This window comes from Halobacillus sp. H74 (assembly GCF_052246715.1).
Classification (GTDB): domain Bacteria; phylum Bacillota; class Bacilli; order Bacillales; family Halobacillaceae; genus Halobacillus; species Halobacillus litoralis_A.
In genome coordinates, this window is record NZ_JBQQCI010000007.1 from 1 (window position 1) to 57,671 (window position 57,671).

Here is a 57,671-nt window from a genome sequence, read left to right on the forward strand (position 1 = left end):
TAAAATGTATTTTCTCCATGGTCAGGAAAAATACAAAGTACGATTACTCGTATGCGGTCTCTATGGACCAGTAATTATAGTTTACCATGAACGACCTACCTCAGTAAAAAAGTAAAACAACTGAGGTGTATTTCCTATGGAAAAAATAAGAAGCAACTCCTTATCAGCCTATACTTGACTAATCGTAGGAAACGAGGTTGGGACAAAATCAACAATAGAGTAGAAAGGATCAAATGGGGCTTAAACAACAGACGTAGACTCCTCCTACGGGAACAGCACGAGGGGAAGACCCCTGAAAGTTGTCTTTGCTTTCTGAGGGGGCTGAGGCCGTGTCCTCTGAAAGTGAAGTATGTTGAGGCTACTGAAGAACTGCAACTTTCTGAGTTATGCATCAAAGAAAGGCCGGGCAGGACGATTTTATCGTTCAACTCGGCTTCTTTATTTCGATGAGACATTTATAAATCAAAGAAAATCACTCTTTTTAGATAGGCCTCGGTGCTTCCACGAGGAGCTTTCGGTGCTGACGCCTGCGGGAACAGCGCGAGCCGAAGATCCACTTGGTCAAGGGATCTTCTTGCCCAAGTCAGCTGAGGCTTGAAAAGTGTTTTTCAGTGGCCACATGTATGTTGCCGGAGCGGCATAGGCATGCATTGCTTCATAAAGATAACCCGAACGAAATTCGTTCGGGTTATCCAGCGGAAAAATTCTTTTGTCCCAGCCAAGTTTTCGTTCAGGCCTTTTTCGCTTCCAATTCTTTAAGATAGTCAATCGCATCCTGGAAAGAGTCTACAGGAACAACTTTCATATCCGTCCCGATATCTTCAGCAGTTTCTTTGGCAACTTCATAATTAGAACCTTCCCGTCCTTCTTCATTAGGAGCGAAAAATATTTGAGCGCCATGATTCGAAGCAGCGACGACTTTCTTATCAATGCCGCCGATCCGACCTACTTGCCCTTCATAATTCACTTCACCGGTCCCTGCGATCTCGTAGCCTTTGGTGATATCTTCCTCAGTCAATTGATCATAAATTTCTAGTGAGAACATCAAACCTGCACTAGGGCCACCGATTTCACCACTTTTCACTTTCACTTTCGGGCTCACTTTGACGGAACGATCCGTGACCAGCGAAATACCGACGCCCACTTTTTCGGGATTGTCAGGAAATGCAGCAAGTTCAATGTCTTTTTCTATCGTTTCTTCCTCCCTGACAACCGTCAAGGTAACAGATGATCCTTTTTCCATGTCACTGACATAGTCGATAAGGTCGCTTGTCTGTTCAATTGTTTGTCCGTCCACTTTGGTAATCTGATCACCTGTTTCAAGCACATCCGCAGCGGGCATCCCTTCAATTACATTCATGACGAAAACACCTTCATAATTAATTTCGATATCTTTGCCCGCAGCTTTATAGGCGACTACTTTTGAAGCTTCTTGAGAAGAATCCATCATTTGGAGCTGAGCATGAAAATATTCTTCTTCCGTTACACCTTCAGGACGGATTTGATCAAGTGGATAGATCTGATGGTATGACCGGAACTGTGCAAGAATCCACTGCATCGGAGTCGCCTGCCCGCCCCGGACGGTAACGAGATGCATTTCTCCTTCGCTTTGATGGCCTCCAGACACTTCGACAATCTCATTCAAGGGATCGGCCGTTCCCGGTTTATAAATGTAATATGGAAGCTGATAAGCTCCTAAAAATGCCACGATCACAATCGTTATGATTGCTGTGATTATGAGTCTTCTATTTGCTTTCATTTGTTCATGACTCCTTCCATTCAGACAGCTTCGTTTGTATTTCTTCGATGCATTCCTCCGCTGCCTTCTCTCCTGCCTTAACGATTTCCTCGATGTTGGTAAACGCTCTTGAGCTGTATTTTGATACGTCCGGACGGATCATCACGTCCGTATCTGAGGACACCCCCGTGACCGTTGCCAATTCATCCTGCATGATATCGATGCTCTGGGTGATCACATCATAGATAGTATTGATGTTCGGATCAGCATCAAAATGAGCACAATCAACAGCGATTACAAAATCTGCCCCCATTCCTTTCGCGACAGATACAGGGACACGGTCCATGACACCACCATCTATGTAGAGGCGACCATCGATTTTCTCCGGCACGAAAATCCCGGGGATCGCTATACTTGCTCTGACTGCCTCACTCGCAGGACCTGTAGTAAACACTTTCTTTGCCCCCCCATATAAATCTGTCGCCACAATGGACATCGGGAGTTTAAAGTCTTCTAAATTCTTTCCGAACGTAAATAAACGAATATATTCCTTGATTCTTTTCCCCTGGATAAATCCCATTTTAGGAACGGTGAAATCCAAGTAATACTTCCGTTTGAAGGTGAAAGCCAGCTTGTATAGATCATCAATCTTCTGTCCAGCAGCAAAAAAAGAGCCGACTAAAGCTCCCATACTGCTTCCTGCAATCATATCGACGGGAATATCGTGATTCTGAAGGACTTTCAGAACTCCCAAGTGTGAAAAGCCACGAGCACCACCAGAACCTAAAGCTAAACCTATCGTCGGTCTTCCCACTTGTCATCCCTCCTTCTCACGTCTGGTTTATTTTATGGAATAAACCGCTCCCTTATGAGCGTACACATGGAATATAGACAAACCTATGTGTTCATGCAGAAATATAATCTCATTCTACTATGTCTATTTCTATAAGTACAGAAAACTGTGACACCAAAGGAGGCGTTCTCGATTTCTAAGCTAAAAACCATCGGGTTGACGCTGCTTACTTCAGCTCTCGCCATTTCTTTGATCATTTTTCCTCGTGACGCATTATCTGCAAGCTTGAGAGGATTGGATTTATGGTGGGAAATCGTCTTCCCTTCCCTGCTCCCCTTTTTCATTACGGCAGAGTTTCTGATCGGTTTCGGTGTCGTTCACGGACTCGGAGCCCTTAGTGAGCGTTTCATGCGACCGTTATTTAATGTTCCGGGCTGCGGCGGGTTCGTGTGGGTGATGGGGATGGCTAGTGGATATCCCTCTGGTGCCAAATGGACCGCTGACTTGAGAAGCAAGGGACAAGTTACAAGAATAGAAGCAGAACGACTGGTCGCTTTCACTAATGCTTCAAGCCCGCTATTTATCTTCGGGGCGATTGCCGTCGGTTTCTTCCATGATGCAAACCTCGGAATCATTATTGCTCTCGCTCATTATGGAGGCAACTTCCTGGTTGGGATCGGTATGAGATTTTATAAAAGAGATGAGGAACGTTCGAGGACTGACATGAGATCATCCACATGGAAAGATGCGTTTTGGAAAATGCATCATTCAAGATTAGAGGATGGACGCACAATGGGAAAGCTGATGGGAGATGCTGTCACACGCTCAGTGGACACGCTGTTAATGGTTGGAGGTTTCATCATGCTTTTCTCCGTTTTGACAGAGCTGTTAAAACAAACGGGTGCGATACATATCTTCTCGCATCTTCTCGCACTCACCGGCCTTCCCGAGAATTTTCATGTCCCATTCACAGCCGGCATGCTTGAACTCACCACAGGGATTGGAGCTATTACCGAAACCCATGAACCTTTGTTGGCCCAATTGATGATCGTCAGCTTCATTCTCGGCTTCCACGGATTTTCGATCCAAGCTCAAATCGCCAGCATCCTCGCAGAAACAGATATTCGCTTCAAACCTTATGCGCTTGCCCGGATTGCTCATGGAGCTATAGCGACATTGCTCATTTTTGTGCTTTATTTTGTTTATCTCCCTTTTCAATCACAAAGTATGCCGATTTGGAATCCTGACGAAAACTTCACGACACCGATCATCCAGTTTTTCCATCATTATGGACCACCGATCACACTGCTCATGATTATGCTCATGATTATTGTCAAATGGAACAGCCATCAGCAAAAAAAAGACAACCCCGGCAAGCATCGTGTGTAGGGGGTTGTCTTTTCATTTAAAAATCCTATCAGCCGGAAGAAAGCCCGGTTCTTATTAAAACTTCTGAGAGAGAGCTTTCTCAACAGCTGGAGGAACTAAATCGGATATGTTCGCGCGATATTTAGCCACTTCTTTTACAATACTTGAACTCAAAAATGAATATTGGTTATTCGTCATTACAAAGAAAGTTTCGATATCCTCATTCAGCTTGCGGTTCATGGAGGTGATTTGCATTTCATATTCAAAATCACTGACCGCACGCAAACCTCTGATGACAGCTTGAGCACCTTTCTCCTCTGCGTAGTCCATCAATAAACCACTGCAGGCATCAACAGAGACATTATCAAACTCCTTTGTGACTTCCTTTAATAAAGCTAAACGTTCCTCTACATCAAAAAGCGGTGCTTTGCTCTGGTTGTTAAAAACGGCTACTATGACGTGGTCGAATACTTTTGCACCGCGTCGGATGATGTCTACATGACCATATGTAACGGGATCGAAACTACCCGGGCAAATTGCTAAACGTGTCATGACATTCCCTCCTCATTCAAAAATGGATACACCGATATTACTGCCATAATAATCGGTTTTCAAGCGTTTCAAGTGACCGACCTCTTCTGGAATTTCCTCTGAAGCATCATGTTCGCAAACGATTGTCGCACTTTCCGCTATTAAATCATTTTCTAAAAGCGCTTCCATTAGGTCCTTGTAGGAAAACTTATTATAAGGTGGGTCCAAGAAGATATAATCGAAAGTCAATTCACGTTTACCTGCTGCTTTAATCGCCCGCATCGCATCCGTTTTGAAAACTTCCACCCGCTCTTCGATGTCGAGCTTCTTTAGGTTGTCATATATCGTCTGAATCGCTTTAGGCTGTTGATCGACGAATATACAGGAATCAGCTCCACGGCTTAACGCTTCAATTCCTAATCCGCCACTTCCTGCGAACAAATCCAGCGCCTTGCCGCCTTCAAAGTAGGGGCCGATAACATGAAAGACGGCTTCTTTCACTTTATCGGTCGTGGGCCTGGTTTTATGTGTGGGAACAGACAACAGCTGTCTCCCTTTAAAGTCACCTGCAATCACTCTCATTATGTGTACACCTCTTTTGTCAGCATTCCCCATAATCCTACCATAAATCTATCTCGTCCGGAAATGTTTGAATAAAAGGATCCGCGGTCTTATGTTGTCGATGATGAAAGCCGGTTTCAAGAAAGACTTCTTTCCTGAACTTGGCTTAATAATCGATTAAGAGCCAGGTCACGTATTGACCGCCACCAAAAAAATTCATCCCGTGATGAATAAACGAATTCCTCTAAGTACATACTAGCATTTGAAGCGGATGATACTGCTTCTGAAAACGGAGAAGGCTTACATCCCCATAAGTTCTTCCTCCGGTTTCTCCTCTCCCTTTACTTTTTTGTTTCATTTTTTTAGATGTTACAAAAAAGCAGGGCTGCCCGTTATGGGCAGCCCTATTTTTTATGGACAGAAATAACCTCGTCTTCCTCAACTACGTCGAGCTCTAATAAATCTTCTATATATTTTTCCTTCATATAAACTCCCCCGTCCATGAGTTTCAACAAGTCCTTACCAGTCCCGAAGCTTTCCTCATTCATGATAAATGTAGCTTGGTCAACATAAAAGCGGTAATTTTTCGTTGGCATCGATATCCGGTAGACGTTATCTTCTTCCAATACAGTATAAGAATACTCTGCCTTTTCAGCTAATGATAGTAAAGGCAGGTACCTCACTCCATAATAATGAAGGATCTTACCCTCCATCTTTTCTCCTTCAAAAGCCAAAATTTCCTCTGAAGTGAAGTATAAAGGAGCTGTGGAATTCTGATCGTTTCGTTGAAAATAGTTTGTTGGCATTCCATATAACCTGGACATCTCATCATCCAAAAATTGAGCGATGTCGACATTTCCTGTTTCATCAATCAGCTTGTTTCGTAACACATCCAACTGCTGTCCACTGAAGGTTGAGCGTATTTCCTCAGCCCTCATGCTCACTATCGGCTCTGGATCTGCTGTTTGGTAATAAACTTCATTCAGTACAGGTAAAATCCACTCCTGATCGCCGTTTGAAATGGAGCGGATATGGGAGGTGAATAACGCCTTTTCGAGGGCATCAAGATTTCTCCCCTTTGCAGCTATATATTGATCTTCCATGACTGTCTTTGAATGATCCAAATGTAAAATGGCAGGTCCATAAGCAGATGAAATTTTTGCCAGTCTCTCTTTCACTTCATCTGTGAGTGGATCTTCTTTGTTGTATGTAACAACGCTACTGTCCTGACGCCATTGAGAATTCTCCTTTGGCTGGAGCATTAAGGGAGGTGTCTCTGTAGTTGGCCCGAAGTGAAAATAACGGACATTTTCCAGCGTGATTTCACTATTTTTCTTTACTGGGGCAAGCCATGTATTCCTTTGTAATGTGTAATCTTTTATAGTCAGATCAAATGGAACCTTATGTGCTTTTCCGTCTTTTGATACGTTCAATTTCCATTCCTTCAATAAACCTTGCGTATCGATTGGAAGAAAATAGTTCACTGTGACGGGCATCGCGGATTCCTGATTCAACTGGTACCCCCCGGATTGAACGATGTGACACTCGGTTTCCCCTTCATAAGCACAAGATAGCGACTCTGCTTCTTCAGGTGGGGGGAGCTTATAAATCCCAGGCTCTAATTGATCATATGTAAGAACAATCTCCAACCCTGCCTCTTCTACATTAACGGTGACATGGAGGGGGGTGGATTGCTGCTGGCTTGTCTCTTTCTCTTGCTGGTTTGAAAAGTCTACAATACTCCACTGATAGAGGAGAAGAAGTGTCGAAAAACTGAGGAGTAAACAAAGTGGCACCCATATGCTCCTCAAGTCAATCTCCCCCTTTTTTTCTTGTTGATAAATCATATGAAATCCGCCCGTTCACATTTCTCATTTTTCATGCTAAAGTTATCCTGATTATTGTTTGAAAGGACGGACAACTCTATGATACAAAAATTCATCGAACTCGGCGAAGGGTATGCGGACATTTATGAACTGATCGACCTGGGCTCAAGAATGCCGGAACGCATCCAACATGCCATCGCTTTTTATAGCGAAAAAAACGGGAAACCCGTCGCTTCTTTATCTCTTGTCATGAAAGCTGCCCATCAGGATAAATTCCAGCCCATCTACATTTGCCGTGAAGGAATCCCGAATCCCCACGAACAGCCGAACCAGCGTTTTGAGTTGTATAAAGAAATGGTGGAGAAAGCTGGAAAAGAAGTGAGTGAATTTACCATCAAACCTTCGAACCTGTTCCCTGAAACCGAATTATTCTATCAGCACTTGATCGGCATTCTGAGAATGAACAAATTCATCGCTCCCCTATCATAAGCTGACCTATTATTAAAAGCGTCCGTTGAACACGGACGCTTTTTTAACTGAGCATTTATAAAGTCATTCGCTTCAGTTCCGCGAATGTTCGAATAAGCATAGCGAAGGTCGCTCAAGGGCAGACTGGTTGCACACACTAAGTAATACACCGTGCTGCTACGCTCTCTCAAATCCCCATTTTGTAATCGTATTGCTTGGCTTTGTCTGGTTTGGCGTTTTCATAATCAGTACGGATTTCGGGTTTATGAGAAGACGTTACCCGGGAAACGAATGGTAAACGTTCAAGTTTCTCCTTTTTAAATTCAATATCTTCCTGATTTACGTACAATAGTGCATATTTCATTTTTTTAGAGGCGTGAATCAAGTGTCCATGCTTTTTAATCTGTCTTATATTTTTCATATGTTGAAAATATACAATGATTCCTTGTCGTTTCGTTCTGTTCATAGTATGTCTCTACTCCCCATAGAACTTATATATTAACGTCAGTTTACCAAATGACAGCCTAATCGGCAATGGCTCTTTCCAATCGATTGTGCTGTAGAAGAGGTGATGGACCCTTATATGAAAACAGATCATGAACAAGCTTTTGAAATTTTTAATGAGACCTTATCTAATTCGGATCTATTTGACCATGTCGAATTCAAAAAGGTGGCAGGGCTGCCCTTTGTCCATTTGACAGTGAAAGATAGGGTTGAGAGGAATGAAATCGAAGCAGCTTTGAAGCAATGTGCTGCAAAGGCGATGAGAGGAAAGCGCCTGACCCTTGCGATGAGCTATGTACGCAAGAATCAGGCGCTCCAAGTTTACAGAGTTCGGTTTTTAGTTCCTCAAAGGAAAATGTTCTGCTGCGGCAATCTTTGTGATGACTGCATCCGCTTCACAGACCCTTGATGTCAGGAAGCACAGCCACAGCTGCCGCCGCTTCCGCATCCACCACTGCAGCCGGAGTCGGTTAAAGCCATTCCGTTTTTCGGGACTTTGATTTGTTCACTGACGCTGAAAGCCACATTTTCGCTTACTTCATCCAACAGTTTTTGTATTTCCCGTTCCGCCTTTTTAAAATGAGCTACCGTTTCATGCATGTCCATTTCCCGTTTTACAGCACGGACTTTCTTCATGATGGTATTATAATCCGGGTGGTAACGGCCAAAACGTTGGACATCCTCGTAATGTTCTTTCATATCTGCAAAATTTTTGATGAGTCTTTGCGCCTCTTTATCGTTCTCAAGAGCCGTTTTCGCCTCTTGATAAAATTCCATTGTATCTGAGCTCATGACCATGCGGCCAATCGATTCTGAGCGGTCAAGTAGATCGACAATTTCCATTGTAGCTAACATATAACATGTCCACCTCCACTACCATCTTATCAAATAGGAAGGCAGATGGAAATAAAGGATATTTTCCACCTGCTGATTGAGGTCCTTAATAATACGGGTATTCCATCTCTTTTTGATTTTTTCCGGCGTCCTTCTTCACATTCGTAATGAGCTGTTGAAACTGACCGATCGCCCCATTCAATTCATCAATATGACGGGAAACATCCTCCCAATTCAAGTCCTCCATTAACTCACCCAATTGCTTGATCCATTCCATTTTAACTGTAGAAGTTTCTTTTTTTGCTGCAGGTAAAGAAGTCCAAAACGGGTCATCTTCGCCTAAGATCATCCACTTCTCATAATAGCTTTGGATGAGTTTATGGTTCTTTCTCAACTGACCTTTGACATTGGGGTTCTTGTCGACAAATGCTTTAAATTGCTGGACGCTCGGGTGCAATTCATTCGTACTCATATCCTCTACACCTCACTGTTAGAACTACTCTATAGCCTATGCATCTGTATTGGAGACGTTCATGGCAGCGTCAAGAAATTCTGGGTGTAATACCTTTCGTGCACCCCAACACCGATATGTGTGTAGTCGGGGTCCAGCAGTGCTTTCCGGTGACCAGGGCTATTCAGCCAACCATGGAGGGCAGCTGCAGCATCTGTATATTGTGCCGCAATATTTTCCCCTGCCCGAACATAAAAAACATTTTCAAGACGCTCTTTCAGTCCGTTACCGTTTGGAGAGTAATGAGAAAAATAATTATTTTCGTCCATATCCCGGCTATGTAAGAAGGCAGCTTGTGAGGCAGCGGTGTGGTGTTTCAATTCACCCAGTCCTTGATTGTTCCGAATGAAATTCGTCATCCTCAGGATTTGTGCTTCCACGCCCTCTTGAACAGCTTCCCACTCTTCATTACCCAACCGTTCCTGTGTTGGTAAAGTTCCGCGATACAAGACTTTATAAGGCTGCATCTTAAGTAAATAATCATTTCTGATCATTCGAATTGCCGATACTTTTTCCGTGACATCATCAAAATAGATTTGGGCAGACCATTTGTCATCCAAAGAAATCACCGGTCGTTCTTTCACATCTTTTTCAGTCAGCTCCAGGCTATAGGCACCCTCGCTTTCCAGTCTTAGAGTAGAAGGGAATTGTTTCTTTTCCATCACTTCATTATATGACTCCCCTACAGTAACAGGACCTTCCTCCTGGTGAAATAATACGCCTGTAACCACTTCATGATCAGCTATTCCTAATTGGAAATATCGCCCTTTTTCTGTTTCATATAGCCACCACTCATAGCCGTACGCGCTTGGATACATGTAATCGGGTTCTCCTAATAATGTAAGGGTTTCTTCAGAAGATTTTCCTTTCATTGAAAAAAACAGTGGATCATCCACTACCTGATCTTCCTTACTCGTCCCAGTTGTTTCAATCGATGGTTCTATATTTCCTGAGACAGGCGGGTCATCAGGGGTATCTGACCTTTCACTCCCCATCCACACTACAGATCCCACGAATAAGATCAATATACAGAAGAATATTTTTTTCAAATGAAAAACCCCTTATGGACTGTCTTTATATTATGTATAAGCTCTCTAACAGAGGGCTATGATTAATTATCGTGTGTCCTGACATTAAAAAAAGGCAGCCTACATTCTCATCCTCTTTAACAAAAAAAGCCTGCAAATATGGTGGCCACTGAAAAAAACTTTTCAATCCAGAGGAGCTGTTAATGTTTGTCGTTGCTTCTCACGAATCGCTTGTCGGTACGATGCTTGCCGCGGGCACGCCCTCAGCTGACTTGGTCAAGAAGATCACATGACCAAGTGGATCTTCGGCTCGCGCTGTTCCCGCAGGCGTCACCACTGAACGCTCATCGTGGAATCAACGAGACTCTTCTATAAAGAGTCTCGTTGATTTATAAAAGAATATCATTCTGCGTGTACAAGGGCCGGCGGCGATATTCACCGTCAATATAAAGCGAGTACTAAAGCACATGGAGGAGAAAGAGCCCGAAGGTCTCATCGAAATAAAGAAGCCGAGTTGAACGAAAAAAATCGTCCTACTCGGCTTTTTCTTTGATGCATCACTCAGAAAGTTGCAGTTCTTCATTAGCCTCCGAATATGCAGGCTTTTTTTGAAATTAGTGCAGTTCAGGGCGCTCGGAAATATCTTGTAAAGCAACACCTGCTGCGTGGTCGGACATATCTTCAACAGAAAGGTCGCCCAATGAAAGAATACCTGTCAACTTACCATTTTCTACAACAGGCAGTCGACGGACTTGATGTTGAGCCATGATTTTGCTCGCTTCCTCTAATGAAGTATCTGGAGCACAGCTATACATCCGATCACTCATCACTTGCTGGATCGGCGTACTTTCCGCTTTCTTATCTGCATAACCCCTGATGACAAGGTCACGGTCAGTTACCATTCCCATAAGGTTCCCTTGGTCATCACAAATCGGGAGCGCCCCGACGTTCTTCTCTTTCATCATAGAAGCAGCGTCACTTAGCTGATCGTTTGTGTGACAAATGGAAACATCGCTTGTCATTATGTCTTTTACAGTTTTCATGAAAGATCCTCCTTTAAAAGTCATGATCAATCATTATTGTCCCCTTTTTGACAAAATTATTACATGCATCCCTCTACCTTTTATAGTATAATGAATACGTAATCGCCTATATTAAAGATGTAGTGCAACAACAATCACAACAATTGCAACCTTTACCGTTTCATACTAAAATGAAGAACGATACATAACTATTGTGAGGTGGAAAGAAATGAAATTAGAAGGCACTGGTATAGAAGGTCTCGTCGTTGACTACAAACCATTGACAGAACTTATGGAAAGTAACGGGTTCATCCTTGGTGGTGCGTGGGACTACGAACGAGTGACTTATGATTATAAGTTGATGGCACCTGAAAAGAACGTAACACACTATATCCGCATCCAGGGTTTTGCTATTGAAGGGGATGTCGATAAAGGGGATGCCGTCATTCGTCTGATGAAGCCCCTCCTTGGCCGTCACTACTATCCACACGGCGTAGAGTATGGCCATCAAGAAGGTTTCTCTGATGACATGGTTCAAAAAGCGAAAGACCTTGTAGCCAAAGTAACCGAGCCTGCCCAGAAATATCATAACCAGGTTCCGGAACATGTCGTTCTTGAAAAGCTGAAGAAATGGGCGGAAGAAAACCAGAATCAAGAAGTGCTTGCGAAAGTGAATGAACTTTCCAACGACCCTGATCAACGAAAATAATCGTTCCTCCAATTATGGTTGAAATCGAGTCGCACATCATTGAATGGTGAGCGGCTTTTTTTAAAAATTCTTTAAGTGAACTCATCTTCGATCTGCGGGGAAAGGAGAAACATACATAAATTGTTCCGTTATCTTTCAAAAAAGCAGTGGATTTTAATAATCATTTCCGCCTTGCTTATCATAGCCGGCTATTTCATATTACCTGTATCCATTCCATTGATCCTTGCGTTTGTAACCGCCTTATTCTTAAATCCAGCGGTCCGGCTGATGCAATTCCGTTTTCGAATCAACAGAAAAATGTCGGTCACGATCGTTTTCCTGTTGTTTTTAGTATTCCTGGGATTGCTCGGGACATTCGCTGTGACGAGGGCCGTAACACAGATTCTTGAGCTTGCGGATAATGCACCTGAATACATCAATCAAATTAATAATGTATTGCTTAACTGGCAGAATGACATGGTAAGATTCACACAAAACATGCCAAAGGAATTCGTTGACAAAGTTTCGAATGAAATCACTAATACCGTCGACCGTACATCTACAGCTCTATCTGAAAAACTTCAAATCGGTAACATTGCTGCAGTCGCTGCCAAGATACCAGAACTGCTGGTGAGTTTTCTCGTTTATTTAATCGCCCTTTTCTTGTTCATGCTTGAACTTCCCCGCTTGAGGGACAAAATGCATGACGGGCTTACAGAAGCGACTTCTGAGAAAGTGAAGTTCATGAATGCACGCCTTTCCTATGTCGTTTTCGGATTCTTGAAAGCTCAGTTTTTAGTAAGTATTATCATCTTTTTCGTATCACTTGTCGGACTATTATGGATTGCGCCAGAGGTAGCACTCATCATGTCTCTGATCATCTGGGCCATCGATTTCGTGCCGATAATCGGCTCGATTGTCATTTTGGGACCCTGGTCCATTTACATGCTTATAATCGGTGATATAGCCATAGGTACAAAGCTAGGGGTTCTTGCTATTGTCCTGCTGGCCATCAGAAGAACTGTCGAGCCAAAAGTGATGGGACGCCATATCGGCCTCTCCCCTCTTGCCACATTAATTGCCATGTACTTAGGCTTGCAACTTATCGGACTTCTTGGGTTCATCCTTGGGCCCCTTGTGGTCATCGCTTTCAATTCGGCCAAAGAAGCCGGTATTATCAAATGGAACTATAAGATATAAATTCAAATCGGAGATGCCCTGATAAGCTCAGTCAGCACATATGTTATTCAGAGGTGCGCGGTGTGTTAGTTTATAAGATGAAAACGCCTGAAGCTACTGCTTCAGGCGTTTTTGTTACAATCCTTCTTTATAAATATTCTCTTTTTGATCATTCACCGTTTTTCCTTTTTTGAATACGAGGATATCCTGATTTTTACCTGTATGGACAAATCCATTATTGATGAGTACTTTTTGAGAAGGGATGTTGCTTTTATCACATTCAGCTTCTACCCCTTCAACCTCACCTGTTTGAAAGGCCCATTGGCATAATGCATCCACTGCTTCTGATGCATAACCGAAATTCCGCTCGGACGCAACCACTTGGTAACCGATTTGGATGTTACCCACATCATCCGGCTTCCCTTTGAAACCGATATCACCGATGACATGTTCTCCTTTCTCATCGAAGATTACCCAGGGGCCAAAGCCTAATTCCTCCGAATCATTTTCCAGCCGCTCAGCATACATCGGTAGCAAAGCTTTCAATCCATCATGCGGCCAGTTTTTATTCCATGGCAACTGAAACTTATAATAAAAAGCTAAAGAGTTTTTCATAAGTGTCTGGGCCAAATCAACGGTTATCGGGAATAGCTGCAACCTCGCTGTCTTCAATTCCATTAGTGATCCATCCCTTTCATTTATGTAACGTGAATGATGCTCATACAATTCGTTATACCTTATATTCACAATAATTAAACAAAAAAACAACGAATCGATCATTCCGATTCGTTGTTTATCTCATGTTCCCAATATAGCTTTAATCATACTCGTTGTCGTGCCCCCATCATAAATGATGTAGAGCAGAAGATAAACCGCTACACCTGTAATGGCTGTACAAAACCAAATCACACTTGTAACAGGACCTAACTTCCTATGTTTGGCGATTTTCCTTTTATATGCAAGAGACAATGTGACAATTCCGAAGACAGCCCCCACTGTTGCAAGGAAAATATGAAAGATCAGAAAAATCGTATAATAAATCTTAATATCATCAGGACCACCGAAGCTTGTATTCCCCACGAATATCGTCCGGCTCAAATAGATGATAAAAAATGTCAATGCACTGATCGCTGCTGCAATCATGACCTTTTTATGGGCTCTTCTCCGATCTTTTATGATCAAAGCCCAACCGATAGCAACAAGTACGGCACTCAGGACTATGAATACCGTGCTCAAAGTCGGTAGTAATGGCATACCTACACCTCTTTCTCTTTACAAACAATCGATCAAGTCTCAGATGTCGCCTGATCCGGCAGTGGATCGATCGTATCACGTTCCCGGTTGAACCAACTGAAGAATACATACGCGATGACCGCACCGAAAATGATTTCCTGTGTAATTTTCATGATAATTCCACCTAATTGCTGATCTTCCACCAATGGCATAGGAGTAAAGTAACTCGGACCACTTAAACTTGAAGCAAGATCGTTCAATACGTTTGCTGGCACACATAAACTCATTGCCTGCATCCAAGCTCCAGATTCAGAATAGGTTTCATATAATGGGGACCCAGCAAAAATAATCAGTCCACAAGCAGGAGTAATCAGTACCCCGTTAGCAAAAATAAAACCTATTTTCATGATCGGGCTTAACCTGTCCATTTTCTCTAATGGAGGGAAAACTGAAATCCACATGAAAAATGCCGTGAATAATATGACCGTTGTAATTATCGTATGTGCCAAATCACTAGATTTAGCAAAGTCAAAAATGGCAGGCATATGGTAAATGGAGAAAAGTCCATTGAAAAGAAGCAGTGAAATAAGCGGTTTTGTCAATAAATTGAACAGAGGACGTAACCCTTTAGCTTCCAGTACCTGCTCCCAAATCCATGTTGGAATACCTTTGATGACGAGAATCGGAAAAAGGAGGTAATACAAAGCCATCTGTGTCATGTGGGCAGTGAACATGATGTGCCCTAACAGATCGACAGGAGAACCTTTCACCAAATATAACAACAGCATTCCACTATAGAACATCACTTGTTGGAAGGCACTCGGATGCTCTGTTCCTTTTTTTCTCCCTGGACCAGTGATATAAAAATATAAAGCCGACAAAATCAGCACAAAAAGAAAATAATACGGACTCCATAATGCACGGAAACCGAATATTTGAAGTTCTAACCACATAGGTGTCTCACCCCAGATTGTTTACTTTTACCTCTTCATTTTACCTAATTTCCCACCAAAAAACGAGTGTTCATGCAAGATAATCCTTATTGTTCATAAATTAGTCAAAACTTTGGATTATATAGAAAAAGACCGGAGCACCGGTCTTTTTCTTTTTTCAAGCGCTGAGCGCATTCATTTTTTATTTACCACCAGATAATTGATGTGAAAGTGATGATTGTCAAAGCACCTACGGCTGCCCCGCCATACATCATCATAGCAGGCATGTCGTGTCCTTTATTTTTCATATGCATGAAATAATAAAGTTGGAATGCCACTTGAACAACAGCTAAGATAATCAGCGTAGGAATGACGAAGAAGGAACTGATCTCCATTATGACCATTCCGAACGCGATGAAGGTGAACAAGATCATCAGAGCGAAACTGATGACTTGCTGCTTCATTTCCTCGCGGTGCTGTTTCTTTTCATATTCTGCTTGATGTGCAGGTCTGGAATGTGTGTTATTCTCCATTGATTAACCCACCTTTCCCATAAGGTACACAACTGTGAAAATGAATACCCATACAACGTCAATGAAGTGCCAATACAAGCTTGCAATATAGAACTTAGGTGCGTTATACAAGTTCAAGCCACGCCTTTGGTTACGAAGCATCAAGGCGATGATCCAACTTAAACCGAAGACTACGTGCCCTCCGTGGAAGCCGACCAATGTATAGAAGGCTGAACCAAAGGCAGATGATCGGAATGTGAATCCGTATTCATGGATATAGTGATAAAATTCATATAGCTCACAGCTCAGGAATCCTAGACCTAATAGAACTGTAATCGCCAACCATGTCTGCATTTTAGCAAAATCATGGTTCTTCATATGGTACATGGCGTAAACACTTGTCAAAGAGCTTGTCAGCAGCAGCATCGTCATAATGAAGACGAGTTCTAAGCCGAATAAATGCTCAGGAGTGTTTTCCCCTTGCGTCGAGCCATTCAACGCAATGTAAGTACCAAATAAGCTGGCGAACAACACTGTTTCTCCGCCTAGAAAAAACCAAAAGCCTAAAAATTTGTTCTTACCTTCAAGGGTGGCTTTTTCCGGATCATGCGGCATTTGTTTTGGATTGAGAACATCTTCATGACTCATTTATTTGCCAGCCCCCTTCTTAATATCTTCTTCTAGCTCTTCTTTATGAATGTGGTGTCCAAGATCGTCTTTAAGAGATCGTGTCAGCATCGAACCTAGAGTGATGCCCATACCTACGAACACTAAGATCAACCATGTCGGGTCATCCACTTGATAAATGAAACCGAATCCTGCAATGAATGTACCTAGAGAAATCATAAATGGAAGGATGGATGCATTCGGCATGTGGATATCGCCAAGTGGCTCTGAAGGTGTCATCCCTTCTTTCCCGTCCATTTTCTCTATCCATAACGGATCCAGACCACGCACAAGTGGTGTCTGAACAAAGTTATAGTGTGGTGGTGGAGATGGAATCGACCATTCAAGTGAACGTCCGCCCCAAGGGTCTCCGCCTACTTTCTTCTCTTTGACTGCTGTATAAATGATGTTGTAAAGGAAAATCAGTGTACCGATCGCCATTAAGAAAGCACCGATTGTACTGATCATATTTCCTGTTGCCAGTCCTTGACCTTCCAGGAATACCCAGTAACGACGTGGCATTCCCATCAAACCTAGGAAGTGCTGGATGAAGAATGTCAAATGGAAACCGATGAAAAATGGCCAGAACGCCAATTTCCCAAGTTTCTCATTAAGGACTTTACCGAACATCTTAGGCCACCAGTAGTGTAGTGCAGCAAATATACCGAATACCACACCACCAACGATTACATAGTGGAAGTGTCCTACTACAAAATAAGTATCATGATACTGGAAGTCAGCTGCTGCTGCGGCAAGCATGACACCAGTCATACCACCGATCGTGAAAGATGGGATGAAGGCAACGGACCATAGCATCGCAGAAGTCATCTTAATCTGCCCGCCCCACATCGTGAACAACCAGTTGAAGATCTTAATACCCGTCGGTACTGCAATCGCCATTGTCGCTACAGCGAAAATAGAGTTAGCGATTGGCCCCATCCCTACAGTGAACATGTGGTGGGCCCATACCATGAAACCTAAGAAACCGATTAAAACGGTTGCAAATACCATAGCAGAGTATCCGAATAAACGTTTTTTAGAAAACGTTGAAAAGATATCACTGAATGCCCCGAATAACGGAAGAATCAATATGTAAACTTCCGGGTGACCGAAGATCCAGAATAAGTGCTCCCAAATAATAACGTTACCACCAAGTCCTACATCAAAAAACGCAGAACCGAACATACGGTCGAACATCATAAGGAAAAGTCCTACTGTCAAAGCAGGGAATGCAAATAAAATTAATGTACTGGTTACAAATACAGACCATGTGAACAGAGGCATCCGCATATAGGTCATACCTGGCGCCCGCATGTTTACGATAGTGACGAGGAAGTTTATCCCCCCGATCAATGTCCCTGCCCCTGATATCTGCAGTCCCATGACATAATAATCGACACCGTGTCCAGGTGACGTCGTCGAAAGTGGTGCATAGTTCGTCCACCCTGCATCCGGTGCGCCGCCTGTGAACCAGGAAACGTTTAAAATCAGTCCCCCGAACAAGAACAACCAGAAACCTAAAGAGTTCAAGAATGGGAATGCTACGTCCCTTGCTCCTATTTGTAAGGGGACAACAGCATTCATCAATGCAAAGATAAGCGGCATGGCTGCCAAGAAAATCATTGTTGTACCATGCATCGTAATCATTTCGTTATAAAGCCCAGCGGAGATGAAATCATTGTCCGGTTTCATCAATTGGATTCGAATTATCATGGCTTCTAGCCCACCGATTAGGAAGAATAACCCCCCAGAGACCAAATAAAGATGTGCAATCTTCTTGTGGTCCACTGTTGTTAAGTAATCCCAAATCACAGCGCCGAGCCCACGTTTTTGTGCAAGTGCAGTACTCACGCTTTAACCTCCCTTTTCAACCTCTTTCTCATAATAGATCACTCATCCTCGTTCTGAGTAGGAACATCTGTACCTACATCAGAGTGTTGCAGTTGTAATAGATAATCGGCAATTTTGCTTGCTTCTTCTTCTGATACAATTTCAGTCGGCATTTGGTTTCCAGGCTTGATTTCATCAGGATGGACAATCCAATCTACCAAGTTTTCTTTAGTCGGCTCTAAGATTCCGGCAATCTTTTCACGGTTACCGAAATTAGCCAAGTTAGGACCTACACCAGCTGACGCGCCACCAATAGCGTGACAACTCATGCAATTGTTATTAAATAGTTCTTGACCTTCTTGAGCTGTAGTTGTTTCAGGCGTTGCTTCCGGGTCTATGTTCTTCATATCTTCAACCCACTGGTCATACTCATCCTGGCTGACAGCGATCACCCTGAAATCCATCAATGAGTGGGATGGCCCGCAAAGCTCAGCACAGTGCCCCCAGTATACGCCTTCTTCATATGCTTCTAAGTACATCGTGTTCATGTTTTCACCAGGATTGGTATCCATTTTACCTGCAATTGAAGGTAACCAGAAAGAGTGGATAACGTCACTGGATTTCATGTTTAAGTACACTCGCTCACCTGTCGGGATGTAGAGCTCCTGACTTGTAGCGATTTCTTGGTCAGCATAGGTGAATTGCCACCAATATTGGTTTGCCGTCACATCAATTGTGATGACACCTTCATCACCCTGCGTCGATTTATCAGCAAGATCGAAGGTTGCTTGCACAGTCGGAATTGCCAAAACAAGCAACAGGATAATCGGAATGACTGTCCAGATCACTTCCAATGTTTTGTTTCCTTCTGTTTGTTTAGGAATGATATGTTCCTGGCCTTTCTTCTCACGATAGCGGACAAGAACAAAGGCATAAATTGCCATGACGATAATAAATACAAAAATCATTATCGCAATACTGATCAACATAAGATCTAATAATAATTCCGCTCCATAGCCTTTAGGCTTCAAAGCACTTAGGTTTTCTTCTCCACAACCCGCAAGGAGCAGGGTCAGAGCACCAAAAAGAAATAATGAACGGAATTTTCCCATCCAACCTCTCATGTGTGATACCTCTCTTTCTCTTGTAGTGACATTTTTTATTTTGGACTGACCCCAAAAGGGGTCAGTACATTAAAAAGGGAAAGGCAATGTGACGATGACCATCATGAAGAACATGATTGTCAGATAGTTCAAGGAGTAAATGAACATCCATGTCGCCCATTTGTAATCATCCTTCATAAAGAACCCTGAGATTCCCAGAGCCAACCAACCGAAGGATAGTATGAATGCAGTAACTAAAAAGATACTGCCAAGCGATGCCAGATAAATAGGCAGCGGGAGAAGACAAGCGACATAAATCACAATTTGTCTTTTGGTCATTTTGAACCCATGCACTACAGGCAGCATCGGGATACCTGCCGCCTTGTATTCATCTTTCTTTTTCATAGCGAGCGCCAAGAAGTGAGGCGTTTGCCATATGAACATGATCAAGAATAATATGACGGCTTCAAGTTGCAATCCAGGATCGACCGCTGACCAACCAATCAATGGCGGAACGGCTCCTGAAAAGCTGCCGACTACGGTGTTGATCGTATACTTTCTTTTCGACCACATCGTATAAAGAACTACATATACAAACCACCCGAACGCCCCCCACAAAGCTGCCTGCCATGTGGTGAAGAGCAGAGTGACAAATCCTAGTATTGAAATGCCGATACCCAGCGTTTTGATCAGCGATAATGACATGGTACCAGTCACTGTCGGCCGGTTGCTCGTCCTGGACATAATGGGATCTATGTCCCTGTCAAACCAATTATTGATTATGCAACCGCCTGCGATTACGAAAGCGGTTCCGAGCATTGTCAACAGAAAAGTTACCCACTGGTTTGAGAAAGAAGTACCAGTAAAATATACAGCAAGCCAAAACCCTGTAAAAGTAGTAATTAGATTAGAGTTGATGATTCCGACTTTGATCAAACTTTTAATATCAGCTAATAAAGAAGTTTCACGGGCATTCGTTTGGATCATTTCTGTAGAAGCAGACTCGACTGTTCTCGGATTGTCCATCGTATTATCTTCCTCCTTCTACCTCCCCAAACCCATTCATGCGAATCACCAGGATCCACTAAGAGCTGAGGGCTGTTTCTATCTTCATATAATATATAATGACAAGAAACATCAAAATAATTGTATCATGTTATTGTAGTTGTATCTATTTAAACTCATCAATTTTATTTATTTGTGACAACTTTGTGAAATGCTTCCACCCTCTAGTATCAACCACTATTCAGGTTTTTAACGCATCACAGGTGAATCAATATCTTAATGAGGAACATTTCAATAAAAGCACACCCTTATATTTCTAGCAAATCCCCGTGAACAATGCAAGTTATTTTGGGAATTGGATTGATTTTGAACGAAGAAGATAAATCACTCCCTTGGATTGTTTATTAGTATGAGCGACCACTTTATTGGGGTAACCAAAGAACATTCTAGTGATAATGTGATAAGTTCACCATCATTTTACTACCTTTAAATTCCATCGAGAAGTTCAACATGTGAATAATTGATGACACAATAAAAAAAGAGACAGCTGGAATAAACCGGCTGCCCCTTTTCTTATCATTCGCTTATTCAAATTCAAGCAATAAGTCTCCGACATGAATCGCTTCATTATTTTCTACATGAATATTTTTGATGACCCCATCAAAGGGAGCTTGTACGGTTGTTTCCATTTTCATCGCTTCTGTAATCATCAAGTGGTCCCCTTTCTTCACTTCTTCTCCTATTGTTGAAAGGACTTTGATGACCGTACCAGGCATAGTCGCACCAATGTGTTTTTGATTCGATTTATCCACCTTAGGCCGCTCTTGTACGGAAGCATTGACATTTTCGTCACGAACCACGACTTCACGCGGCTGACCATTCAGTTCAAAGTAGAGTGTTCGTGTTCCGTCAACTTGCGGTTCGCCAACAGACACTAATTTCACGATCAATGTTTTACCTTGTTCGATTTCAACTTCCATCTCTTCCCCTAATCTCATTCCATAGAAAAAGGTCGGAGTATCCAAAGTAGACAGATTTCCATACTTCTCTGTGAATTTCTGATGATCCATAAAGACTTTCGGATACAAAGCATAGCTGATCATATCAAAGCTCGTCACTTGACGGTCCAATTTATGGAACAGCGTTTCCTTTAAGCCATTGAAGTCCACTGGTTCCAAAAGTTCTCCTGGCCGTACTTGAATGGGTTCACGGCCCTTGAGGATGATACGTTGCAATTCAGCTGGAAATCCACCATATGGCTGCCCTAAATATCCTTGGAAAAATTCAACGACACTATCAGGAAAATCTAATGAATCCCCTTTTTCATAAATATCATCTTCATTCAGATCGTTTTGGACCATATAAAGCGCCATGTCTCCGACAATTTTAGAAGATGGTGTCACCTTGACGATATCGCCGAACATATCATTAACGCGGCGATACATCACCTTCACTTCGTCCCATCGTGAACCAAGACCGACTGCTTTTGCCTGTTGCTGCAGATTGCTGTACTGCCCACCAGGCATTTCATGGTCATATACCTCTGTATGAGGAGCCATCATGCCACTTTCAAAGTCTTGATAATACTTGCGTGTATCCTCCCAGAAACGGCCCAGTTTTTCATATGCGCCGATATCAAGATCTGGTTTACGTCCACTGCCTTCCAATGCATAATATAAGCTGTTAGCACTCGGCTGGGAAGTTAAGCCGGCCATGGAACCAGTGGCTACATCAACGACATCGACTCCAGCTTCGATCGCTCTTGCATAGGTGAATAACCCGTTACCGCTTGTATCATGTGTATGCAAATGAATCGGGATGTCTATCGTTTCCTTCAGGGTAGAGATAAGCTGGTAAGCTGCTTCAGGTTTTAACAGACCAGCCATATCTTTTATGCCTAGGATATGCGCACCTGCATCCTGCAGCTCCTGGGCAAGATTTTTATAATACTCGAGATCATATTTGGGACGGCTGGAATCCAGGATATCCCCTGTATAACACATAGCCGCTTCCGCCACTTTTCCACTTTCACGCACAGCATCGATCGTCAGCTTCATACCCTCGACCCAGTTCAAACTGTCGAAAATACGGAAGACATCAATACCGGCACTTGCGCTCTTATCGACAAACTCACGAATTAAATTGTCTGGATAATTTTTATATCCGACTGCATTGGAAGCTCTCAAAAGCATCTGGAAAAGCACATTCGGCGCCTTAGCCCTCAGCTTCAATAAACGTTCCCACGGGTCTTCATTCAAAAAGCGGTAAGAAACATCAAAGGTTGCTCCTCCCCACATTTCTAGCGAAAACAGATCAGGAAGCAGCCGGGCAGTCGGTTCAGCAATATTTTCCAAGTCTTTTGTACGGACCCTTGTTGCAAGCAATGACTGATGGGCATCCCTGAAAGTCGTATCTGTCAATAGAACTTCGTTTCTTGCTTTCAGCCATGAAGCCAGCCCTTCTGGTCCACGCTCATCCAAAATCTGTTTTGTTCCCTTTGGTATCGGCTCAGAATGCTTGATTGCAGGAATCCTAGGTTTGGAATAGGTCGGCTTCTTTCTGCTGCCATAACCCTCAAATCCGTTGATCGTCCGGTCTGCAATATATGAAAGCATTTTTGTTCCACGGTCTTTTCTTTTCGGAAAGACAAAGAGCTCTGGAGAACGGTCGATGAACATCGTGTTATATTCACCAGATAAAAACTGCTTATGCTGGATGACATTTTCTAAAAATGGGATATTCGTTTTGATGCCGCGGATCCGGAACTCTTTCAAGTTTCGCACCATTTTATGTGCTGCTTGATCAAAGCTCAGCGCCCATGTCGATAATTTCACAAGCAACGAGTCATAATAAGGTGAGATGACAGCTCCCTGGAAGCCATTCCCGGCATCAAGACGGACACCGAATCCCCCGCCTGTCCGGTAAGCCATGATTTTACCTGTATCCGGCATGAAATTGTTTAAAGGATCTTCGGTCGTAACTCGTGACTGGATCGCATATCCATGTGTCCGGATCTCTTCCTGTAAGGGGATAGCGATCTGCTTGCTATGTAAGTCATAACCTTCCGCCACCAGAATTTGTGTCTGTACGATGTCGACGCCTGTGATCATCTCTGTGATGGTATGTTCGACCTGGACACGTGGATTCACTTCAATAAAGTAAAAATCATCCCCTGTCACGAGAAACTCCACAGTACCCGCATTGACATATTTCACATTATCCATCAGTTTGACTGCGGCCGTACAGATATCTTCCCTTACCTGTTCAGTAAGACTCACACTTGGCGCAATCTCTACCACTTTTTGATGTCGGCGCTGTACGGAGCAGTCTCGTTCATAAAGATGGACGATATTCCCGTCAAAGTCACCGAGGATTTGAACTTCAATATGTTTTGGTTCTTCAATCAACTTCTCTACATAAACTTCATCACTGCCAAAAGCAGCACGCGCTTCTGAACGAGCCCTTTCATAAGACTCCTCCAAAGTATCCGCATTTCTTACTACTCTCATCCCGCGGCCGCCACCACCCATTGCGGCTTTGATCATCAAAGGAAATCCGTGTTCATCTCCGAATTCTTTGATTTCCTGAATACCACTTACTGGGCCATCACTACCCGGAATAACAGGAATATCTGCCAGTACGGCCTGATCCCGCGCTTTCACTTTATCCCCGAACATATTCAAATGCTCGCTCGTCGGCCCAATGAAGGTGATCCCTTCTTGTTCACAACGTCGTGCAAATTCGATATTTTCCGAAAGAAAACCATAACCGGGGTGGATGGCATCTACACCGACGCTTTTGGCTATTTCAATGATTCCTTCAATATCCAAATAAGCATCGATCGGTTTTTTCCCTTCACCCACTAAATAAGCCTCATCAGCTTTATAACGATGATAAGAGCCAGTATCCTCTTGAGAATAGATAGCTACGGTTCGTATGTTCAGTTCTGTACATGCTCGAAAAACACGAATAGCGATCTCACCGCGGTTCGCCACCAATACCTTATTGATTTTTTTCACTTCTGCCATGAATCACACGCTCCATTTCTTTCTATATCTTTATTACTGTATTTGATCTTCCGCTATATTACATTCGCCATTCATTTGCAAAATTCCTTTTTTTCAGACATTAAACAGTATGTAAGTTTAAAAACTCATAGGATCTGGACAGGTTCGACAACTTTACTTTTAAAGGGAGATTGTTGAAGGCTCAGTTTCGAGGCTTTTGTCTGAGGCGATGGTGGGTGGGAAAACGGATCACTTTCCGCGGGGATGGCGGCAAGCCTCCTCGAGCTAAAGCTCTGCGGGGTCTCGCCAGCCCATCCATTCCCGCAGGAGTCTCACCGTTTTCCCATCCACCATAATTTGGCACGTGCTCTAAACTACCTTCATGGTTAGGAGCATTTTTACTTAAAATGCTATATGCACGACATGGAAGGGTAAATGCTCCTCAATGAATAACGGCTAATATCTCATGTTTTCGAGGAATTTTATAGCAAGGGTCGGCGCGGAATGCGAAGACTCCTGCGGGAAGAGAGGGCATGTTGAGAACCCACTGAGTCCGAGGAGGCTCACAGCGCTCCCACGGAAAGTGTTCAAATGCAGAATTGCCCTGGACGAGTCATACCCCGCCGCCCCGACCCACTCAACAAACATATCGAAATCAAGTCTTGAAAATAAGGAAGATAAGAATGAGGTTTGAAATTTTCCACAAAAAAACTCAAATCACAACAGGGACGTGTCGCAATTTGAGTTTACATATTATGACTTTTGGGCAGCCTCATGCAAAACATTCAATTGTTTTTCCAGGTTATCCAATAGTTGTTTACCTTCTTCATCGCTGATTAGATTCAAGCGAACTGCAAAGTGAATTTCTCGGGATAATCCGAACATCTGTGTATCTAAAACCTCTTCGTAAAGTGGACATTGAGGCATAGTCAAGTTGTCCATCTGTACTTTTATCAACCTTAATATTTTATCAGCGTCAGCTTTTAGAAGGGCATAGGCTTTTTCACGATGATCCACAGCCACATCAGACAACATCAAAAATCCCCTCCAATATACAAGTCTTTCTTTTTATAATCTTATCGTTAAGCGGGGAAAATTGCAACATTGTTATGGGACAAGTTCAAAAAATTGAGAGGTCATATCGATTGGATAATGTCTCTAATAACCTTAACCCGACGACGCTGTTCCCTTTTTCATCAAGGCTAGGTCCGTAGACTGCAATACCACCAAAATCATTCAGTGAAGCTAACACCGATCCTGACACTCCACTTTTTGCTGGTATGCCTACTTTTATGGCAAACGATCCTGATGCATCGTACATCCCGCATGTCACCATGAATGTTTTGCAAATTCTTGCGAGATGTTTCGGTATTATCCGGCGTCCTGATTCAATATCAATCCCGCCATTCGCCAACAAGGCGCCTATCCGGGCTAACTGACAGACGTTCACTTCGATCGCACATTGTTTCGTATACGCATCTAATGTTTCTTCCACACTGCCGGTCACGATTTGGTGTTGTTTCATATAAAAAAGCAGCGATCTGTTCAAAAAGGCTGATTCAAATTCAGAGACAGCTACTTCTTCGTTGTATCTGATTGAGTGATCATCTGTCAACTCGTGGATAAAACTGAGCAAGCGACCAACTTTTTCATCAGGGGTATCGCCATGAATCATATTCGTAACCGCTAAAGCTCCCGCATTGATCATCGGATTTAATGGCTTGGAAGGACTCTGCTCCAAACGATAGATAGAATGAAAAGGGTCGCCGGTCGGTTCCATCCCCACACGGTCAAAAACATAGCTCTCTCCATTATCCATCAGTGCCAAAGCAAGGGCGATCACTTTAGAAATACTTTGAAGTGTGAAGCCTACTTCCACTTCCCCGGCTTCTACTGTACTGCCATCGATATAATGGATAGCTACCGCCAAGTCCTCCGGGTTTTGCCTCGATAAGGCAGGTATATAATTGGCTACCTGGCCGTCATATGCATAAGGACGGACATTGTTGAGCCACTCGTTCAAAACATCACTTGAAATATCTTTTATCAATGGATCCAGCCTCCTTTTAATGAAATCGAATTCATTTTTTGCTATGATTTGGATGGATGACTTTTTACTAATCGAAAGGTGGCTCCAGCCATGATTGTTCAAATAGCAGGAAATGTTAAATTCCCGATCACGCTAGATCCGACTGTATGGATTTTTGATGATCGGAAGATGACCTTAACAGAAGCATTCCAACCAGAAAAAGCAGAACCATCTGCAGAAGAAGAAGATGAACTGAAACGCCAATCACTGCGTTTTGACAGGGAAGTCTATCAACAGAAACTTAACCCGCCTGTCAATAAAAGTATCAACAGATACGAAAAGCAGCGCATTATGAACGGGACATTTCTCATGCCATTGAAACCATTCCTTCATACAAGTGAACCAAACAAAGACGTTGAGAAAGCGACACTTATCACAGATGAAGGAGAACAGGTCATTGATGCTGATGATTTAGCAGAGTCTCTCCTTCTCTTTTCTGAAAATGGCAAGCCATTAAGAAACGAAGGTCCTGTGCATCTTTATTATAAAGACGGGTCGAATAAATCTTCCCCCATCAAGGGGATTAAAAAAATTGTATTACAGTAATGATTTGGGCAGCTCTTGAAGCTGTCCTTTTTGTATATTATCTACAAGGTGACACAGGCTATAAATAAAAAAAGTGGTGTTTCCTTTGAAAAAATTATTATTGTTGATGATCCTTATGCTTTTAGCCGCTTGTCAGCAAAATGGCGAAGAGTCCTTATTAGAAGAACGCCAAGGAGATTCAGAAGTAAAATATGTGACGGATTCTGAACCAGTCAAGAAAAAAGACATGACCAGTCAGCAAGCTGCACGGCATCTGGCTAAACTAGCTGTAGAAGTACCAGATGTCCACGACGCGACAGCTATCGTGCTAGGAAATTATGTAGCTGTCGGAATTGACGTTGACAAAGATCTGGATAGGTCACGAGTCGGAGTCATCAAATACTCAGTTGCAGAAGCGCTCAAGCATGACCCGTATGGAAAGCAGGCGACCGTCATTGCTGATGCAGATGGTGTAGAGCGCCTGCGTGGTCTCGGCCAGAAAATTTCTGAAGGGCATCCAATCGAAGCTGTAACCGATGAACTCAGCCAGATTGTCGCCCGGTATATGCCAGAAGGTCCGATCAATGAAAAACCTCATACAAACAAGAATCAAGACTCCGTCCCTGAAAAAGAACAAGAGCAATTAGAAGAAATCGAAAAAGAACAATCTAAACAAGAGTGACAGAAAAACAGCTAAATCCCCGAAAGGATTTAGCTGTTACTTTTTTCTAGGATTTCTCTTTCTTTTTCAGTTAATTCGTTATAGTATTGAACACCGAACTGCGAACCTTCCGCGACCATATCCGCATTATCTTGATGGGATACTTCCGGTTTACCCGCTTCTTCAATCGGCAAATCAGCTTTCTGTCCGAAGCTTCCTTGGATAGATCTTGCTTTGTCTTTCACCTGTTCTCTTTTCTCCTCATCTTTCAGGAAATACGCAATCGTACCTCCAGCAACTGCACCAACTGCTGTAAAAATCCAACGTTTTCTCACAAAATCATCCCTTTCTTTTGCTTCTTTAATTACATTTCCCGAACTACTCCTCCCTCAAACGTGGAAACTTCATCTATTTATAAAAGTCATATTATGTTAAACTATACGTAATCGTTTTAAATAATAGAGGTGAAAAGATGCGTGTACAATGCGTAATTTGCGATAATATCGAAAAAATAGACAGTTACTGTCTTCAGGCAAAAAGGCTGAGAAATCGACGGATTCACACGTACATGTGTCAATCCTGTCACGATCGAATTGAAGAAAAAACAAATAAACGACTCTCCACAGGCAAATTCCGGTTCAACAGAGAACGCAAAAAGGAAAAGCATTTATCTTAAACTGGATGAATCACGTCAATCTGTAAACACTCATTTCGATTAAAATCTCAAGAACATCATAAATGAATTCCCATACTATAAAAAAATCCCTTCCGAATGACCGGAAGGGATTTTTTTATGAAGATTCATTCTGTTGACGGCCACCGCGTTCTTTATGCAAGCGCAATCGGTAAATACCCAGAATCAGGGCAGCAACCAGCAAGCTCTCTGGGAGCGGTAAGTTCAATCCTAGAATCAATGTCAAAATGAATGTACCGATCACTAGAAAAGCATAGACTACAATCGTTTTCATCAATGGCAGTTTCCTTGCAAAACCCAGCTTGAAAGTAATGATTGCCAAGGCAACCGTTGTTAAGTATAAAAGCATAAATGAACGAAATAACATCGCTACTTCATCTTCATCATTTAAATTGACTTCATTTCCCATCCCTTTAAAAAAGAAATCTGCTACAGGCCATAAGTCTGTAGGCACAGGTAATGTTGATGTATCTTTCATGACGTTCCTCCTCGTGATTCCCCTGTTCTCTTCCATCTATGATACTAGAATCATCCACCATATGCCACCCATCCCGCGATTTTCATTATTTGGACAAATCCTTTATAATAATGATGAATAGAGGTGACGCTTGTGAAAAATAATCAATGGAATCCAGGCTTCTTAGCCTTTCTTGTCATTTTATCCTTTGTTGCTGTCGGGTTTGCTCTTGGCCAGGAGATTTTTTGGCTTGCAGCTGTACTTTTCATTCTAGGCTTTGTCTTAATGAGCTTCGGTTTGAAACGCAAACGCCAGCAACAACAAGAACAAGCATGAAGAAAGCGACCTTATCCGGGTCGCTTTCTTTCATTTTTTCAGTTGGACATAGTTCTCAGAGATCTCTTTATGAATGTTGGCACGGCTTGCGAGGACCGTCGTGGAATTTAAAAGATCCAGCTCTTTCTGGTCAGCCCGGGTAACGATTCCACCTACTTCGCGAACAAGTATGCTCCCTGCAGCATAATCCCAGGGCATCAGCGTCATAGTTAAATATCCATCAAGTATCCCTTCTGCGACAAAGGCGAATTCTAAAGCGGCTGATCCATAAGATCTTGTGCTGCGTAATGTTTTAACAAGCTCTTCCATACCATTATGCTCCACGTGTGGATTTTCTGGTATCAACCAGCTTGTGTTCAATGCTAGAATGGATTCTTTCAATGGTCGTTTTTCACTTAAATCCGGAAGTCGCTGGTCATTCTTATACGCACCTTCTCCACGCTTGACTGCATAAAGAACATCTTCCATTACGTTATAGATTAAACCGACTTCTCCGACCCCCTCAAAATAAACGCCGATGGAAATAGCGAAATTTCTTTTTTGATGGACGAAATTCATTGTTCCATCAATAGGGTCGATAATCCATACGGTTCCCCCTAAGTCCTCTATTTCATCGCCGAATCCTTCTTCTCCGAAAAGATAATGTTGCGGATAAGTATCTTTAATCTTTTTAGCAAAAAATTGTTCTGTTTCCTGATCCATCTCTGTTACAAGGTCGTTCGCATTGGACTTCGTCTCGATGGATCTTGGTGAATCGATTTTTGAACGAATCCGTTCACCGGCTTCCAAAATCCATGCTTTTGCATAATCGAATACCTCGTTCTTTATATGTTGATCCATGTCATCGTACCCCTTTTATAAGTCTCATCGTTTATCGTATCAAAGTCCGTTGATTATTTCATGTCTCAAAGCGCGTAAAAATAATGGAGAAGGTTTTCCTTACTTAGCTTGTCCTGCTGAAATCAAAAAAGCGCGAGCAACTATATTGTTGCTCGCTACTCTATAGACCATTCAATCAATTGCTTACGAAGTTCAGAGAGTCGTTTTTTTGTCTTTTTAATTTTTTCGACATCTTCTGCGATCATTGCATCATGCAATGTAACCAATTCGTAATCAATCTCCATACGGATTACCGGGAGCTTTTCTTCAGCTTCTCGTTTGCGCAACGCTTCCATGACATGTTTCACTGCCAATCCCTCCCTTTCAAATCCTTACTATATATATATGTGATTATTGCTACAGAAGTTTCAGTTAGATTACTTATATGTAACCCATTTTTACATCATTCAAACCATCGGGACACATCACTTAGAAACACCTTGCCTTTATGGTAAAATAAGACCGAGGAAATTGGAGGAGTTGATTAAATGACGACTTTTACTGGGTTCACCCAAAAAGATTTTGACGTATTTTCCATTCCGGGGTTGGAAAATAGAATGGAAGCTTTAAGAGAACGGATTTCGCCTAAACTTGAAGCCGTCGCCACGGAGCTCGCTCCAGATGTAACGGCTATGACAGGTGATGAGATGTTCGTCCATGTCGCGCGGCACCTTCGCAGGAAGACAAATCCACCGAACGACACATGGGCTGCACTTGCTTCAAATAATAGAGGCTATAAGAAACTGCCGCATTTCCAAATCGGTCTGTGGGAATCTCACGTGTTCATTTGGTTTGCAGTCATTTACGAAAGCCCGATCAAAGAGGATTTCGCCTATAAATTAGAGGAAAACAAAAAGGACATCCTTGATCACATCCCTGAAGATTTTGTATGGTCCGTAGATCACACGAAGCCTGAAGCGATTCCGCAAAGCGATGTTGATAGTGAGAAGTTCTCTAACATGACCGAGCGATTGAAGACAGTTAAAAAGGCCGAAATCCTTTGCGGACGGCACATAGCAAGAGGTGATGACCGTTTGAAAGATCCCGGTGCTTTCCTCGACCTTTGTAAAGAGACTTTCCAAACACTTGAACCGCTTTATCGTTTCACCAAACAGATCGATTAATTTTCCACGTTGAATACCTGATTGATTAAGATTTTCAAGCATTGAATTGCACGCAATTCAATGCTTGCTGTTCTTCTCCCCCTCGATTATATTTCCCCATGAAAAAGCAGTTCAGATTTTGGGAAACAGTGCGTACGGCACTTCCAAACTGAACTGCTTTCTTCTGTCATTCCCACTTTCGGCTCATGACATCTTAACTTTATCCCCAGGACTTAAAGCCTTGGCTTGTTTAACCGTCCGATAACAGGAATAACCGGACTCTTTCTCAAACTGGCTGCAAAGTGTTTTTTCTTCACTCTTTGAAGGGACAATTTGTTTGAATCTCGTATAGGCCATCAACAAGTCGTCACGTTTGATACCTTTTTCATATGCTTGTTCGACCAAGCTGTAAAAATTGACCACATCTATGATTTCTTCTTTTGTCCAATATACTTCATCGATGGGATAGGTGTAGCTCATCCTTTTCCTCCTTTGTTAATTCCAACGTATTCGGATCTCCTCAGCATTTGTAATCATACGTTGGATCATTTCATCTACTGTCGGTACATCATGAATTCTTGATGCGACTTGACCAGCCCACCCGAAACCGGATGTCTGCTCACCGTCATGGATGAATTTTCGATTCGCTTGCCCGCTGATGAAGGATTTCAGTCCCTCATAACCCGCTTTTTCTTGTTCAAGTTCCAGAATACGATCTGTCCAACTGTTTTTCAATGCGCGGGCAGGTGCTTTCAGACTCCTTTTAATAACTGTCGTCGAAGTTTCATCCGCTTCAATGAGGGCTTTTTGATAAGCCGGATGGGCATGAACACATTCTTTAGTAGCAATGAACCTCGTCCCCATTTCGACCCCTTCCGCTCCAAGTGCTAACGCAGCCATCAAGCTTTTCCCGTCGCCGATGCCCCCGGAAGCAATTACAGGGATATCGACAGCGTCGACCACTTGGGGGGTGAGGACAAATGTACCGACATCATCCCGCCCGAGGTGACCTCCACCTTCGTGGCCAACCACCATGACAGCATCAGCACCGAGCTCTTCTGCTTTGACCGCCTGTCTTCTGGCCGCTACAAGCACTAATGTTTTAATCCCTGTGCCGCGAACCATATCTAATACTGGCTTGGGGTTGCCCCCTGTCACGGATATCACCGGAACTTTTTTATTGATGGCTACGTCTACCATCGTTTCAAAAGGCCGTCCGTGCTGACCAATGGCAAAATTGATGCCGAATGGCTGCTCAGTCATTTGTCTGAGCCTTTCGATTTCCTCTGCTAATTGTTCAGGTCCATCCATGCTCATCGCTGTCAATTGACCTAATCCCCCAGCGTTCGAAACTGCTGCTGCCAGATCTGAGTAAGCTAAATGAGCCAATCCTCCCTGGATGATCGGGTATGTAATATCCAACAACTCTGTCACGCGTGTTTTCCACTGCATTTCATCCCCTCCTCTTTCTGTTCATTTTATCACGATTGGAAAAAGGATACACAAAAGACTAGCCAGCTATCCGGGACTCTGCTATAATTCATTTGCTTTTCTATTTGTAAAGAGGTGTGAACGATTTATGAACCAACATGAAACCCCCTTATTCACAGGGTTGAAAAAACATAGAGATCAAACCCCCATCCAGTTCCACATTCCTGGTCACAAGGGTGGAAAAGGGATGGATGAGGAGTTCCGCGAATTCATGGGCGAAAATGCTCTTTCGATCGATTTGATCAACATCGAACCCCTGGATGACCTCCACCACCCCCAAGGAATGATTAAAGAAGCTCAAGATCTTGCCGCAGAAGCTTTTGGGGCTGACTATACCTTCTTCTCTGTCCAGGGAACATCAGGTGCAATCATGACGATGATCATGAGTGTGTGCCAGCCTGGAGATAAAATCATTGTACCAAGGAACGTTCATAAATCAATTACGACAGCTATCATCTTTTCGGGAGCTAAACCTGTTTTCATCCACCCCGAATTGGATGAGCGATTCGGGATCTCACACGGCATCACCTCGCATGCCGTGAAGAAAGCTTGCGAAGCCCATCCAGATGCCAAAGGTGTGTTGGTCATTAATCCTACTTATTTCGGTATAACCGCTGATCTACAGGAGATTGTAGAGATCGCTCATAATTATGACATACCCGTTCTCGTTGATGAAGCCCATGGTGTCCACATTCACTTTCATGAACGGCTCCCCCTTTCTGCCATGCAGGCAGGAGCAGATTTGGCCGCAACAAGTGTGCATAAGCTTGGTGGTTCATTAACACAGAGTTCAGTGCTGAATTTGCGGGAAGGTCTCGTTTCCCATGAGCGCGTACAATCCATCTTGTCCATGTTGACAACGACATCAACTTCATATATTTTACTTGCATCCTTGGATACTGCCAGAAGACATCTCGCCATCAACGGGCATGCATTAATGGAGGAAACTCTCCGGTTAGCTGATCTTGCCCGTCAACAATTGAATGAGATCCCTTCCATCTATTGTCCTGGAAATGAGATTCTGACCAGTGATGCGACCGTCGATTATGACCCGACCAAATTAATTATCTCAGTGAAAAAACTTGGTATGTCAGGCTATGATGTCGAGGTTTGGCTCCGTGAGAACTATCATATTGAGGTTGAATTATCCGATCTTTATAATATCCTATGTATTGTAACACCAGGAGACAGAGGGTCAGATATCGAAAAACTGGTAGAAGCTCTCAAATGCCTTGCCGACCAATGTGTCAGCGTGGATGATGTGACCAGTATCCCTGTGAAAGTTCCGGCTATCCCTGTCCTTTCCTTATCACCAAGGGATGCCTTCTATGCGTCCACCGAAACCATTTTGTTAAAAGAAGCAGTCGGACGCATTAGTGCTGAATTCGTTATGGTTTACCCCCCAGGTATTCCAATTTTCATCCCCGGGGAGATCATCACATCCGACAATATCGATTATATTCATGAAAACATTGAAGCAGGATTACCCGTTCAGGGCCCAGAAGACGACACACTTGAGAAAATCCAAGTCATCCGCGAACAAAAAGCATTTAAATGATGACTCAAAAGCGCAAGCGCCTTGAAAGACACGAAACGCATAAGCAAAACGGCCGGTGGAAGGTGTTCTTCCCTTCCACAGGACGGATTGCTTATGTCGAGAGTGGCTAGGCGCTGGAGCTGGATGACTCAAAAGCGCAAGCGCCTTGTTCAGCCTCGACAAGCTTAAGAACATCCGTAACGTGGAGCGGTTTTCCTTCACGAGACGGATGGACTTAAGACCTCGAGAGGCTAGGCGCTGGAGCTGGATGACTCAAAAACAAAAAGAATCAAGCGCTCATTGCAGCGCTTGATTCTTTTCTTATTTATTCTTCCTTTTCAGAAAGAGAGCCCCTATTCAATAGATTAATGTAATTATTATTTTTTCTCTGGTTTGTTACAGGTCGGACATGTGCTGTAAAGAGTAGAAACCTTTTCATTTTCGTAATGTTCGATCACCTTTTGACAGTCTTGACAGACGATTGTTCCCATCTCATATCCACTCCTTATTTTGTAATCGCTTTCAATGTGATTATATTTTATTATGACACATTAAAAAATGCAACCCCAAAAGTATAACTTTTTTAAAAATGTGCCATACTAATAAATCACCTTCTAATAAATATATGAGCTTACTTGTGAAATTAGTCCAGGAAAAAGCTCACTTTTAAGAAAACGACAATTATTTCAGACCCTTTAATAACCCATAAAAAAACAGATCATCATAAATGATGACCTGCCTTTACAAATATATTCTATGGGGTTTGAATGAGGGCTGGATCAAGTAATTCAAAACCTTTCCCCCGAATCCCCTCGACTATTTCGTCGACTGCTTTATACGTCCATTCCCTATCATGCATGAGCAAGTTTGCGCCATTCCCCAGAAGTGGGGTATTAACCATGATATCTGCCAAGGACTCTGCATTCTGGTATTCTGACTCCCAATCATAGCCATACGTCCAGTTCATGACTAGCATGTCTTCTTCAGCCGCCAGATTCTTAGAAAACTCAGTGTTTTGACCGAATGGAGCACGGAAGAAATCCGGACGCTCTCCAATGATTTCTTCGATTTCATCATTCAATCCGATAATCTCTTCTCTTTGTTGTTCTTCGGTCAAGTCAGGCAAAGATGCGTGTGTCGCTGTATGATTACCGATTGGAAAACCTAGTTCATGGATTTCTTTTAACGCCGCTTTTTCTTCTTCGGTATCAATAAAGTGACCATTCACGAAAAAGATAGCAGGTGCCTCTAATTCTTTCAGCGTTTTCGCCATTTCCACTGCATATTGATCAGGAGCATCATCAAAGGTCAATAAGGCAACCTTTGGATTCGCATCAGCAATCGGTTGGAATGACCAGTTGTCAGTGATTTCATACTGTGGTTCCTTTTCCACTACCGTTTCTTCACTTTCTTCTGCTGATTCTGATGCTGATTCTGAATCTGTTTTTTCCTCTGTATCTCCCGTTTCTTCAACTGTTTCTTCCCCCGTGTTCGTCTCTGTTGCCGCTTCTTTCCCCTCTTCCTCCCGGCTTTCTTTACTCTCTACTCCTGAGCATGCAGCCAGCAAAAGAGTAAGAACCAAAAATAAACCTATCCACTTCTTCATCGATGTCCCTCCACTGTTATGTATTTCCACTTCCTCCATTATATAAGAAGTTTCTACATTTTTTCTATCGTTTTCGGGAAATTTATTATATAATATACTATCGTGGTCTTCTTGACTTCTAAATATAGGGTGATGGTGATAAAAATGTTTGACACATTAAAAAAATTCAAAATTATGGGTAGCCGCACACTCAAGACGGGTATTTCAGTCTTTTTGACTGCATTGATTTGCGGTTTTTTTAATTTGCCTATCATTTTTGCAGTGATTACCGCCATCGTAACAATCGAGCATACCGCTGCAGATTCTATCAAAAAAGCAGCTGTTAGATTTCCTGCTTCAGCCATCGGAGCATTGCTTGCCACCACTTTTTATGGACTGTTCGGTAAAGGTGCACTTACTTTCGCTTTGGTGGCAATGGCTACGATTGCTGTCTGCCACAAACTGAAACTGGATGATGGGATTTTAGTGGCTACAATCACCGCCACAGCCATGATTCCCGATTTTCAGGATCATCATATTGTTTCGTTTTTCATGAGACTGGGTACTACATCCATTGGAATCATCATCTCGACTTTTGTGAATTTTTTCCTATTGCCACCCAATTATTCCCCCATGATTTACAAAAACATCAATGGTTTGTATAATCATGCTGGTCTGCTCGTTAAACGAATAATTAATGAAGTTACGGCAGAATCTAAAGAGAAAACTCGTGGAATTCACCGTTCCTATCGGCAATTGACTGCCCATTTAGAGAAGACCTTTCAATTATCCCGATATCAGCGAGAAGAATGGAAGTATCATCGCCATTCAAAAGAAGAGATGGTCGCTTTTCAACTTTCTCAACGAAAGCTGGGGGCATTTCAACAAATTGCCTATCACTTGGGGAACATTCAATACGTCCAAACCAAGGCCGCTGATTTCACGGAAAGCGAAAAAGGACTTTTACACTCTCTGTCTGATGAATACGCCAGAGTACTTCACGATCCCACCCATACAATCAGAGAAGAGCAGTTCCAGATGGTTGACCAGTTGGATGATGTGTTCTGGAAATGGAAAGAAGACCATGTCGAGAAAGAAACTGGTTATCGCCATCATTTACCCCCGCAAACCATTTTGATTTATGAAATGCTTTGTTTTCATGACGTTTTGGAGGAATTGCAAAATTTGTCAGAAAAACAGCGGCATATCGTAGAAAAATGTTACGTAACACAAGAAAATTAGAAAAAGGGGAATGTTAACACTACTACTATTAGGAGGGATGTTAGTTATGAATCAAGTAACAAAAGTATTCTACATTTCCGTCGTAGCTGCAATTTTGTTCATCATTTGGGGAATAATTCCTGAATCGACGCTACCGACGTGGAACTTAGCGAACATAACATCAAACATTCAAGGATTCTTAACTGAGAAATTCGGATGGTTTTACTTACTATCAGCTACTGGATTTTTAATCTTTGCTATCTTTTTGGTCTTTTCTAAGTATGGTAAATTAAAACTAGGTAAGCCGGAGGATGAGCCGGAATACCCATACATCACTTGGTTTGCTATGTTATTCAGTGCTGGTATGGGAATCGGGCTTGTTTTCTGGGGAGCAGCTGAACCTCTCTCCCACTTCCACACGCCACCTCTTGTCGATCAAGAAGGAATGAGTGAAGAAGCGGCACAATCGGCAATGAAATATACTTTCTTCCACTGGGGACTCCACCCATGGGCGATTTATGCTGTACTAGCTTTAGCACTGGCTTACTTTAAGTTCAGAAAAGATGCACCAGGTGTCATCAGTGCTGCTCTTACACCAGTCTTAGGTGAAAAGAGAGTTAAAGGCCCTATCGGTACTCTTATCGATTTCATTGCGGTATTCGCAACGATTTTCGGTGTTGCCACTTCTTTAGGTTTAGGTGCATTACAGATTTCTAGTGGACTTGCTTTTACTGTTGATGGTTTAGAGGATACATTCGGTTTACAGTTGGCAATCATCGGAGTTGTTACCGTATTATTTATGATTTCTGCCATGACAGGTTTGAATAAAGGAATTAAGTATCTCAGTAATACGAACATAGTCCTTGCCCTTTTATTGATGCTGTTCATGCTTTTCGCCGGACCGACCAATTTCATCATGGATTACTTCACGACAACGTTCGGTTCTTATGTACGTGATTTACCTTACATGAGTTTCCGTTTGACACCATTCGCTAAAGACACGACATGGGTCCAAGATTGGACGATTTTCTACTGGGCTTGGTGGATCTCCTGGGCACCATTCGTTGGGACATTCATCGCACGTGTTTCCAGAGGTCGTACTATCCGCGAATTCGTTCTAGGAGTATTGCTCGTCCCGACCATATTCGGAGCCCTTTGGTTCTCAGTATTCGGTGGGACAGCCATTTCTCTTGAATTCTTTGATGGTGTGGATATTTATTCTGATGTAAGTGAACTCGGTACAGAAGTTGCCTTGTTCTCTATGATGGAACACGTACCACTTGGAATGATCATGAGCATCATCGGTCTCCTGTTGATCAGTACATTCTTTGTCACTTCAGCAGACTCCGCAACCTTCGTTTTAGGTATGCAGACGACGAACGGGAGCTTGAATCCGAAGAACCAGGTTAAATTCACTTGGGGAATCATTCAAGCAGGTGCCGCTGCTGTGCTTCTTTGGCAAGGTGGACTGCAGGCATTACAGACGGCTGCCATCATTGCAGCATTCCCATTCACGTTCATCATGATCTTGATTTGTTTCTCCCTATTCAAGGCTTTCCAGGAAGAAGCTAAGAAAGTTGATCTGAAGAAGAAAACCAAATAAATTTGCAGAAAGACATGGTGGAATGAATCCACCATGTCTTTTTTTCAATTTTTAACAGCAGATGTCAAAATGAGACATCAGGCTTTCATTCTGATGACATTTCAATAACAGCGGCACTTCAGGCTGATCCTTTTGTTACACTTAACTTGGATCAACAGACAAGGAGTGGTGGAGAATGCTGAACAGAATACTTTTAGCTTTTGTGACCATATTGTTATTGGCGGGATGCTTCCCGCAATCAGAAGATGTACAAGTGTTCACTGCCACACCACTCGATTATGAATTATACTTATATACAGAACCTGATAAAGAAGAAGAAGCTCAAAACTACTTAAGTGCTTTATTAGATTGGAAAATGAAGCAGAACGACGGACAAAAACTTGAGTTCAAACAAACGGAAACAAACGCCGATGACTTGAAGGTATCCAAAGATCAATTGCCTGTTCTCGTCGTAAAAGAAAAAGGAAAAACCGTGACTAAGATTTCAGGAGAGAACCCACGTAAAGAAATTTTACTGACGCTTGAGAACTCAATCACTTTCGCTCAAAAATAGGAAAAAGAGCCTTCGCGACGAAGGCTCTTTTTCTATGAGTCAATATAAGAATCGCTTTTTGAATGAGTACTTTCCCTACTGGGAAATAGCGGGATATATCTATTTAAAAGGCTCTGTTACATTTCAGTGTTGATTTTTTGATATAAGCTCCCTATTGTGTAAGACTCAGTTTCGAGGCTTAGTATGAGGTTATGGTTGGCTGGGAAACGGCTCGCTCTCCTTGCTGGAAGAGAGGGCATGTTGAGACCCCACAGGACAGCGTCCGAGGAGGCTCAACGCGCTCCCGCGGAAAGCGCAGCATTCCCCGCCGCCCCGATTCTCTCACAAAATGTCTCGAAATCGTGTCTTCAACAATCCTGCTATATAACAGAATAACTCTCATATGAAAAATCAACAACAACCTCTAACATAGCCATTTAAAAAAAGAATCGGTTAATTCATATACCGGTATTCCAATAGCCTATTCAAGATGTAAACTTCCTCCAATAGCTTCTCTCCCACATTGGTTTCCATCACTTTCTTCCTCTCCAGTTCTTCGTCTACCAGTCTTTTTACTGATAAAACATCTGTGCCATCCCTGAGGACTTCTTCCTTAGAATTAAAATGTTTATGCGCTACAAGCTGCATGCCGTACGAATTATATAATAACGTATATCCTGCGATACCTGTCTTTGATTGATAAGCCTTAGAAAACCCTCCATCAATGACCACCATCTTCCCATTCGCTTTGATTGGATTTTCTCCTTCAATTTCCTTTATCGGTGTATGGCCGTTTATAATATGTCCGTGATCAGGATGGAGATCGAATTCATTAAGGATTTTACGACAGGTTTCTTCATTTTCGCGTAAATAATAATAAGGGTTCTTTCTTTCTCTGTGCGTTTCCTTATCTTTAATGAAGTATCTTTCAAATGTCGTCATTTCTCTCTTACCAAAGAGTGATGAATATTCTCCTGTCCACAAATACCAGACCATATCTGTCGCAAGGTCGTCGCTTTCTTCTGGGTGAGCAAAAGCATGCCGTAAGTAATGTTCAAAAATATCAAGCAATTCACGACCCGCATACGTTCTATTTTCAATTTTCATTTTTTCCATATTTCCCTGTTCATCTAATGGAATGCAGCCATGGATTAACAAGTTTCCGTTATATTTCAGATAAAGACTGCCTTTTTTCATTAAAAAGTTCATATGTCTAGAGAGTTTTTCTGAATGACGGATCGAAAACAACAGTTTGTCCAGCACCCGCTCCTCTTCCTCTAATAAGAGATCAGGTTTATCTGTATCAATGGTAGTGAAACAAGTGTGTTCCAGGAGATGCTTCTTGTCACCAATCACTATTTCGCTTTGCTTATAATCCACTTTATCAAGTAAAAGCCTTTCAGACATATTGAAGTACGGACGTCTCTTTATGATTGAACTTTCCAGTTTGAATTGAATCATGGCAATAGCCTGGTGAATCTTAGTGATTTGTTCAATTTCATGTTGAGGTGTGTTGTCATCTGCACTTACTTTCGGTCTAAAAGCAGGGTTGTCCTCATAGTATTTCTCCGCAAGATTGAGCAGGGGTCTTAAATTTATGCCATAGACGTCTTCAATAATTTCCAAATTGTTATATCGAGCACAGATACGAATAATATTAGCAAGACAAACCTTTGAACCGGAAAAAGCACCGATCCATAAGACATCATGGTTCCCCCACTGGATATCAACGGAATGATAATTTATGAGAGTGTCCATGATTTTATCAGGGTCCGGTCCGCGATCATAAATATCCCCTACAACGTGAAGATGATCCACCACCAGTCTTTGCGTGGTATAGGCAAGACCTGTAATTAGCTTGTCCGCCTGGCCGAGAGAATTGATTTGCTGGACGATTTTCGTATAATAGGATTCCTTATTAATAAAATCGTCAGTTTTATACAGTAGCTCTTCTATAATGTAAACAAACTGTTCTGGTAAAGCTTTACGTAGTTTCGAGCGGGTATACTTAGAGGAGGCATAGGAAACAAGCTTGATCATCCGTTCAATAGTTCGCGTGTACCATTGATTCAAATCGCTTTTATTATCAAAAGCATTTTTCATTAATTTTATTTTTTCTTCAGGATAATAAACCATTGTGGCAAACTCATTTATCTCTTTTTCTGATAACTCATCGTTGAAAAGATCTGTAATCTTCTCTTTCACTCTCCCTGAACCATTTCTTAACACATGTTGGAATGCTTGATATTCCCCGTGTAAATCACTTACAAAATGCTCGGTTCCCTTAGGGAGGTTGAGAATAGCCTTAAGATTAATAATTTCATTTGCCACTTTTTCTTCACTATCATATTTCTGAGCCAGTAAATCTAAGTATTTTGTGTTCAAGATTATGTATCCCCTTTCAAAATTCCTCGCCATCAAACTTGCCTCGCTCTCCAACACAGCTCTTCTTTTGTTAATAAACCTACTCGTTAGTCAGACGCTTGTTCATAGCTACTAAAAACCATGAAATATTACAATTTAAGATTAACATATTTATTCTATGAATCGATTCTATTTTCCAAAATCCAGCCATTTACCATTTAATTCTACACTTTCATTATTAAACGCTCAATACTACAATAAGGAGCTCCCGGCGATCGGGAACTCCTTAAAAAGCTATGAGAAGATATTTTACTGCATATAATTACTTGTTTCTCCTGTATGAGGGTTTACTAAATACCATCCTTTTGTTGCCGTATGATTATCAACTACATTGTAGACGTGAATCAGATATTTGCCGTCAACTACATTATCGTAGACAACGTTTGTGCTTTCTTCAACATCATAATTGTCCCTGACGATTGTTTCAGCCTCATCTTTACTTAAATGAGGTTCTGAAGCACCGGTTTCTCTTACTTTCACTTCATCTCCAGCTTGTAAATCATAAGGGTCGATTCCAGGGTTCAATTCATATAGTTCATCAAGCGTAACATTTGCATGAAGGTTGGCAATACTGTATAAAGTGGAACCTGGTGTTACGGTGTGATAAACCTCTCTTGAACTATCTTGTTCTGCATTTACTTTTAAATGGGAGCCCACTTCTAAATTGAACGGTTCTACATTCGGGTTCATTTCGTATAATTCATCAACCGTGACTCCTTCATATAGTTGAGAGATGCTCCAAAGCGTGTCTTCCGGTTTAACTTCAACGCTGCGATCCGATTGTGCTGAGACACTATCAGTTACTCCAAAGCTGACTCCTAAAGCTATTAGGGGCGCTAAATATTTTGTTGTTTTTTTCATCTTAACTCCTCCTTTATAATAGCTTCTACTATATGTGTCCCCGCATCATTCGGTAATTTAAACATAATATTATTAACATTTTGTAATCTATTTGAAAGATTCCGTTGAACTTTTGGATGAATTCATAAAGTATTCATCTGCTCAATACAACGAGGCTGTGATAAAAGCATTTTTCCACTGGAAAAGACTTTTCACATATAGAGGAACTGTTAAAGTTTGTTGTTGCTTCTCACAAATCGCTTGTCGGTGGATGCTTGCCGCGGGCACGGCCTCAGCCCCCCTCAGAAAGCAAAGGCCGCTTTCCGGGGGCTTTGCTTCGTGCTGTTCCCGCAAAGTTTACGTATGTTGCCTTCGCTCCATTTGATCCATTCCACCCTATTGTTCGTTTTTTTCAGAGGCAGTTAGTGTTTTGTCCCAGCCCCATTTTATTATGAATCAGTTAATTATCAGTTATATATAATTCGAATTGCTATGAATAATCTGGATCTAATTGACACGTGTTGCTTTTGCAGAAAACATTACGCTACAACTCGTGTTCCATCCAGACATTCGGTTCAATGTAATGGGCTTCATCAACTTCTTTGTCTACTTCCAAAGGTACTACCATCCTTTATAACATAGCTTCCGGAAGATAATAATTTCAAGCCCGTCCATTCTTCCCATACCTCAAGCTTTTTGTCACCGATATCTACCATTGTCTTGATATTAATCACCTCTGTATTTCATTTAATCTCAATTAGCTCCCAAAAATAGGTAGTCGCATCATTAGGTATAATTTATCCAATGAATATCGTTTAATAACGGATATTCATCGGATAAATTGCTGTCTGGTTTTTGTATAGACAAAATCGAATAAGAAAAGGTCTGATTCAATAATTGCTCCGCTTACGAGTCGACGAATATGTGTGGGTGCTAACATCATCCAGCACCTATATGAATATCATAGGTGAATAACAGGTATTTTTATTTTGGAAAGGAGCAACCGTATGATCCAGGTATCTGGAAGGCCTTTTCAACCTAGTGAATCATGGAAAACTGATAAAGTCGAGAATCTTATCATCGATTCTTTACAAAAGGCTCAAAACGTCTACTCTTATTCGTCAGAACGGGAACTTTTATTTGAAATTAAAGCCAGAAAAAACATCATCATAAGCGCGCAAGATATGGATGGTGGTAAAGCAGCCTTTGCCACTTTCAAAAATGCCCAGTGTAATTCTGATTATTGGATTTTGACTAAAGAAGGCGGATTTCTGTTGAAACGTCAAGTGAATCCGGCAGATGCGATTCTCGATATATTCAAAAATAGTGCCCTCTACAAGTTTGAATGCGCGACCGCCTGTGTGATCATTTTTTATCACGGTCTATTACAAACGATGGGCAGCACCTCTTTTAACACGCTTTTTCCCAACCTCTATTTATACAGTTGGCACTCAGATGACGATCTCGGGCTCCATTCTGTATTTGCGAATGATTATATCCCTGGGGATGTGGTCTATTTCAATAACCCTGAGGTGGACCCATCCATCCCATGGTTCAGAGGGATCAATGCTGTAGCTTTTGGGAATGATCGTTTTTTCGGACATGGGTTCAGTATCAGGACAAAGACGAAGATGATTGAGGGGCTGAATGATAAGCGAATAACAAATAGTCAGCAATCGGCCTATTTGACAAGCTTAATCACTAAACCTTCTTTCAATCAACCAGCAAGGTTCTTCAGCACACAAAGCAGCCGTGCTATTCATAAAACGACCCCATTCCTCGTCCATCACAATAAGACTTCTGTGTCCTACAAACATTACCTGTTTGAGCTGAGTTATAAATCGTAGCGTTGGAAACTCCTGATTTGTGTATTCGTGACACTTACCCATTTTTCAGGTTGACGGGCTCATCTTTGTACCAGGCGAGTACTATATAGTGACGAACACACAAAAACGAAAGGATGTTTTCAGATGGAAAATACAAATTCTCCTTATATGGGTGCTTATGCGAATGCTCCATATTCCATGGGCGCTAACGTGAATGCTCCTTATATGGGTGCAAACGCCCCGCACATGGCTTATGCTCCCGCATATAAATGCCCGCCACCCCGCAGAAACAATTTCATTTTGATTGTTGTGTTGTTTATCTTATTGATCATTGTCGGCTGCAGCGTACCAAAATGGTAATCGATTTATTATTTGGTGAATAGCATCTTGACGAATGAAGATGACAGCAAACCTTGCTGAATAAAGGTGTTCCGATTCACTCAATAGTAGCAAACAAAACTAATAACAGCTCCCTTTTCCGAAGGGGGCTGTTTTATGGTGAAAAGTTAAAGCAACCTTCCATAATGTGGACCGGCAAATTCAGGAATGAGAAAATTGCGACTATCCTTTTAGAATTTCCGCTGGTAGTCATTCTATATAGGTTCAAGGTGTTTACCCTATTATCTCTACTTAATCATAATTATTTATGGAGTATTCCCCTGCTTTTTAAATCGTCTTCTTGATAAATGAAATGGTGCTTTCGGTTTGTGCTTCAAAGATAATGGAAAGCAGGCATGAGCGAACTGGATCATAAATAACGCGGCATTCTAATATAATGAAGTGCAATAATCCCGATATGCTGGCATTTCCCCTCGAACAATCTGATTGTAAATTTGTTGGATCTTCAAAGTAACCGGTCCTATCTGCCCGGCCCCGATCACCCTTCGATCAATTTCCACGACTGGCTTAATTCCAATAGCCGTTCCTGTAAAAAACACTTCATCTGCCTCATATAATTCTACCCTTGCCATACTTTGTTCAATGACCGGTATGTTCATCTCTTTTTGTAATATCTGAGCGACTGTCCCCCTCGTAATGCCTGCCAGAATATCATCTGACATAGGAGGTGTAAGTACCTCTCCCCTTCGCACAATGAAAATATTCGCTGTAGCTGCTTCACTGACGTTGCCCTCTTTTGTTAAAAATACCGCTTCATCATAGCCACCCATTACAGCTTCATTGTTTGCCAACGCAGAATTCATGTAGCCTGCTGAAGGTTTTGCTTGTGGTGGAATCATATTACTTCCTATTCTAGTCCATGAGGAAATGCATACTTTCAAGAATGGCTTCGGTTCATATTCCGACAGATCCGTGTAGACAGCCAGATGATTAAATGAGCCGTTTAATTTAGGTCGTAATGTGTTTGACCCCTTAAAACAAATAGGTCGAATATAGACATCCTGTGTGACCTGATTTAGCAAAAGCAATTGTTTGGTGATATGGGACAGTTGCTCTACTGAGAAAGGAATGTTTATGAACAAACTTTTCCCAGAGTCATGAAACCTCTTCAAGTGCTCCTCTAGTCGAAAAATGAACAATTGCTTTTCCCGATCATTCCAAAAAGCTCGAATCCCTTCTATACAACCTAACCCATAATTCAGCCCTTTATTTTTCACACTGACACTTAAAGAACGCTCATCCACGAATCGATCTATATCGAACATATAAGCCATGGCATTCACACCTTTTTATAAGACTATATGCAGTAATGTTTATCTATACACTATGAATTTGAAAGTCCACTTAGAATTTGAAAATAAACCCGAAACCCCATTCACAATAAATGCTGGTAGAAATTAAATTTCCCCTATACTAGCTTTAAATTCGTTTGGATATCCAGATAAGGAAAACACCGGATGTGATTGCAAGCAATGAAACCAAGAGAAAAAATCCCCCAAGAAATATAGAGGGGATGAAATAACAAGTAGCGACAACTACTACAAACCAGCCAATTACAAAAGAAAAGCTGGATAATAAATCAGCAAAGTTCTTCAATAACTCCCTCTCCTAAAACTACAGTGCAATATTCAAGTCGTTTAATCGGCCATTCTCCAATTCGTTACTATTTTCCATCCGATATGCTCAACCATCACTGCTGTGACTCTATTTCCTTGAAATCCAAATTCGATATTCATCTCATTTTCTTTATCAAAGTACCCCATCATATGTAAACCACTTTCTTCTCTTTCATAGTAATTCCGGCCATATTCTTCGATTACTTTTTCTTTAGTATCTCCATCTTTGATTTCTCTGGTCGTTTGGTGATGACTATTGAAGTAATAGCGAAAAACGTGGCCTTCCATCAGGCCGAACTCAATACCATCGTAACTTAAATATTGTGACTTGGGGTTGGATATTTCTTCAATATTTTCGGGCTTTCCGAAAGTGGCAAGAATAGTGTCTTTATCTGAGTGTAATGAAATAGAATCGATCATTTCACTGGATAGGTCAATACTTTTTGTTTGTTGATAAAACTCCATCTTGTCCTTTGCTGTGGGATCACACCCTAATAGAACGATACATGAACTTAAGATCACTAATGCAGCTTTTATATGCCTTTTCAAAGTAATCCCCTCCTATGCTCAAACATTGCCCTTTAAATAATTTCAAAAAATCTGTTATACTAACAAACAAAATTTTACATATGAAAAGGAGATGAAAACTTTTGCCTAACCAGCCGATCGATCACCTGCAGCCTGTCCTGTTAATTTTAGCTGCCATTCTACTGCTCAATATTGTGTACCTCTTATTTCTAAAAAAGAAAATTTCCATTGGCGCTTTCATTATGATGAATACTGGTTTAGTCGTACTTGCCGGCGTCAATCTACTATTTAGCATCGGTACATTAGCCGATGAATTCAATCGCACAGGTGATTTTATATCTACATTACTGCTTATCATCATTTTTATTCTCGGAGTCATATCCGCGTTAATATGTATAAGGCATTTAAACAAATTGAAACAGTAGTCAGTTTTTCAGGAGGTGGATTCTTATTAAAGAGGTCCACCCTCAACAGTCTCAAAATCATTTAGAAACCTGTCTGGACTCCAGGTTCTTTATCAACCTGGCCACCCAGTATAAAACTATCCAGGGCAATATGAATTTCGTTATCCATTCAACTGCTCCCATTAAAATCCCCAATAGGATACTTACTATATAAAAGGGATTTATGCCAAAGTACGGCAGCGTGAAATAAAGCACAATGATAAATGTCAAGCCAATGAGAGCGTCCTTCCAGGATATTTTCCTCAACCTATTCCGCATTTTTCTTCACCTCTCAAGCACTATGTATTAACTTAAGTTACTGGTTGTGGGATCCAACCCATCTGTAATGGGATTGCAGCATCAAAGTCAAACTGCTAACTGAATTTATTTACCAACACAACATCAATAATTAATAATAATAAAAAGATGACTCCACAGCCATATATGTAACGTTTTTTCTCCTGACTCCACCATAGCGTTAAAAGCATTAGAGTAAAAATGATTATGGACACCTGGATTTTTTGAAGTTTGTCTTGTTTTTGAAATAGGCTCAGCGCTTCACTGGAACTCCCTTCAAAAGTATCCCTGCTAATTTCTTTGCCATACCAATTGTAATCAATGACTTGATGGTTGGAAGTCCCCTTCACAAACTCCAATTTTTTAAAACCTAATACTGGCAGGTCAATTGAAAAAGTGAAGAGAATACAACCTATTACAAAGATCGCAATTCGGGACACTGTCTTTTTTTTCAGAAAAACCCTCCTCCATTTCAACGTGACACCACCTATGCATTTTTTTTCATCAAGGAATCCCCCCTGTAAAAGGAAAAAATTACAATAAAATCATATCATAAAAAGTATAAAACCCATATAGTTTACAAGCTGCCCCACTTAATCACCCAAATACTAGAAAAAAAAACGGGAAAAGCTCAACGCTTTTCCCGTTTGTCTGTCATTGCTATTATTTAACGATGTGAATCGGTTGTCCGATTGCTACTTCAGCAGCTTCCATCGTAATTTCACCGAGTGTCGGGTGAGCATGGATAGTCAGAGCTAAGTCTTCAGCTGTCATCCCAGCTTCGATAGCTAAGCCAAGCTCAGCAATCATATCACTGGCATTCGGTCCTGCGATTTGAGCACCGATGACAAGATCGTCATCTTCACGCGTGATCAGTTTCAGGAAGCCTTCACTATCGTTAAGAGACAGCGCACGGCCGTTTGCACCGAATGGGAATTTAGAAGCTTTCACTTTGTATCCAGCGTCTTTTGCTTCTTGCTCTGTATATCCGACAGAAGCGAGTTCTGGATCAGAGAATACCACTGCAGGGATTCCAAGATAATCAATCTCAGACTTCTCACCGGAAATAGCTTCAGCAGCTATTTTACCTTCATAAGAAGCTTTGTGAGCAAGTGGCGGGCCATCGACGATATCACCGATTGCATAGATATTATCAATGCTTGTACGGCACTGTTTATCAATTTCGATGATTCCCTTATCGCTCATTTTAACTCCTACGTCTTCAAGACCGATCTCGTCTGTGTTCGGACGACGACCGACTGTTACTAATACGTAGTCAGCATCGATGGTTTTCTCTTCACCTTTGACTTCGTATTTGACCGTAACACCGTCTTTTGTTTCTTCTACACCTTGAGCCATTGCTTCGGTTACGACGTCAACGCCTTTTTTCTTCAAGCGCTTTTTGACAAGAGAAGACATTTGCTTCTCAAATCCGCCTAGAATATCTTTTGTTCCCTCAAGGATGGTTACTTCGGTATCGAAGTTTGCATAGGCAGTACCAAGTTCAGTACCGATGTATCCGCCACCGATGACTACCATCTTCTTAGGAATATCCTCTAAATTCAAAGCACCAGTAGAATCAAGAACACGATCAGAATATTTGAAGTTAGGGATTTCGATTGGACGAGAACCTGTAGCAATAATACAGTTATTGAACGTGTACGTTTGAGAGTTCTTTTCGTCCATGATACGGACAGTGTTTTTATCTACAAAGTAAACTTCGCCTTTTACAATATCCACTTTGTTACCTTTAAGAAGGCCTTCAACACCGCCAGTCAGTTTGTTGACAACGCCACTTTTCCACTCTTGTACTTTGGAAAAGTCGACAGTTGTATTTTCAGACTTGATCCCCATATCATCAGAACCTTTGGCATGTTCAAAACGGTGACCGGCTTGAATCAATGCTTTAGATGGTACACAACCAACGTTCAAGCATACGCCGCCCAAATTGCCTTTGTCGACGATTGTTACATTTTGACCAGATTGAGCAGCACGGATGGCAGCTACATAACCGCCAGGACCCGCACCGACAACCAACGTATCTAATTCAATTGGAAAATCTCCTACTACCATACTTTACGCCTCCATCATGATTAGTTGTGGATCGTTCAGTAAACGCTTGATGTTATTCATTGCGTGCTGAGCTGTCGCACCATCGATGATACGGTGGTCGAAGCTCAAGGAAATCGCAAGAACTGGAGCAACAACTACTTCGCCATCACGGACGATCGGCTTATCAGCGATACGGCCGATTCCAAGGATTGCAACTTCCGGGTGGTTGATGACTGGTGTAAACCATTGTCCACCGGCAGATCCGATATTTGTAATTGTAGTGGAAGCACCTTTCATTTCTTCAGATGAAAGTTTACCGTCACGAGCTTTCACAGCTAGTTCGTTGATTTCGCTTGAGATAGAGAATACGGACTTGCGGTCTGCATCTTTTACGACTGGGACCATGAGTCCTTTCTCCGTATCTGCTGCGATACCAATATTATAATAGTGTTTCTGAATAATTTCATCCGTATTGTCGTCAATTGACGTATTTAGGACTGGATATTTCTTCAGTGTAGAAACAAGAGACTTCACGACATATGGAAGATACGTCAGCTTGATCTCCTGCTCAGCTGCGACTGACTTGAACTTCTTACGGTGAGCTACAAGCTCAGAGACATCTACCTCATCCATTAGAGTTACGTGAGGAGCTGTATGCTTGGAGTTAACCATAGCTTTGGAAATCGCTTTACGGATTCCGCTCATTTTCTCGCGTGTTTCTGGATAGGCTTCTCCAGCAGCAGGTGCTGCTTGTTGAGTTGAAGTTTCTGCACTTTCTTCTTGCTGTTGATCAGCAGACCCTTCTGATGCTGCTTCTGCTTGTCCGCCGTCCATGAAGCTTTCCACGTCTTCTTTAAGAACACGGCCGTTTTTGCCGGATCCTTGAACTTTGCGGATGTCTACTTCATTATCACGAGCAAATTTGCGTACAGAAGGCATCGCCACGACACGCTTGTCTTCATCAACATCGCTATCGTCTGAAGATGCAGCTGGTTGATCAGATACACTATCTTCTTTTTCTTCTTTGCTTTCTTCTTTTGGTGCCTCTTTTTCTTCTTCTTTCGGCTCCTCTTCTTCTTCAGAAGAACCAGTATCTTCAGAACCATCATCAATTGTAATGATGACTGTTCCTACAGTAGTTGTTTCGCCTTCGTCTACATGGATTTCTTTGACAGTTCCATCTACTTGAGAAGGGATCTCAACGACAGCTTTATCATTTTGCACTTCACAAAGGACATCATCTTCTTTGATTTCATCGCCAGGTTTTACGAACCATTTTGCGATTTCACCTTCGTGGATACCTTCACCGATATCAGGCAGCTTAAATTCAAATGCCACGGTTATTACCTCCTATGATTAGGGATGATTAAAAGTTCATAACGTCGTTGACTTTTTCAACGATCGTATTGTGATTCGGCAACCAAACCTCTTCAGCTTGAGTGAATGCATAGACTGTATCTGGTGCTGTTACACGCAATACAGGTGCTTCAAGATGAAGGATGGCTTTTTCTTGAATTTCGGAAACAACATTCGCAGCGATTCCTGCTTGTTTTTGCGCTTCTTGAACTACAACAGCGCGGTTTGTCTTCTTGACAGACTCAAGGATTGTTTCATAGTCGACAGGGCTTACAGTACGAAGATCGATGACTTCAGCACTTACGCCGTCTTTTTCAAGTTCTTCCGCAGCTTTAAGGCAAGAGTGCACCATAGCGCCGTACGCAACCAATGTAACATCATTACCTTCACGCTTTACGGCAGCTTTGTCTAGTTCTACTGTATATTCCTCTTCAGGCACTTCGTCACGGAATGAACGGTAAAGTTTCATGTGCTCAAGGAAAACGACTGGGTCGTTATTACGGATGGAAGAGATCAAAAGACCTTTCGCATCATATGGGTTTGATGGAATGACCACACGGAGACCAGGCTGCTGAGCCATTAGCCCTTCAAGGCTGTCTGCGTGGAGTTCAGGTGTGTGGACACCGCCGCCGAAAGGAGAACGAATCGTAATCGGCATTTGACGTGTACCACCAGAACGATAGCGATAACGTGCCATTTGTCCACTGATCGCGTCCATTGTTTCATATACGAAACCAAAGAACTGGATTTCAGGTACAGGACGGAAACCTGTAAGGGCAAGCCCGATGGACATCCCGCCGATTCCTGATTCAGCTAGTGGTGTATCGAAAACGCGTTCTTCACCGAATTCATCTTGAAGACCTTCAGTAGCACGGAAGACTCCGCCGTTTTGACCAACGTCTTCACCGAAAACCAGCACGTTTTCATCATTTTTAAGTTCTGTGCGCATCGCGTCTGTGATGGCTTGGATCATTGTCATTTGTGCCATGATTTACTTCGACTCCTTTTCCTTGTATTCTTCCAATTGCTCTTTCAGGTTAGATGGAAGTTCATCATGCATGATACCGATCAAGTCAGCAACTGATTGTTTATCAGTACCGTCAGCTTCTTTGACTGCTGCTTTGATTTCTTCCTTCGTCTTTTCAATCAATTCGTTTTCTTCTTCTTCTGACCATAGACCTTTCGCTTCAAGGAATTTACGGAAACGAACGATCGGATCTTTTTTCTCCCACTCATTATCTTCGTCTTCTGTACGGTAACGAGTCGGATCATCTCCGGCCATTGTGTGTGGACCATAACGGTAAGTCAATGTCTCGATCAACGTCGGACCTTCACCGTTCACAGCACGTTCACGCGCATCTTTCGTAGCTGCGTAAACTGCAAGTACGTCCATACCATCCACCTGAATGCCTTCGATACCTGCAGCAACTGCTTTTTGGGCAATTGTTTGAGCAGCCGATTGCTTCTCAACAGGTACAGAAATTGCGAAACGGTTATTTTGAACAACGAAAATTGCTTGAGCACCGAAAGCACCTGCAAAGTTGATTCCTTCATAGAAATCCCCTTGGGAGGCGCCGCCGTCACCAGTGTAAGTGATGGCTACAGCATTTTCGCCGCGTTTTTTATATCCAAGACCGACACCGGCTGTTTGGGTGATTTGTGCTCCGATGATGATCTGTGGGCTTACGGCGTTAACTCCTTCAGGCATTTGGTTTCCTTTGTAATGTCCACGGGAAAACAGGAATGCCTGGTAAAGTGGAAGACCGTGCCAGATCAACTGTGGTACATCGCGGTAACCTGGAAGAATGAAGTCTTCTTTCTCAAGTGCAAATTGGCTTCCCAACTGGGACGCTTCCTGTCCAGCCGTCGGCGCATAGAAACCAAGACGTCCTTGACGGTTAAGTGCGATGGAACGCTGGTCCAGAATACGCGTATAAACCATACGACGCATTATTTCTTTTAAATCATCATCTGATAAGTCAGGCATGAAATCATCATTTACGATTTCGCCTTCTTCATTAAGGATTTGAAACGTTTCGAACTGATTTTCAATGTTCTCAAGAGTTCGTTTCAAAATATTTCACCCTTTCCTTCGAATTTTAAAATGGATGCTGTGAGTAGCTTTCCCAATTATGAAAAAAAACTGTACCGATTTTCTCTTTACGTTTTACCCTGTACATAACTTTATTAATCATGCATAGAAGCTGAACATAACTGTTACATTCATGAAGCAAGATTCAATGGTACAATGTCAATCCATTATGTAGTTTAGCTCAATTCGTCATTGTTCGTCAATCACTTCGCATATATAATCTCCATACATACTTAGAGTATAAACGCTGCACTCAGAAAATGGCTCATTCTGTCAATGGAAAGCCTAAGACTGTACCACCCTGAAAATTGTCCCTGTATTAATACTACGATTTTTCATCCATAGAAGCAAATGATTAAACTCGGTTTGAAGACTTGTCTAAAATGAGCAACCTGTTTAATAATTAAGAAGAAAAATTTGAAGATTGAAGCCATTAAAATACAATCACACAGAAGTCCTTTTCAGAGACAAGCTGTTCTAGTACGAGCAATGGATGCCAGAGATAGAAAACTGTTAGCGCTTTAAGCACCACATGAAAGCATAAGCCATGTCAGAGCACAAAAAAACCGCTGAATAAGTCAGCGGTTCTTCCAGTTATTCTTCAGAAGAAGCGTCCGTACCGTCTTCTCCGTCTTTTTCTTCGTCATTTGTTTCTTTCTCCCCGGACTCCTCGTAAGTGACATCCAGTTCTAATGCCTCATAAAGCTCTTTTTTCAATGTATTGTATTTCTCAGTATGTTCATTGAATGTTTTATTCATTTCAATGACCTTGTTATAGCTTTGATTGATTTCTTCAATCTGACCTTGCAGCTGTTCTTCCGTCAAGTCTTCTTGCTGCATCATTTCATAAAGCTCAGCATCGAGTGTAAGTGCTTCATCATATGAACTATAGAGATCTTGATAAGCTTCGTAGCGCTTGTTCATCGTATCGATCAATTCCTTGGCTTTATCTTTTGCATCTGTTTGTTCTTCATCCAGATCTTCTACTAGAGGCTCGATTTTATCGAATTCTTCCTTTGCAGAGTCTATACTTTCTTTTTCAAGCTCAAGCTTTTCCCGGCGCTCTTCTACGATCGCGGCCGCTTGTTGAGATTTCTCTTTAATCTCTTCGAATTGGTCCATGTTCAGATCGATGATTTGTTCATAAAGTTTCTGTTCTTCTTTCTCCAGCTCAACCATAGGTTGCTGCTGCTCCCTGAAAGCTTCTTCCAAAGTAACGGCTTTTTCTAGGTGATCATACATCTCTTCTTTAGCTGACTGGCCTGTACATCCAGATAAAATAAAGACCGCAGCAGCAAGAAGTGCCATGAGCATACGTACTTGCACAACTTTTCCCCCTCGTATTACATGAAACATCATTGTAATCTTGTCATATCTACAATAGTATAATAAATGAAAATAAATTGGAAGTGCCTTTTTCACAAATGTTACCATTAACATACTCATTAAGGTTGACTTCACTTTTATAAGAAATCGTTGGAGAGTTTCTGCTTAGAAAGGATGTTGTTGATGATCACAATGGACGATATTGTTCGTGAGGGTCACCCCGCTTTAAGAAAAGTAACGGAAGAGGTTTCTCTGCCTGCTTCTGAGGGGGAAAAAGAGACTTTAGAAGCTATGCTTCAATATTTGAAAAACAGTCAAGATGATCAGGTATGTGACCGTTACGGCTTGCGTCCTGGAGTGGGCTTAGCTGCACCGCAGATCAACGTAAACAAACGTATGCTTGCGGTTCATTTTACAGATTTGAAAGATAAACTTTATAGCTACGGTCTGTTCAACCCACGCATTGTCAGTCATTCGGTTGAACGTACTTACCTTTCAACAGGCGAAGGTTGTTTATCAGTTGATCGTGAAGTACCTGGCTATGTGCCGAGATATAGACGGATTACTGTGAAGGCGACTGACCTGGAGGGAAATGAAGTGAAGCTGCGTCTGAGAGATTATGCCGCCATCGTTTTCCAACATGAAATCGATCACTTGCACGGTGTCATGTTCTACGATCATATCGATCAAGATAATCCGTTCAAAGAACCAGAAAACGCAATCCCAGCAGATCGCTGAATTAGAACAAAAGCGCACGCGCCTTGATCAGCCTCGATAAGCTTAAGAACATTACTCCTGTGAAGCGATCTTTCTTTACAGGAGTAATGGGCTTAAGACCTCGAGAGGCTAGGCGCTGGAGCTGGATGAAACAAAAGCGCAAGCACCTTGGTCACCCCCGACAAGCTTAAGCGTATCCGTATAACGAAGCGATCTTCCTTCATTAAGTACGGCCTTGAGAATAAGAAGAAGTTGGGAAAACGATAACTGCCACTGGAAAAAACGAACAATAGAATTGAATGGATCAAATGGAGCGCAGGCAAAATACGTAGTATCCTGCAGGAACAGCACGTGCGAAGCCCCTGGAAGAAAGCGGTGTTTCCGATGCGGCGTATGCATTTATTGCTTCATAAAGAAATCCCGAACGAAATTTCGTTCGGGTTTTCTAGTGGGAAAATTCTTATATCCTAGCCTCTTTTTTTTCCATCATTTCAATAAACCGAGTTCGTAAATCGCATGGACAAGTCCACCTTCTCCGACATCTGTCGACACAAAGTCACTGACTGCTTTTGTTTCAGGGACAGCGTTCCCCATAGCAACACCTGTGCCAGCTTCACGGATCATTTCGATATCATTTAAACCATCACCAAAAGCATAAGTATCTTCCAGATTAAGTCCGGATGCTTCTATCATTTTCTTTATGCCTTCCGCTTTCGAGCCACCTTTTGGCAGAACATCACAGGAGACAGGGTGCCAGCGGATATAATCGAACGCATCATAAGTTGTCCGGTACTCCTCGATTTCATCCCCTTCACAAAACAGCAGCGATTGATAAATGTTTCTTCCTTTAAAGAAAGACGCATCTTCAGTCGGGTGTTCAATGTATAATGTGCCGAGGCTTTTTGTGATATGAGAATGATTCAGTGTAGATGCCTTCATTTCTTCATGATTCATAAAAACCATTGGATGGTCGTTTTCTTCTGCATGTTGGTGAAGTTTTTCTAAATCAGGTTCTGAAAGAGGGTTAGTATAGACTTCCTCTCCTTCAAATACCACATACTGACCATTGAAACTAACGAAGGAATCGATTCCAAGCTCTTCTCTCAGTTCTTTGTACATAAATGGGGCCCGTCCTGTTGCGATGGCACAATAGACACCTTCGTTTTGTAAGTCCTTGATGGCTTTTTTTGTCTTTACCGAAAGTTTCTTATCATGATCAAGCAAGGTTCCATCAATGTCGAAAAAGGCGATTTTTTTGTTCATTCTACATATCCTCCTAAATTTGCTGCCATAAATATTTTGTATTTATATTAGTATGGTCCATTCTTTGGCTATACTGTAGCATGAGTGGATAGGTTTGAGAAGAAAAACACACGATAATGACAAAATATAATATGTAAATGTTTCATTCTTCCACAAACCGTATTATACTAGAAGTAACAGGGATTGGGCGGTTTAACGTTTTTGGCGCATTTCTTCATCAAAGAAAGGGGATAGATGCAAATGATGAAGCGTCTACGAAGAAAGCTTAGAAAACGTTGGAAAGATTTCATGGAACGAAAAACATACGCGTAAATCATTACTCCAAGGTGCAGCGAACACCTTCGGAACACTACTATCATTACCATACATGAAATAAACGTGCTATGATGATGAAAGGACAAGAATGTGGAAATAATATCTAGTTAGGAGCGATAGAACAATGATATTCAAAGTATTATATCAGGAACTGTCGAAAGAAGTTCCTGTCCGCGAACGTACAGACAGTATGTATGTAGAAGCGGAAACAGAGAGAAAAGTTCGAGAAAAATTAAAAAATAAAGGATTCAATATCGAATATATACAGGTGCTTGATGAGGATCACCTGGCATATGAAAAGCAATCCGAAGATTTCGCTGTGGAGAATCTCTAATCGATGAAATTCGTAAAAAATGACCAAACAGCCGTATTCGCCCTCGGCGGACTCGGAGAAATTGGTAAAAACACTTATGGTGTACAATTCCAAGACGAAATCATCCTCATTGATGCAGGTATTAAATTCCCGGAAGATGAACTGCTCGGTATCGATTATGTCATTCCGGATTATACCTATTTAGTACAAAACCAAGATAAAATCAAAGGGCTTTTCATCACCCATGGTCACGAAGACCACATCGGTGGAATCCCTTACTTGTTACGTGAAATCAACATCCCTATTTACGCTGGCAAATTAGCGATTGGCCTGCTGCGTAATAAGCTGGATGAACATGGTCTTTTACGGAATGCAAAGTTGAACACGATCCAAGAGGATGATGTCATCAAGTTCCGTAAAACCTCTGTGTCTTTCTTCCGTACAACGCACAGTATTCCTGATTCATACGGAGTCGTCGTTAAGACTCCTCCAGGCAACGTTGTGCATACCGGAGACTTCAAATTTGATTTCACCCCTGTCGGAGAACCCGCTGACTTAGCTAAAATGGCTGAGATCGGTAGAGAAGGTGTTCTCGCCCTGTTATCAGATAGTACCAATAGTGAAGTGCCTGGTTTTACAAAATCAGAGCGTGTAGTTGGTCAAAGTATTCATGACATTTTCTCGCGTATGGAGGGACGTTTGATTTTCGCTACGTTCGCATCAAACATCCACCGTTTGCAACAGGCTGTAGAAGCTGCAGTTAAAAACAATCGAAAAATCGCTGTATTTGGCCGTAGTATGGAATCTTCCAT

60 protein-coding genes (1 of these 60 running past the window's edge) are annotated in these 57,671 nt (G+C 42.0%); 20 read left to right on the forward strand and 40 right to left on the reverse strand.

The annotated features are described in order from the left end of the window. Window positions 1-730: 730 nt before the first annotated feature. Together ACTWPX_RS15665 and ACTWPX_RS15670 are read right to left on the reverse strand one after the other, a co-directional pair. Window positions 731-1,759, reverse strand: coding sequence for a SepM family pheromone-processing serine protease (locus ACTWPX_RS15665; protein WP_443120551.1), 1,029 nt, complete (start codon window positions 1,757-1,759; stop codon window positions 731-733). 4 nt (window positions 1,760-1,763) lie between these two features. Continuing rightward, window positions 1,764-2,552 carry a patatin-like phospholipase family protein gene (locus ACTWPX_RS15670; protein ID WP_443120552.1) on the reverse strand — a complete coding sequence of 263 codons (789 nt, stop codon included), beginning with the start codon at window positions 2,550-2,552 and terminating at the stop codon, window positions 1,764-1,766. A 147-nt stretch (window positions 2,553-2,699) separates the two neighbouring features. On the opposite strand from ACTWPX_RS15670, the gene ylbJ reads away from it, so the two are divergent. Next, window positions 2,700-3,920, forward strand: coding sequence for a sporulation integral membrane protein YlbJ (ylbJ, locus tag ACTWPX_RS15675; RefSeq protein ID WP_443120553.1), 1,221 nt, complete (start codon window positions 2,700-2,702; stop codon window positions 3,918-3,920). A gap of 54 nt (window positions 3,921-3,974) precedes the next feature. Here the strand turns inward: ylbJ and coaD are convergent, their stop codons facing one another. From coaD to ACTWPX_RS15690, 3 genes are all read right to left on the reverse strand, one after another. Beyond that, window positions 3,975-4,451 (reverse strand): pantetheine-phosphate adenylyltransferase, encoded by a 477-nt coding sequence (gene coaD, locus ACTWPX_RS15680; RefSeq protein WP_128522879.1) that lies wholly within the window; start codon window positions 4,449-4,451, stop codon window positions 3,975-3,977. A 12-nt stretch (window positions 4,452-4,463) separates the two neighbouring features. Then, a complete protein-coding gene (rsmD, locus tag ACTWPX_RS15685; protein ID WP_443120554.1) occupies window positions 4,464-5,045 on the reverse strand; it encodes a 16S rRNA (guanine(966)-N(2))-methyltransferase RsmD in 582 nt (193 codons plus the stop codon). Window positions 5,046-5,395: 350 nt separating this feature from the next. Then, complete coding sequence (locus tag ACTWPX_RS15690; protein WP_443120555.1) at window positions 5,396-6,802, reverse strand: hypothetical protein; 1,407 nt, start codon at window positions 6,800-6,802, stop codon at window positions 5,396-5,398. A 114-nt stretch (window positions 6,803-6,916) separates the two neighbouring features. Here ACTWPX_RS15690 and ACTWPX_RS15695 point away from each other — a divergent pair, with 114 nt between their 5' ends. After that, entirely contained in the window at window positions 6,917-7,306 is a 390-nt protein-coding gene (locus ACTWPX_RS15695; protein ID WP_443120556.1) for a DUF7147 family protein, read from the forward strand. Between the two features lie 166 nt (window positions 7,307-7,472). On the opposite strand, the gene ACTWPX_RS15700 is transcribed toward ACTWPX_RS15695, so the two are convergent. After that, entirely contained in the window at window positions 7,473-7,751 is a 279-nt protein-coding gene (locus tag ACTWPX_RS15700; RefSeq protein WP_128522883.1) for a YlbG family protein, read from the reverse strand. Window positions 7,752-7,868: 117 nt separating this feature from the next. Between ACTWPX_RS15700 and ACTWPX_RS15705 the strand changes: the two genes are divergently transcribed. After that, window positions 7,869-8,198: a hypothetical protein gene (locus tag ACTWPX_RS15705; RefSeq protein WP_443120557.1), complete on the forward strand. Its 330-nt coding sequence runs from the start codon at window positions 7,869-7,871 to the stop codon at window positions 8,196-8,198. Window positions 8,199-8,200: 2 nt separating this feature from the next. Here the strand turns inward: ACTWPX_RS15705 and ACTWPX_RS15710 are convergent, their stop codons facing one another. The 4 genes from ACTWPX_RS15710 to ACTWPX_RS15725 all read right to left on the reverse strand — a co-directional run bounded on the left by ACTWPX_RS15710 (window position 8,201) and on the right by ACTWPX_RS15725 (window position 11,205). Then, the gene (locus tag ACTWPX_RS15710) at window positions 8,201-8,644 is read right to left on the reverse strand and encodes a YlbF family regulator (RefSeq protein ID WP_128522885.1); all 444 of its coding nucleotides are present in this window, start codon (window positions 8,642-8,644) and stop codon (window positions 8,201-8,203) included. Between the two features lie 85 nt (window positions 8,645-8,729). Then, the gene (gene ylbD / locus ACTWPX_RS15715; RefSeq protein ID WP_128522886.1) at window positions 8,730-9,095 is read right to left on the reverse strand and encodes a spore coat protein YlbD; all 366 of its coding nucleotides are present in this window, start codon (window positions 9,093-9,095) and stop codon (window positions 8,730-8,732) included. Between the two features lie 59 nt (window positions 9,096-9,154). After that, the gene (locus tag ACTWPX_RS15720) at window positions 9,155-10,183 is read right to left on the reverse strand and encodes a CAP domain-containing protein (protein ID WP_443120558.1); all 1,029 of its coding nucleotides are present in this window, start codon (window positions 10,181-10,183) and stop codon (window positions 9,155-9,157) included. 593 nt (window positions 10,184-10,776) lie between these two features. After that, window positions 10,777-11,205 carry a CBS domain-containing protein gene (locus ACTWPX_RS15725; RefSeq protein ID WP_128522888.1) on the reverse strand — a complete coding sequence of 143 codons (429 nt, stop codon included), beginning with the start codon at window positions 11,203-11,205 and terminating at the stop codon, window positions 10,777-10,779. Window positions 11,206-11,413: 208 nt separating this feature from the next. Here ACTWPX_RS15725 and ACTWPX_RS15730 point away from each other — a divergent pair, with 208 nt between their 5' ends. Further along, window positions 11,414-11,893, forward strand: coding sequence for a YugN family protein (locus ACTWPX_RS15730; RefSeq protein ID WP_128522889.1), 480 nt, complete (start codon window positions 11,414-11,416; stop codon window positions 11,891-11,893). A 120-nt stretch (window positions 11,894-12,013) separates the two neighbouring features. Then, a complete protein-coding gene (ytvI, locus tag ACTWPX_RS15735) occupies window positions 12,014-13,072 on the forward strand; it encodes a sporulation integral membrane protein YtvI (RefSeq protein WP_128522890.1) in 1,059 nt (352 codons plus the stop codon). Between the two features lie 114 nt (window positions 13,073-13,186). Here the strand turns inward: ytvI and ACTWPX_RS15740 are convergent, their stop codons facing one another. The 11 genes from ACTWPX_RS15740 to glsA all read right to left on the reverse strand — a co-directional run bounded on the left by ACTWPX_RS15740 (window position 13,187) and on the right by glsA (window position 26,389). Beyond that, window positions 13,187-13,729: a GNAT family N-acetyltransferase gene (locus tag ACTWPX_RS15740; protein ID WP_443120559.1), complete on the reverse strand. Its 543-nt coding sequence runs from the start codon at window positions 13,727-13,729 to the stop codon at window positions 13,187-13,189. Between the two features lie 120 nt (window positions 13,730-13,849). Then, entirely contained in the window at window positions 13,850-14,305 is a 456-nt protein-coding gene (locus ACTWPX_RS15745; RefSeq protein WP_128522892.1) for a DUF420 domain-containing protein, read from the reverse strand. 32 nt (window positions 14,306-14,337) lie between these two features. Continuing rightward, entirely contained in the window at window positions 14,338-15,237 is a 900-nt protein-coding gene (gene ctaG, locus ACTWPX_RS15750; RefSeq protein WP_443120560.1) for a cytochrome c oxidase assembly factor CtaG, read from the reverse strand. 185 nt (window positions 15,238-15,422) lie between these two features. Further along, a complete protein-coding gene (gene ctaF, locus ACTWPX_RS15755; protein ID WP_128522894.1) occupies window positions 15,423-15,749 on the reverse strand; it encodes a cytochrome c oxidase subunit IVB in 327 nt (108 codons plus the stop codon). A gap of 3 nt (window positions 15,750-15,752) precedes the next feature. Next, entirely contained in the window at window positions 15,753-16,376 is a 624-nt protein-coding gene (locus ACTWPX_RS15760) for a cytochrome (ubi)quinol oxidase subunit III (RefSeq protein ID WP_443120561.1), read from the reverse strand. Then, window positions 16,377-18,245, reverse strand: coding sequence for a cytochrome c oxidase subunit I (ctaD, locus tag ACTWPX_RS15765; protein ID WP_443120562.1), 1,869 nt, complete (start codon window positions 18,243-18,245; stop codon window positions 16,377-16,379). A 38-nt stretch (window positions 18,246-18,283) separates the two neighbouring features. Further along, the gene (coxB, locus tag ACTWPX_RS15770) at window positions 18,284-19,348 is read right to left on the reverse strand and encodes a cytochrome c oxidase subunit II (protein WP_443120563.1); all 1,065 of its coding nucleotides are present in this window, start codon (window positions 19,346-19,348) and stop codon (window positions 18,284-18,286) included. A 69-nt stretch (window positions 19,349-19,417) separates the two neighbouring features. After that, window positions 19,418-20,353: a heme o synthase gene (gene cyoE / locus ACTWPX_RS15775; protein WP_443120564.1), complete on the reverse strand. Its 936-nt coding sequence runs from the start codon at window positions 20,351-20,353 to the stop codon at window positions 19,418-19,420. Between the two features lie 563 nt (window positions 20,354-20,916). After that, window positions 20,917-24,360 (reverse strand): pyruvate carboxylase, encoded by a 3,444-nt coding sequence (gene pyc / locus ACTWPX_RS15780; RefSeq protein WP_443120565.1) that lies wholly within the window; start codon window positions 24,358-24,360, stop codon window positions 20,917-20,919. A 732-nt stretch (window positions 24,361-25,092) separates the two neighbouring features. Beyond that, window positions 25,093-25,374, reverse strand: coding sequence for a YlaN family protein (locus ACTWPX_RS15785; RefSeq protein ID WP_128522900.1), 282 nt, complete (start codon window positions 25,372-25,374; stop codon window positions 25,093-25,095). An 85-nt stretch (window positions 25,375-25,459) separates the two neighbouring features. After that, window positions 25,460-26,389 carry a glutaminase A gene (gene glsA, locus ACTWPX_RS15790; protein ID WP_443120566.1) on the reverse strand — a complete coding sequence of 310 codons (930 nt, stop codon included), beginning with the start codon at window positions 26,387-26,389 and terminating at the stop codon, window positions 25,460-25,462. Between the two features lie 90 nt (window positions 26,390-26,479). Here glsA and ACTWPX_RS15795 point away from each other — a divergent pair, with 90 nt between their 5' ends. Both ACTWPX_RS15795 and ACTWPX_RS15800 read left to right on the forward strand, forming a co-directional pair. Then, window positions 26,480-26,974 (forward strand): hypothetical protein, encoded by a 495-nt coding sequence (locus tag ACTWPX_RS15795; protein WP_443120567.1) that lies wholly within the window; start codon window positions 26,480-26,482, stop codon window positions 26,972-26,974. Window positions 26,975-27,050: 76 nt separating this feature from the next. Next, window positions 27,051-27,635, forward strand: coding sequence for a YhcN/YlaJ family sporulation lipoprotein (locus ACTWPX_RS15800; protein WP_431357397.1), 585 nt, complete (start codon window positions 27,051-27,053; stop codon window positions 27,633-27,635). 29 nt (window positions 27,636-27,664) lie between these two features. Here ACTWPX_RS15800 and ACTWPX_RS15805 read toward each other — a convergent pair whose 3' ends face one another. Further along, window positions 27,665-27,949, reverse strand: coding sequence for a hypothetical protein (locus tag ACTWPX_RS15805; protein ID WP_128522904.1), 285 nt, complete (start codon window positions 27,947-27,949; stop codon window positions 27,665-27,667). A 137-nt stretch (window positions 27,950-28,086) separates the two neighbouring features. On the opposite strand from ACTWPX_RS15805, the gene ACTWPX_RS15810 reads away from it, so the two are divergent. Further along, the gene (locus tag ACTWPX_RS15810) at window positions 28,087-28,290 is read left to right on the forward strand and encodes a YlaI family protein (RefSeq protein ID WP_128522905.1); all 204 of its coding nucleotides are present in this window, start codon (window positions 28,087-28,089) and stop codon (window positions 28,288-28,290) included. 115 nt (window positions 28,291-28,405) lie between these two features. On the opposite strand, the gene ACTWPX_RS15815 is transcribed toward ACTWPX_RS15810, so the two are convergent. After that, entirely contained in the window at window positions 28,406-28,786 is a 381-nt protein-coding gene (locus tag ACTWPX_RS15815; protein ID WP_128522906.1) for a YlaH-like family protein, read from the reverse strand. Between the two features lie 132 nt (window positions 28,787-28,918). Here ACTWPX_RS15815 and ACTWPX_RS15820 point away from each other — a divergent pair, with 132 nt between their 5' ends. Continuing rightward, complete coding sequence (locus ACTWPX_RS15820; RefSeq protein WP_128522907.1) at window positions 28,919-29,101, forward strand: DUF5325 family protein; 183 nt, start codon at window positions 28,919-28,921, stop codon at window positions 29,099-29,101. Between the two features lie 30 nt (window positions 29,102-29,131). Here the strand turns inward: ACTWPX_RS15820 and ACTWPX_RS15825 are convergent, their stop codons facing one another. Together ACTWPX_RS15825 and ACTWPX_RS15830 are read right to left on the reverse strand one after the other, a co-directional pair. Then, window positions 29,132-29,941, reverse strand: coding sequence for an inositol monophosphatase family protein (locus tag ACTWPX_RS15825; protein WP_443120568.1), 810 nt, complete (start codon window positions 29,939-29,941; stop codon window positions 29,132-29,134). 155 nt (window positions 29,942-30,096) lie between these two features. Beyond that, window positions 30,097-30,288, reverse strand: coding sequence for a hypothetical protein (locus ACTWPX_RS15830; protein ID WP_128522909.1), 192 nt, complete (start codon window positions 30,286-30,288; stop codon window positions 30,097-30,099). A 180-nt stretch (window positions 30,289-30,468) separates the two neighbouring features. On the opposite strand from ACTWPX_RS15830, the gene ACTWPX_RS15835 reads away from it, so the two are divergent. Next, window positions 30,469-31,104, forward strand: a complete 636-nt coding sequence (locus ACTWPX_RS15835) for a YktB family protein (protein WP_443120569.1) — start codon at window positions 30,469-30,471, stop codon at window positions 31,102-31,104. Between the two features lie 183 nt (window positions 31,105-31,287). Here the strand turns inward: ACTWPX_RS15835 and ACTWPX_RS15840 are convergent, their stop codons facing one another. Continuing rightward, window positions 31,288-31,563 carry a UPF0223 family protein gene (locus ACTWPX_RS15840; RefSeq protein ID WP_128522911.1) on the reverse strand — a complete coding sequence of 92 codons (276 nt, stop codon included), beginning with the start codon at window positions 31,561-31,563 and terminating at the stop codon, window positions 31,288-31,290. Between the two features lie 15 nt (window positions 31,564-31,578). Then, window positions 31,579-32,535 (reverse strand): NAD(P)H-dependent flavin oxidoreductase, encoded by a 957-nt coding sequence (locus ACTWPX_RS15845; protein WP_443120570.1) that lies wholly within the window; start codon window positions 32,533-32,535, stop codon window positions 31,579-31,581. A gap of 127 nt (window positions 32,536-32,662) precedes the next feature. Here ACTWPX_RS15845 and ACTWPX_RS15850 point away from each other — a divergent pair, with 127 nt between their 5' ends. Beyond that, window positions 32,663-34,132 carry an aminotransferase class I/II-fold pyridoxal phosphate-dependent enzyme gene (locus ACTWPX_RS15850; RefSeq protein WP_443120571.1) on the forward strand — a complete coding sequence of 490 codons (1,470 nt, stop codon included), beginning with the start codon at window positions 32,663-32,665 and terminating at the stop codon, window positions 34,130-34,132. A 356-nt stretch (window positions 34,133-34,488) separates the two neighbouring features. On the opposite strand, the gene ACTWPX_RS15855 is transcribed toward ACTWPX_RS15850, so the two are convergent. Beyond that, window positions 34,489-34,602 carry a GapA-binding peptide SR1P gene (locus tag ACTWPX_RS15855; RefSeq protein WP_128522914.1) on the reverse strand — a complete coding sequence of 38 codons (114 nt, stop codon included), beginning with the start codon at window positions 34,600-34,602 and terminating at the stop codon, window positions 34,489-34,491. 263 nt (window positions 34,603-34,865) lie between these two features. Continuing rightward, window positions 34,866-35,717, reverse strand: coding sequence for a polysaccharide deacetylase family protein (locus ACTWPX_RS15860; protein ID WP_443120572.1), 852 nt, complete (start codon window positions 35,715-35,717; stop codon window positions 34,866-34,868). A 144-nt stretch (window positions 35,718-35,861) separates the two neighbouring features. Here ACTWPX_RS15860 and ACTWPX_RS15865 point away from each other — a divergent pair, with 144 nt between their 5' ends. From ACTWPX_RS15865 to ACTWPX_RS15875, 3 genes are all read left to right on the forward strand, one after another. After that, window positions 35,862-36,938 carry an FUSC family protein gene (locus ACTWPX_RS15865; RefSeq protein WP_443120573.1) on the forward strand — a complete coding sequence of 359 codons (1,077 nt, stop codon included), beginning with the start codon at window positions 35,862-35,864 and terminating at the stop codon, window positions 36,936-36,938. A gap of 46 nt (window positions 36,939-36,984) precedes the next feature. Continuing rightward, window positions 36,985-38,520 carry a glycine betaine uptake BCCT transporter gene (locus ACTWPX_RS15870; protein ID WP_443120574.1) on the forward strand — a complete coding sequence of 512 codons (1,536 nt, stop codon included), beginning with the start codon at window positions 36,985-36,987 and terminating at the stop codon, window positions 38,518-38,520. A gap of 175 nt (window positions 38,521-38,695) precedes the next feature. Further along, complete coding sequence (locus ACTWPX_RS15875; protein ID WP_443120575.1) at window positions 38,696-39,073, forward strand: hypothetical protein; 378 nt, start codon at window positions 38,696-38,698, stop codon at window positions 39,071-39,073. Between the two features lie 432 nt (window positions 39,074-39,505). Here the strand turns inward: ACTWPX_RS15875 and ACTWPX_RS15880 are convergent, their stop codons facing one another. Next, on the reverse strand, window positions 39,506-41,437 hold the full coding sequence (locus ACTWPX_RS15880; protein WP_443120576.1) for a fructose-1,6-bisphosphatase: 1,932 nt from the start codon (window positions 41,435-41,437) through the stop codon (window positions 39,506-39,508). Window positions 41,438-41,725: 288 nt separating this feature from the next. Beyond that, window positions 41,726-42,337: a LysM peptidoglycan-binding domain-containing protein gene (locus ACTWPX_RS15885; protein WP_443120577.1), complete on the reverse strand. Its 612-nt coding sequence runs from the start codon at window positions 42,335-42,337 to the stop codon at window positions 41,726-41,728. 986 nt (window positions 42,338-43,323) lie between these two features. Here ACTWPX_RS15885 and ACTWPX_RS15890 point away from each other — a divergent pair. Together ACTWPX_RS15890 and ACTWPX_RS15895 are read left to right on the forward strand one after the other, a co-directional pair. Next, entirely contained in the window at window positions 43,324-44,163 is an 840-nt protein-coding gene (locus ACTWPX_RS15890) for a protein-glutamine gamma-glutamyltransferase (protein WP_443120578.1), read from the forward strand. A 123-nt stretch (window positions 44,164-44,286) separates the two neighbouring features. Beyond that, window positions 44,287-44,502, forward strand: a complete 216-nt coding sequence (locus tag ACTWPX_RS15895) for a YjcZ family sporulation protein (protein WP_443120579.1) — start codon at window positions 44,287-44,289, stop codon at window positions 44,500-44,502. A gap of 407 nt (window positions 44,503-44,909) precedes the next feature. On the opposite strand, the gene ACTWPX_RS15900 is transcribed toward ACTWPX_RS15895, so the two are convergent. Together ACTWPX_RS15900 and ACTWPX_RS15905 are read right to left on the reverse strand one after the other, a co-directional pair. Next, window positions 44,910-45,815, reverse strand: a complete 906-nt coding sequence (locus ACTWPX_RS15900) for a branched-chain amino acid transaminase (RefSeq protein ID WP_443120580.1) — start codon at window positions 45,813-45,815, stop codon at window positions 44,910-44,912. 363 nt (window positions 45,816-46,178) lie between these two features. Continuing rightward, on the reverse strand, window positions 46,179-46,706 hold the full coding sequence (locus tag ACTWPX_RS15905; RefSeq protein WP_443120581.1) for a hypothetical protein: 528 nt from the start codon (window positions 46,704-46,706) through the stop codon (window positions 46,179-46,181). 101 nt (window positions 46,707-46,807) lie between these two features. Here ACTWPX_RS15905 and ACTWPX_RS15910 point away from each other — a divergent pair, with 101 nt between their 5' ends. Further along, a complete protein-coding gene (locus tag ACTWPX_RS15910; RefSeq protein ID WP_443120582.1) occupies window positions 46,808-47,110 on the forward strand; it encodes a hypothetical protein in 303 nt (100 codons plus the stop codon). Window positions 47,111-47,502: 392 nt separating this feature from the next. On the opposite strand, the gene ACTWPX_RS15915 is transcribed toward ACTWPX_RS15910, so the two are convergent. The 6 genes from ACTWPX_RS15915 to ACTWPX_RS15940 all read right to left on the reverse strand — a co-directional run bounded on the left by ACTWPX_RS15915 (window position 47,503) and on the right by ACTWPX_RS15940 (window position 54,251). Then, on the reverse strand, window positions 47,503-47,901 hold the full coding sequence (locus ACTWPX_RS15915; RefSeq protein ID WP_443120583.1) for a hypothetical protein: 399 nt from the start codon (window positions 47,899-47,901) through the stop codon (window positions 47,503-47,505). Between the two features lie 187 nt (window positions 47,902-48,088). Further along, window positions 48,089-49,498, reverse strand: coding sequence for a dihydrolipoyl dehydrogenase (gene lpdA / locus ACTWPX_RS15920; RefSeq protein ID WP_128522927.1), 1,410 nt, complete (start codon window positions 49,496-49,498; stop codon window positions 48,089-48,091). A 3-nt stretch (window positions 49,499-49,501) separates the two neighbouring features. Next, complete coding sequence (locus ACTWPX_RS15925; RefSeq protein WP_443120584.1) at window positions 49,502-50,815, reverse strand: dihydrolipoamide acetyltransferase family protein; 1,314 nt, start codon at window positions 50,813-50,815, stop codon at window positions 49,502-49,504. A gap of 28 nt (window positions 50,816-50,843) precedes the next feature. Further along, window positions 50,844-51,821: an alpha-ketoacid dehydrogenase subunit beta gene (locus ACTWPX_RS15930; RefSeq protein ID WP_443120585.1), complete on the reverse strand. Its 978-nt coding sequence runs from the start codon at window positions 51,819-51,821 to the stop codon at window positions 50,844-50,846. A 3-nt stretch (window positions 51,822-51,824) separates the two neighbouring features. Next, window positions 51,825-52,907 (reverse strand): pyruvate dehydrogenase (acetyl-transferring) E1 component subunit alpha, encoded by a 1,083-nt coding sequence (gene pdhA, locus ACTWPX_RS15935; protein ID WP_443120586.1) that lies wholly within the window; start codon window positions 52,905-52,907, stop codon window positions 51,825-51,827. Window positions 52,908-53,519: 612 nt separating this feature from the next. Next, entirely contained in the window at window positions 53,520-54,251 is a 732-nt protein-coding gene (locus ACTWPX_RS15940; protein WP_443120587.1) for a YkyA family protein, read from the reverse strand. 183 nt (window positions 54,252-54,434) lie between these two features. Between ACTWPX_RS15940 and def the strand changes: the two genes are divergently transcribed. Next, window positions 54,435-54,989 (forward strand): peptide deformylase, encoded by a 555-nt coding sequence (def, locus tag ACTWPX_RS15945; protein ID WP_443120588.1) that lies wholly within the window; start codon window positions 54,435-54,437, stop codon window positions 54,987-54,989. A 465-nt stretch (window positions 54,990-55,454) separates the two neighbouring features. On the opposite strand, the gene ACTWPX_RS15950 is transcribed toward def, so the two are convergent. Continuing rightward, window positions 55,455-56,231 carry a Cof-type HAD-IIB family hydrolase gene (locus ACTWPX_RS15950; RefSeq protein WP_443120589.1) on the reverse strand — a complete coding sequence of 259 codons (777 nt, stop codon included), beginning with the start codon at window positions 56,229-56,231 and terminating at the stop codon, window positions 55,455-55,457. Between the two features lie 439 nt (window positions 56,232-56,670). Here ACTWPX_RS15950 and ACTWPX_RS15955 point away from each other — a divergent pair, with 439 nt between their 5' ends. After that, on the forward strand, window positions 56,671-56,880 hold the full coding sequence (locus tag ACTWPX_RS15955) for a DNA-dependent RNA polymerase subunit epsilon (RefSeq protein WP_128522934.1): 210 nt from the start codon (window positions 56,671-56,673) through the stop codon (window positions 56,878-56,880). Window positions 56,881-56,883: 3 nt separating this feature from the next. Further along, a protein-coding gene (gene rnjA, locus ACTWPX_RS15960) for a ribonuclease J1 (RefSeq protein WP_128522935.1) crosses the window boundary here: on the forward strand, window positions 56,884-57,671 show its start. Its footprint extends 880 nt past the window's final position; only the first 788 of its 1,668 coding nucleotides appear in the window; the start codon lies at window positions 56,884-56,886; its stop codon lies beyond the right edge, outside the window.

Coding starts and splice junctions, on each gene's coding strand:
- ACTWPX_RS15665 (WP_443120551.1), bottom strand. CDS start 1,759: ATGAAAGCAAATAGAAGACTCATAATCACAGCAATCATAACGATTGTG.
- coaD (WP_128522879.1), bottom strand. CDS start 4,451: ATGACACGTTTAGCAATTTGCCCGGGTAGTTTCGATCCCGTTACATAT.
- rsmD (WP_443120554.1), bottom strand. CDS start 5,045: ATGGGGAATGCTGACAAAAGAGGTGTACACATAATGAGAGTGATTGCA.
- ACTWPX_RS15695 (WP_443120556.1), top strand. CDS start 6,917: ATGATACAAAAATTCATCGAACTCGGCGAAGGGTATGCGGACATTTAT.
- ACTWPX_RS15700 (WP_128522883.1), bottom strand. CDS start 7,751: ATGAACAGAACGAAACGACAAGGAATCATTGTATATTTTCAACATATG.
- ACTWPX_RS15705 (WP_443120557.1), top strand. CDS start 7,869: ATGAAAACAGATCATGAACAAGCTTTTGAAATTTTTAATGAGACCTTA.
- ACTWPX_RS15710 (WP_128522885.1), bottom strand. CDS start 8,644: ATGTTAGCTACAATGGAAATTGTCGATCTACTTGACCGCTCAGAATCG.
- ylbD (WP_128522886.1), bottom strand. CDS start 9,095: ATGAGTACGAATGAATTGCACCCGAGCGTCCAGCAATTTAAAGCATTT.
- ACTWPX_RS15725 (WP_128522888.1), bottom strand. CDS start 11,205: ATGAAAACTGTAAAAGACATAATGACAAGCGATGTTTCCATTTGTCAC.
- ACTWPX_RS15730 (WP_128522889.1), top strand. CDS start 11,414: ATGAAATTAGAAGGCACTGGTATAGAAGGTCTCGTCGTTGACTACAAA.
- ACTWPX_RS15740 (WP_443120559.1), bottom strand. CDS start 13,729: ATGGAATTGAAGACAGCGAGGTTGCAGCTATTCCCGATAACCGTTGAT.
- ACTWPX_RS15745 (WP_128522892.1), bottom strand. CDS start 14,305: ATGCCATTACTACCGACTTTGAGCACGGTATTCATAGTCCTGAGTGCC.
- ctaG (WP_443120560.1), bottom strand. CDS start 15,237: ATGTGGTTAGAACTTCAAATATTCGGTTTCCGTGCATTATGGAGTCCG.
- ctaF (WP_128522894.1), bottom strand. CDS start 15,749: ATGGAGAATAACACACATTCCAGACCTGCACATCAAGCAGAATATGAA.
- ACTWPX_RS15760 (WP_443120561.1), bottom strand. CDS start 16,376: ATGAGTCATGAAGATGTTCTCAATCCAAAACAAATGCCGCATGATCCG.
- coxB (WP_443120563.1), bottom strand. CDS start 19,348: ATGAGAGGTTGGATGGGAAAATTCCGTTCATTATTTCTTTTTGGTGCT.
- cyoE (WP_443120564.1), bottom strand. CDS start 20,353: ATGGACAATCCGAGAACAGTCGAGTCTGCTTCTACAGAAATGATCCAA.
- pyc (WP_443120565.1), bottom strand. CDS start 24,360: ATGGCAGAAGTGAAAAAAATCAATAAGGTATTGGTGGCGAACCGCGGT.
- ACTWPX_RS15785 (WP_128522900.1), bottom strand. CDS start 25,374: ATGTTGTCTGATGTGGCTGTGGATCATCGTGAAAAAGCCTATGCCCTT.
- ACTWPX_RS15795 (WP_443120567.1), top strand. CDS start 26,480: ATGATTGTTCAAATAGCAGGAAATGTTAAATTCCCGATCACGCTAGAT.
- ACTWPX_RS15810 (WP_128522905.1), top strand. CDS start 28,087: ATGCGTGTACAATGCGTAATTTGCGATAATATCGAAAAAATAGACAGT.
- ACTWPX_RS15815 (WP_128522906.1), bottom strand. CDS start 28,786: ATGAAAGATACATCAACATTACCTGTGCCTACAGACTTATGGCCTGTA.
- ACTWPX_RS15825 (WP_443120568.1), bottom strand. CDS start 29,941: ATGGATCAACATATAAAGAACGAGGTATTCGATTATGCAAAAGCATGG.
- ACTWPX_RS15835 (WP_443120569.1), top strand. CDS start 30,469: ATGACGACTTTTACTGGGTTCACCCAAAAAGATTTTGACGTATTTTCC.
- ACTWPX_RS15840 (WP_128522911.1), bottom strand. CDS start 31,563: ATGAGCTACACCTATCCCATCGATGAAGTATATTGGACAAAAGAAGAA.
- ACTWPX_RS15845 (WP_443120570.1), bottom strand. CDS start 32,535: ATGCAGTGGAAAACACGCGTGACAGAGTTGTTGGATATTACATACCCG.
- ACTWPX_RS15850 (WP_443120571.1), top strand. CDS start 32,663: ATGAACCAACATGAAACCCCCTTATTCACAGGGTTGAAAAAACATAGA.
- ACTWPX_RS15855 (WP_128522914.1), bottom strand. CDS start 34,602: ATGGGAACAATCGTCTGTCAAGACTGTCAAAAGGTGATCGAACATTAC.
- ACTWPX_RS15860 (WP_443120572.1), bottom strand. CDS start 35,717: ATGAAGAAGTGGATAGGTTTATTTTTGGTTCTTACTCTTTTGCTGGCT.
- ACTWPX_RS15865 (WP_443120573.1), top strand. CDS start 35,862: ATGTTTGACACATTAAAAAAATTCAAAATTATGGGTAGCCGCACACTC.
- ACTWPX_RS15870 (WP_443120574.1), top strand. CDS start 36,985: ATGAATCAAGTAACAAAAGTATTCTACATTTCCGTCGTAGCTGCAATT.
- ACTWPX_RS15875 (WP_443120575.1), top strand. CDS start 38,696: ATGCTGAACAGAATACTTTTAGCTTTTGTGACCATATTGTTATTGGCG.
- ACTWPX_RS15885 (WP_443120577.1), bottom strand. CDS start 42,337: ATGAAAAAAACAACAAAATATTTAGCGCCCCTAATAGCTTTAGGAGTC.
- ACTWPX_RS15890 (WP_443120578.1), top strand. CDS start 43,324: ATGATCCAGGTATCTGGAAGGCCTTTTCAACCTAGTGAATCATGGAAA.
- ACTWPX_RS15895 (WP_443120579.1), top strand. CDS start 44,287: ATGGAAAATACAAATTCTCCTTATATGGGTGCTTATGCGAATGCTCCA.
- ACTWPX_RS15900 (WP_443120580.1), bottom strand. CDS start 45,815: ATGGCTTATATGTTCGATATAGATCGATTCGTGGATGAGCGTTCTTTA.
- lpdA (WP_128522927.1), bottom strand. CDS start 49,498: ATGGTAGTAGGAGATTTTCCAATTGAATTAGATACGTTGGTTGTCGGT.
- ACTWPX_RS15930 (WP_443120585.1), bottom strand. CDS start 51,821: ATGGCACAAATGACAATGATCCAAGCCATCACAGACGCGATGCGCACA.
- def (WP_443120588.1), top strand. CDS start 54,435: ATGATCACAATGGACGATATTGTTCGTGAGGGTCACCCCGCTTTAAGA.
- ACTWPX_RS15950 (WP_443120589.1), bottom strand. CDS start 56,231: ATGAACAAAAAAATCGCCTTTTTCGACATTGATGGAACCTTGCTTGAT.
- ACTWPX_RS15955 (WP_128522934.1), top strand. CDS start 56,671: ATGATATTCAAAGTATTATATCAGGAACTGTCGAAAGAAGTTCCTGTC.